Annotated in this window: 57 protein-coding genes (1 of these 57 cut by a window edge); 37 read left to right on the forward strand and 20 right to left on the reverse strand. The window is 66.7% G+C overall.

Going from position 1 to position 55,381, the window contains the following annotated elements:
• The first annotated feature begins 309 nt into the window (after window positions 1-309).
• From AS031_RS16365 to AS031_RS16380, 4 genes are all read left to right on the forward strand, one after another.
• Window positions 310-1,566, forward strand: a complete 1,257-nt coding sequence (locus tag AS031_RS16365) for a galactose oxidase early set domain-containing protein (protein ID WP_158505833.1) — start codon at window positions 310-312, stop codon at window positions 1,564-1,566.
• Window positions 1,567-1,946: 380 nt separating this feature from the next.
• On the forward strand, window positions 1,947-2,270 hold the full coding sequence (locus tag AS031_RS16370; RefSeq protein WP_058269232.1) for a hypothetical protein: 324 nt from the start codon (window positions 1,947-1,949) through the stop codon (window positions 2,268-2,270).
• 73 nt (window positions 2,271-2,343) lie between these two features.
• Window positions 2,344-4,008 carry a glycosyltransferase family 2 protein gene (locus AS031_RS16375; RefSeq protein ID WP_058269233.1) on the forward strand — a complete coding sequence of 555 codons (1,665 nt, stop codon included), beginning with the start codon at window positions 2,344-2,346 and terminating at the stop codon, window positions 4,006-4,008.
• A complete protein-coding gene (locus AS031_RS16380) occupies window positions 4,005-5,546 on the forward strand; it encodes an ArnT family glycosyltransferase (RefSeq protein ID WP_058269234.1) in 1,542 nt (513 codons plus the stop codon). The genes AS031_RS16375 and AS031_RS16380 overlap by 4 nt, the downstream gene beginning before the upstream one ends.
• An 88-nt stretch (window positions 5,547-5,634) precedes the next feature.
• On the opposite strand, the gene AS031_RS16385 is transcribed toward AS031_RS16380, so the two are convergent.
• The 3 genes from AS031_RS16385 to AS031_RS16395 form a co-directional block, all read right to left on the reverse strand.
• Window positions 5,635-6,279, reverse strand: a complete 645-nt coding sequence (locus AS031_RS16385) for a DapH/DapD/GlmU-related protein (protein WP_058269235.1) — start codon at window positions 6,277-6,279, stop codon at window positions 5,635-5,637.
• On the reverse strand, window positions 6,276-7,436 hold the full coding sequence (locus tag AS031_RS16390; RefSeq protein WP_058269236.1) for a DegT/DnrJ/EryC1/StrS family aminotransferase: 1,161 nt from the start codon (window positions 7,434-7,436) through the stop codon (window positions 6,276-6,278). Before AS031_RS16390 ends, AS031_RS16385 begins: the two co-directional genes overlap by 4 nt.
• A gap of 137 nt (window positions 7,437-7,573) precedes the next feature.
• Window positions 7,574-10,255 (reverse strand): helix-turn-helix transcriptional regulator, encoded by a 2,682-nt coding sequence (locus AS031_RS16395; protein WP_058269237.1) that lies wholly within the window; start codon window positions 10,253-10,255, stop codon window positions 7,574-7,576.
• 495 nt (window positions 10,256-10,750) lie between these two features.
• On the opposite strand from AS031_RS16395, the gene AS031_RS16400 reads away from it, so the two are divergent.
• From AS031_RS16400 to rplI, 5 genes are all read left to right on the forward strand, one after another.
• A complete protein-coding gene (locus tag AS031_RS16400) occupies window positions 10,751-12,163 on the forward strand; it encodes an amino acid permease (protein ID WP_058269238.1) in 1,413 nt (470 codons plus the stop codon).
• Between the two features lie 296 nt (window positions 12,164-12,459).
• Entirely contained in the window at window positions 12,460-12,765 is a 306-nt protein-coding gene (gene rpsF, locus AS031_RS16405) for a 30S ribosomal protein S6 (RefSeq protein ID WP_058269239.1), read from the forward strand.
• A gap of 73 nt (window positions 12,766-12,838) precedes the next feature.
• Complete coding sequence (locus AS031_RS16410) at window positions 12,839-13,411, forward strand: single-stranded DNA-binding protein (RefSeq protein WP_058269240.1); 573 nt, start codon at window positions 12,839-12,841, stop codon at window positions 13,409-13,411.
• Between the two features lie 125 nt (window positions 13,412-13,536).
• Complete coding sequence (rpsR, locus tag AS031_RS16415; RefSeq protein ID WP_003800144.1) at window positions 13,537-13,776, forward strand: 30S ribosomal protein S18; 240 nt, start codon at window positions 13,537-13,539, stop codon at window positions 13,774-13,776.
• 17 nt (window positions 13,777-13,793) lie between these two features.
• Entirely contained in the window at window positions 13,794-14,246 is a 453-nt protein-coding gene (gene rplI / locus AS031_RS16420) for a 50S ribosomal protein L9 (protein ID WP_058269241.1), read from the forward strand.
• A gap of 64 nt (window positions 14,247-14,310) precedes the next feature.
• Here rplI and AS031_RS16425 read toward each other — a convergent pair whose 3' ends face one another.
• The gene (locus AS031_RS16425; protein WP_058269242.1) at window positions 14,311-14,733 is read right to left on the reverse strand and encodes a DUF1801 domain-containing protein; all 423 of its coding nucleotides are present in this window, start codon (window positions 14,731-14,733) and stop codon (window positions 14,311-14,313) included.
• A gap of 72 nt (window positions 14,734-14,805) precedes the next feature.
• Between AS031_RS16425 and AS031_RS16430 the strand changes: the two genes are divergently transcribed.
• On the forward strand, window positions 14,806-15,642 hold the full coding sequence (locus tag AS031_RS16430) for a PhzF family phenazine biosynthesis protein (protein WP_176716565.1): 837 nt from the start codon (window positions 14,806-14,808) through the stop codon (window positions 15,640-15,642).
• A 98-nt stretch (window positions 15,643-15,740) separates the two neighbouring features.
• Window positions 15,741-16,367 (forward strand): FMN reductase, encoded by a 627-nt coding sequence (locus AS031_RS16435; protein WP_058269244.1) that lies wholly within the window; start codon window positions 15,741-15,743, stop codon window positions 16,365-16,367.
• Window positions 16,368-16,384: 17 nt separating this feature from the next.
• Here the strand turns inward: AS031_RS16435 and AS031_RS16440 are convergent, their stop codons facing one another.
• Complete coding sequence (locus AS031_RS16440; protein ID WP_058269245.1) at window positions 16,385-16,954, reverse strand: hypothetical protein; 570 nt, start codon at window positions 16,952-16,954, stop codon at window positions 16,385-16,387.
• Window positions 16,955-17,691: 737 nt separating this feature from the next.
• Between AS031_RS16440 and dnaB the strand changes: the two genes are divergently transcribed.
• On the forward strand, window positions 17,692-19,077 hold the full coding sequence (gene dnaB, locus AS031_RS16445; protein WP_058269246.1) for a replicative DNA helicase: 1,386 nt from the start codon (window positions 17,692-17,694) through the stop codon (window positions 19,075-19,077).
• Here the strand turns inward: dnaB and AS031_RS16450 are convergent.
• Together AS031_RS16450 and AS031_RS16455 are read right to left on the reverse strand one after the other, a co-directional pair.
• Window positions 19,074-20,048: an acyl-CoA thioesterase gene (locus AS031_RS16450; protein ID WP_058269382.1), complete on the reverse strand. Its 975-nt coding sequence runs from the start codon at window positions 20,046-20,048 to the stop codon at window positions 19,074-19,076. The genes dnaB and AS031_RS16450 overlap by 4 nt on opposite strands.
• A 157-nt stretch (window positions 20,049-20,205) precedes the next feature.
• Window positions 20,206-20,640: a DoxX family protein gene (locus AS031_RS16455; protein ID WP_058269247.1), complete on the reverse strand. Its 435-nt coding sequence runs from the start codon at window positions 20,638-20,640 to the stop codon at window positions 20,206-20,208.
• Window positions 20,641-20,842: 202 nt separating this feature from the next.
• Between AS031_RS16455 and AS031_RS16460 the strand changes: the two genes are divergently transcribed.
• The 3 genes from AS031_RS16460 to AS031_RS16470 all read left to right on the forward strand — a co-directional run bounded on the left by AS031_RS16460 (window position 20,843) and on the right by AS031_RS16470 (window position 23,270).
• Window positions 20,843-22,195, forward strand: a complete 1,353-nt coding sequence (locus AS031_RS16460) for an MATE family efflux transporter (RefSeq protein ID WP_141688855.1) — start codon at window positions 20,843-20,845, stop codon at window positions 22,193-22,195.
• Window positions 22,196-22,220: 25 nt separating this feature from the next.
• Window positions 22,221-22,811, forward strand: a complete 591-nt coding sequence (locus AS031_RS16465) for a hypothetical protein (RefSeq protein ID WP_058269248.1) — start codon at window positions 22,221-22,223, stop codon at window positions 22,809-22,811.
• 99 nt (window positions 22,812-22,910) lie between these two features.
• A complete protein-coding gene (locus AS031_RS16470; protein WP_058269384.1) occupies window positions 22,911-23,270 on the forward strand; it encodes a hypothetical protein in 360 nt (119 codons plus the stop codon).
• 25 nt (window positions 23,271-23,295) lie between these two features.
• On the opposite strand, the gene AS031_RS16475 is transcribed toward AS031_RS16470, so the two are convergent.
• Window positions 23,296-23,841: a CGNR zinc finger domain-containing protein gene (locus tag AS031_RS16475; protein ID WP_058269249.1), complete on the reverse strand. Its 546-nt coding sequence runs from the start codon at window positions 23,839-23,841 to the stop codon at window positions 23,296-23,298.
• A gap of 71 nt (window positions 23,842-23,912) precedes the next feature.
• On the opposite strand from AS031_RS16475, the gene AS031_RS16480 reads away from it, so the two are divergent.
• Window positions 23,913-24,944: an EamA family transporter gene (locus AS031_RS16480; RefSeq protein WP_058269250.1), complete on the forward strand. Its 1,032-nt coding sequence runs from the start codon at window positions 23,913-23,915 to the stop codon at window positions 24,942-24,944.
• 146 nt (window positions 24,945-25,090) lie between these two features.
• Here AS031_RS16480 and AS031_RS16485 read toward each other — a convergent pair whose 3' ends face one another.
• A complete protein-coding gene (locus tag AS031_RS16485) occupies window positions 25,091-25,354 on the reverse strand; it encodes a WXG100 family type VII secretion target (RefSeq protein ID WP_045731203.1) in 264 nt (87 codons plus the stop codon).
• A gap of 224 nt (window positions 25,355-25,578) precedes the next feature.
• On the opposite strand from AS031_RS16485, the gene AS031_RS16490 reads away from it, so the two are divergent.
• Window positions 25,579-25,851 carry a DUF2277 domain-containing protein gene (locus tag AS031_RS16490; protein WP_058269251.1) on the forward strand — a complete coding sequence of 91 codons (273 nt, stop codon included), beginning with the start codon at window positions 25,579-25,581 and terminating at the stop codon, window positions 25,849-25,851.
• 19 nt (window positions 25,852-25,870) lie between these two features.
• Here AS031_RS16490 and AS031_RS16495 read toward each other — a convergent pair whose 3' ends face one another.
• The 6 genes from AS031_RS16495 to AS031_RS19965 form a co-directional block, all read right to left on the reverse strand.
• Window positions 25,871-28,159, reverse strand: coding sequence for a heavy metal translocating P-type ATPase (locus tag AS031_RS16495; RefSeq protein ID WP_058269252.1), 2,289 nt, complete (start codon window positions 28,157-28,159; stop codon window positions 25,871-25,873).
• Window positions 28,160-28,195: 36 nt separating this feature from the next.
• Window positions 28,196-28,435 (reverse strand): heavy-metal-associated domain-containing protein, encoded by a 240-nt coding sequence (locus tag AS031_RS16500; protein ID WP_058269253.1) that lies wholly within the window; start codon window positions 28,433-28,435, stop codon window positions 28,196-28,198.
• A gap of 65 nt (window positions 28,436-28,500) precedes the next feature.
• Entirely contained in the window at window positions 28,501-28,845 is a 345-nt protein-coding gene (locus AS031_RS16505) for a metal-sensitive transcriptional regulator (RefSeq protein WP_058269385.1), read from the reverse strand.
• Between the two features lie 304 nt (window positions 28,846-29,149).
• Window positions 29,150-29,665: a universal stress protein gene (locus AS031_RS16510; protein ID WP_058269386.1), complete on the reverse strand. Its 516-nt coding sequence runs from the start codon at window positions 29,663-29,665 to the stop codon at window positions 29,150-29,152.
• A gap of 55 nt (window positions 29,666-29,720) precedes the next feature.
• On the reverse strand, window positions 29,721-30,458 hold the full coding sequence (locus AS031_RS16515) for a class F sortase (RefSeq protein ID WP_058269254.1): 738 nt from the start codon (window positions 30,456-30,458) through the stop codon (window positions 29,721-29,723).
• Between the two features lie 103 nt (window positions 30,459-30,561).
• The gene (locus tag AS031_RS19965; RefSeq protein WP_058269255.1) at window positions 30,562-31,572 is read right to left on the reverse strand and encodes a hypothetical protein; all 1,011 of its coding nucleotides are present in this window, start codon (window positions 31,570-31,572) and stop codon (window positions 30,562-30,564) included.
• A 286-nt stretch (window positions 31,573-31,858) separates the two neighbouring features.
• On the opposite strand from AS031_RS19965, the gene AS031_RS16525 reads away from it, so the two are divergent.
• From AS031_RS16525 to AS031_RS16535, 3 genes are all read left to right on the forward strand, one after another.
• Complete coding sequence (locus AS031_RS16525; RefSeq protein ID WP_058269256.1) at window positions 31,859-32,059, forward strand: hypothetical protein; 201 nt, start codon at window positions 31,859-31,861, stop codon at window positions 32,057-32,059.
• An 81-nt stretch (window positions 32,060-32,140) separates the two neighbouring features.
• A complete protein-coding gene (locus AS031_RS16530) occupies window positions 32,141-33,247 on the forward strand; it encodes a WD40/YVTN/BNR-like repeat-containing protein (protein WP_058269257.1) in 1,107 nt (368 codons plus the stop codon).
• Window positions 33,207-33,527 carry a MoaD/ThiS family protein gene (locus AS031_RS16535; RefSeq protein WP_371325994.1) on the forward strand — a complete coding sequence of 107 codons (321 nt, stop codon included), beginning with the start codon at window positions 33,207-33,209 and terminating at the stop codon, window positions 33,525-33,527. Before AS031_RS16530 ends, AS031_RS16535 begins: the two co-directional genes overlap by 41 nt.
• A 91-nt stretch (window positions 33,528-33,618) precedes the next feature.
• Here AS031_RS16535 and AS031_RS16540 read toward each other — a convergent pair whose 3' ends face one another.
• Window positions 33,619-33,855, reverse strand: coding sequence for a hypothetical protein (locus AS031_RS16540; RefSeq protein WP_058269258.1), 237 nt, complete (start codon window positions 33,853-33,855; stop codon window positions 33,619-33,621).
• Window positions 33,856-34,046: 191 nt separating this feature from the next.
• Between AS031_RS16540 and AS031_RS16545 the strand changes: the two genes are divergently transcribed.
• The gene (locus AS031_RS16545) at window positions 34,047-34,454 is read left to right on the forward strand and encodes a hypothetical protein (protein WP_058269259.1); all 408 of its coding nucleotides are present in this window, start codon (window positions 34,047-34,049) and stop codon (window positions 34,452-34,454) included.
• Between the two features lie 19 nt (window positions 34,455-34,473).
• On the opposite strand, the gene AS031_RS16550 is transcribed toward AS031_RS16545, so the two are convergent.
• Genes AS031_RS16550 through AS031_RS16560 form a run of 3 tightly spaced genes read right to left on the reverse strand, consistent with a single transcriptional unit; the run spans window position 34,474 to window position 38,469 of the window.
• A complete protein-coding gene (locus AS031_RS16550) occupies window positions 34,474-35,700 on the reverse strand; it encodes a pyridoxal phosphate-dependent aminotransferase (protein ID WP_058269260.1) in 1,227 nt (408 codons plus the stop codon).
• 37 nt (window positions 35,701-35,737) lie between these two features.
• Window positions 35,738-37,432: an alpha-amylase family protein gene (locus AS031_RS16555; RefSeq protein ID WP_058269261.1), complete on the reverse strand. Its 1,695-nt coding sequence runs from the start codon at window positions 37,430-37,432 to the stop codon at window positions 35,738-35,740.
• The gene (locus AS031_RS16560; RefSeq protein ID WP_058269262.1) at window positions 37,429-38,469 is read right to left on the reverse strand and encodes a TIGR03885 family FMN-dependent LLM class oxidoreductase; all 1,041 of its coding nucleotides are present in this window, start codon (window positions 38,467-38,469) and stop codon (window positions 37,429-37,431) included. The genes AS031_RS16555 and AS031_RS16560 overlap by 4 nt, the downstream gene beginning before the upstream one ends.
• A 142-nt stretch (window positions 38,470-38,611) precedes the next feature.
• Between AS031_RS16560 and AS031_RS16565 the strand changes: the two genes are divergently transcribed.
• Together AS031_RS16565 and AS031_RS16570 are read left to right on the forward strand one after the other, a co-directional pair.
• The gene (locus AS031_RS16565) at window positions 38,612-39,535 is read left to right on the forward strand and encodes an AEC family transporter (protein WP_058269263.1); all 924 of its coding nucleotides are present in this window, start codon (window positions 38,612-38,614) and stop codon (window positions 39,533-39,535) included.
• Window positions 39,536-39,607: 72 nt separating this feature from the next.
• Complete coding sequence (locus tag AS031_RS16570; RefSeq protein WP_058269264.1) at window positions 39,608-40,696, forward strand: ATP-dependent DNA ligase; 1,089 nt, start codon at window positions 39,608-39,610, stop codon at window positions 40,694-40,696.
• A gap of 181 nt (window positions 40,697-40,877) precedes the next feature.
• Here AS031_RS16570 and AS031_RS16575 read toward each other — a convergent pair whose 3' ends face one another.
• A complete protein-coding gene (locus AS031_RS16575; protein ID WP_058269265.1) occupies window positions 40,878-42,197 on the reverse strand; it encodes an MFS transporter in 1,320 nt (439 codons plus the stop codon).
• Window positions 42,198-42,548: 351 nt separating this feature from the next.
• Between AS031_RS16575 and AS031_RS16580 the strand changes: the two genes are divergently transcribed.
• From AS031_RS16580 to AS031_RS16645, 14 genes are all read left to right on the forward strand, one after another.
• The gene (locus tag AS031_RS16580; protein ID WP_058269266.1) at window positions 42,549-43,289 is read left to right on the forward strand and encodes an IclR family transcriptional regulator; all 741 of its coding nucleotides are present in this window, start codon (window positions 42,549-42,551) and stop codon (window positions 43,287-43,289) included.
• Window positions 43,290-43,408: 119 nt separating this feature from the next.
• Complete coding sequence (locus AS031_RS16585; protein WP_058269267.1) at window positions 43,409-44,290, forward strand: shikimate dehydrogenase; 882 nt, start codon at window positions 43,409-43,411, stop codon at window positions 44,288-44,290.
• On the forward strand, window positions 44,290-46,155 hold the full coding sequence (locus tag AS031_RS16590) for a bifunctional sugar phosphate isomerase/epimerase/4-hydroxyphenylpyruvate dioxygenase family protein (protein WP_058269268.1): 1,866 nt from the start codon (window positions 44,290-44,292) through the stop codon (window positions 46,153-46,155). Before AS031_RS16585 ends, AS031_RS16590 begins: the two co-directional genes overlap by 1 nt.
• Before the next feature lie 53 nt (window positions 46,156-46,208).
• Window positions 46,209-47,084 carry a protocatechuate 3,4-dioxygenase subunit beta gene (gene pcaH / locus AS031_RS16595; RefSeq protein WP_058269269.1) on the forward strand — a complete coding sequence of 292 codons (876 nt, stop codon included), beginning with the start codon at window positions 46,209-46,211 and terminating at the stop codon, window positions 47,082-47,084.
• A gap of 4 nt (window positions 47,085-47,088) precedes the next feature.
• On the forward strand, window positions 47,089-47,661 hold the full coding sequence (gene pcaG, locus AS031_RS16600; protein ID WP_058269270.1) for a protocatechuate 3,4-dioxygenase subunit alpha: 573 nt from the start codon (window positions 47,089-47,091) through the stop codon (window positions 47,659-47,661).
• A gap of 14 nt (window positions 47,662-47,675) precedes the next feature.
• A complete protein-coding gene (locus AS031_RS16605) occupies window positions 47,676-49,136 on the forward strand; it encodes a lyase family protein (protein ID WP_058269388.1) in 1,461 nt (486 codons plus the stop codon).
• The gene (locus AS031_RS16610; protein WP_058269271.1) at window positions 49,129-49,947 is read left to right on the forward strand and encodes an alpha/beta fold hydrolase; all 819 of its coding nucleotides are present in this window, start codon (window positions 49,129-49,131) and stop codon (window positions 49,945-49,947) included. Before AS031_RS16605 ends, AS031_RS16610 begins: the two co-directional genes overlap by 8 nt.
• Entirely contained in the window at window positions 49,944-50,384 is a 441-nt protein-coding gene (pcaC, locus tag AS031_RS16615) for a 4-carboxymuconolactone decarboxylase (RefSeq protein ID WP_058269272.1), read from the forward strand. The genes AS031_RS16610 and pcaC overlap by 4 nt, the downstream gene beginning before the upstream one ends.
• Window positions 50,381-51,583, forward strand: coding sequence for a thiolase family protein (locus AS031_RS16620; protein ID WP_058269273.1), 1,203 nt, complete (start codon window positions 50,381-50,383; stop codon window positions 51,581-51,583). Before pcaC ends, AS031_RS16620 begins: the two co-directional genes overlap by 4 nt.
• A gap of 3 nt (window positions 51,584-51,586) precedes the next feature.
• Window positions 51,587-52,282, forward strand: coding sequence for a 3-oxoacid CoA-transferase subunit A (locus AS031_RS16625; protein WP_058269274.1), 696 nt, complete (start codon window positions 51,587-51,589; stop codon window positions 52,280-52,282).
• A gap of 1 nt (window position 52,283) precedes the next feature.
• Window positions 52,284-52,973, forward strand: a complete 690-nt coding sequence (locus AS031_RS16630; protein ID WP_058269275.1) for a 3-oxoacid CoA-transferase subunit B — start codon at window positions 52,284-52,286, stop codon at window positions 52,971-52,973.
• 11 nt (window positions 52,974-52,984) lie between these two features.
• On the forward strand, window positions 52,985-53,794 hold the full coding sequence (locus tag AS031_RS16635) for an IclR family transcriptional regulator domain-containing protein (RefSeq protein WP_058269276.1): 810 nt from the start codon (window positions 52,985-52,987) through the stop codon (window positions 53,792-53,794).
• Window positions 53,795-53,989: 195 nt separating this feature from the next.
• Window positions 53,990-55,159 carry a Re/Si-specific NAD(P)(+) transhydrogenase subunit alpha gene (locus AS031_RS16640; RefSeq protein WP_058269277.1) on the forward strand — a complete coding sequence of 390 codons (1,170 nt, stop codon included), beginning with the start codon at window positions 53,990-53,992 and terminating at the stop codon, window positions 55,157-55,159.
• Window positions 55,159-55,381, forward strand: the 5' portion of a protein-coding gene (locus tag AS031_RS16645; protein WP_058269278.1) for an NAD(P) transhydrogenase subunit alpha part 2. Its footprint extends 98 nt past the window's final position; the window shows 223 of its 321 coding nt (coding positions 1-223); the start codon lies at window positions 55,159-55,161; its stop codon lies beyond the right edge, outside the window. The genes AS031_RS16640 and AS031_RS16645 overlap by 1 nt, the downstream gene beginning before the upstream one ends.

Here is a 55,381-nt window from a genome sequence, read left to right on the forward strand (position 1 = left end):
GTACCGGCGTTACCGGCCGGTACCACGCGGTTATCTTTCGGGATGGCCGCGGTTGGAAACGGCACCATCATGTCAACAGGCTGGACCCTCACAACAGGGACAGGGACTACCACACCCCCACCAACCGCCGACCCCCGGGCAACCACCGGAGAGTGGCAGGTCGCCTCAATAACACTTCCAAACCGGGGCATCCACCAGACCCTGCTCCGGGACGGCCGAATCCTGGTCATTGCAGGCTCCGGCAACGACGAAGGGAACTTCCGCGCCGGGCAGTTCACGTCACACGTGTGGAATCCCACCACAGGCGACATGACACAGATCCCGACACCCGAGGACATGTTCTGCGCCGGGCACGTCACACTCCCTGACGGTCGAATCCTGATCCAAGGGGGAACCAAGGAGTGGTGGACTCCCACCTCCGGCTTCAAGGGACTTCGGTCGTCCTATGTATTCGACCCGGCAACCAACCGCTACACCAAGACCAATGATGCAAACGAAGGCCGTTGGTACCCGACGCTGACAAAGCTCGGAAACGGCAACATCTGGATGGGCGGTGGATTGAGCGACGCCGCAGGTTCACACGGCGCGCACACCACGGAAATGTTCAACTCCGCAACCAGTTCGTGGCTGCCGGCATCCCAGGTTCCCCAAACATGGACCTATTGGGGCGAGTACCCGCATATGTTCCTGATGGGCGACGGACGCCTCTTCTACACCGGGGCGCACACCTTCGGCGACCAGCGCCCCGGCAGCGGCTCATCGGTCTACAACTGGCTCACCGCACAGGTCGCCGACGTGCCGGGCCTGCGGGACAAGGATCTGCGCGACCACGCAGGCTCCGTTCTGCTTCCCCCGGCCCAGAACCAACGCTTCATGATCGCCGGCGGCGGCTACATCGACCGGGGCGCCGCCCCCACCAAATCGGTTGACGTCATCGACATGAACCAGGCCAACCCCTCCTGGCGCCCGGCCCCTGACCTTCCCGGGCCCGGCCGCCAGTACGTCAACCTCACCAACATGTTTGACCGGACTGTCCTCGCCTCCAACGGCGCCACGGGCAACCGTACGGGCAACATCAGCGCAGCATCCATCTTCAACCCGGCCAACGACACGTGGACCACAGTTCCGGCCGATCCGGTGGGGCGGAACTACCACTCCATGAACCTGCTCCTTCCGGACGGCCGGGTCATGATCCTGGGTTCCAACCCCATCGATGGGTCGGTTGAGATGCGGGTTTCCATCTACAACCCCCCGTATCTCTTCCGCGGAACGCGCCCAACCGTCACGTCAAGCCCGGCCACTGCGGCGTACGGGCAGTCGATAACGCTGGAGACGACCGGAAACATCGCCAGCGCTTCGCTGACGAGCCCTATGTCCTCCACGCACCAAATGGATACCAACTCCCGACTGGTCGACCTGCCGATCACCGGCACCGGCGCTACCAGGACCGCAGTCGTTCCCACCAACACGTCTCTCTTGCCGCCAGGCCCGTACATGCTCACGGTCCTGGATGACAAAGGCGCCGTCTCCGTGGCCCGCTGGATAACGATAGGACGCCAAGGATGAAAACTCGCAGGATCATGGCCACCTTGATGGGAACCCTGGCGGTCACGCTGGCAGCCATAGGAGTAGTAGGTTCCAGCGTCGCGGCACCACCGGGTTTTCCGCCTGCCACACAGGCCCAGCATGCGGGGCATGGGGCTGCAAATCCAGGGGCCGGGAAACCTGCGCCCACAGCAACTGCATCACCCGTGACCCGGTCAGAGTCCGCCCTGCCGGAGGCGGTGGCTGTGGAAGCCCGAAGCAACAACGGAAAGCAGCAAAGCCTCGGTGAAGCCCTCAAACAACCACACGGTCAGTCGCAAGCCCAGGCCAATTCCGGCGGGGGCAGTCAGCAGAGTCTTGGCGAAGCCCTGCGGCAACCGCACGGTATCGCCGCAGCAGGAGTGACACCGGAGGGGAAAGGGGTCAACAACGGGTCCACGAAGCAGGCCTCAGGCCTGAAGATGCGCGAATTGGCCCGTGGGGAGCAGGACGCAGGGATCAACGATGCCGCCCGGACCGGCGGCTGCGCACCTGGATATGGCGACGGACGATCCTGCCTTCCCGTCGCACCGCCCAGCGCTGCAGGACATGCCGGCCACGGCGCAAAAGCGGCCTGGACCTGTGAGGAACTGCTGACGCTCTTCCCCCAGGGAATACCCCTTCAGGTCCGGGGCACCGACCCCCTTGGCCTGGACAAGGACGGCAACGGCATCGCCTGCGCCTGAGCACCCAACCACTCCATGCCTGTCGCCAGCAGCGACCAAGCGTGGTGCCAACGCCATTCCCGTCTGGAGAGACATGACATCGCTCGCTATCCGCACAGCCCGGTCCGGCCACACGCTCGTTGCGCCACCCAACGAACAAGAGAAATATGCCTATATCAAGGGATCCCAGCACCGCTGGTTTTTCTGGGCTCATGCTTTGGCGTTCCTGGGCATTGCCATCAGTTTCTATGGTTTCTCGCGCATGGACTACTGGACCTTGATCTTCCTGGTTCCCCTCGCGTTTTACGCAGCGGAGACGCTACTGGGACTGCGCACCTCCACGTACAGGCGCAACGTCACCCTCCCGGACCACCAGTTCACAGTCGAGACGTGGGCGCCGGAAGAGTATCCCTCTGTCGATGTCTTCCTGCCAACGGCGGGTGAACCGCTGGAGATCTTGCGGAACACCTACGGATACATGGCGCGGCTTGAGTATCCGGGAGCATTGACTGTCTACGTCCTGGACGACAACGGCCGCGAGGAAGTCAGGACAGCGGCCACCTCCTTCGGCTTCAAATACATTGCCCGTCCAGGCAGCGAGCTGAAGAAGGCCGGGAATCTGCGCTACGCCTATGACCGCAGCGAAGGGGACATGATTGCAATCTTCGACGCCGACTTCGTGCCCCGATCAGAGTTCCTCCTTGAACTTCTGCCATACATGGAGGACAGCTCAGTAGGGATTGTCCAGAGCCCCCAATTCTTTTCCACCCCTAAGTCAATGCATTGGCTTGAGCGGACTGCAGGCGCAACACAGGAGATCTTCTATCGCCTGATCCAAGTCAGCCGCGACTCGGTCAATGCGGCCATCTGTTGCGGCACGTCCGCCGTATATCGGCGGGCCGCTCTTGAAGAGATTGGCGGCTTTCCACCCATCTCCCATTCCGAAGACGTCTTTACCGGAATCGAAATGGGCAAGGCCGGATACCGGCTCCAGTATGTCCCGGTCAACCTTTCCCAGGGGATGTGCCCCAACACCCTGGACTCATTCATCACCCAGCAGTACCGGTGGTGTGAGGGTTCCATGGAACTGGTCAAAAACGAAGAGTTCCACACCAGCTCGGGACTCAATGTAAAACAGCGGCTGTCCTACTGGTCAGGCTTTTTCTACTACGCCACAACCGCCATGAATGCGTTCTTCGCACCCTTGCCAATCCTCATCATGATTCTTATCTTCCCGCAGTACATGACAGTCATGAATTTTCTCCCGCTGCTGCCGCTTTTGGCGCTGTGGCTGCTGGTCTATCCCCTGCTCCTTACCTCGCGTTGGCGGCTGGACGTACTGCGCGCACAACTCATTTACTCCTTCACCCACGCGGTGGCGATTTTCGATGTATTTTTCGGGAAGACCTCGGAATGGGTTCCGAGCCACGGCGGCACAGAGCCTGCTCCTTTGGCCATCAAGGTCAAGCGGCTGATTGTCGGCTACATCTCGGTCACCTTCGGGGCCGTCCTGGCCGGTCTGGCCTGGCGATTGTCCGGCCCGGACTTCACCCTGTACGACTGGTGGGCGGCCCTGCTCTTCGTAGGAGTCAACGCCTATGTCTCCATTCCGGTACTTCTGTTGGCTTTGGGAGTTGAACTTCCCCGTTTCACAACCCTTCGGGGCAAATTGTTGAGCAAGCCCGGGTCCTTCAACTGGCCGCTGGGTTTTGACAGCCTTCGCAGCCTGCGTGGGTTCAGGAAGGCAGGCCGGGCATGAGCACTTTTGCACCCACCCGCTTCGAGCCGAAAACCCCTGTGTGGGGGCTGGCCATCTCATCGTTCCTGCCTTCAAAGGTTCGGCCCCTCGCGCGCTCCTGGATGCGGCATGTTCCCCTTGGTTTGGTTCTCCTCATCCAGGCACTGGTCAGTCTCCGGTTGACCAACACGGTCCATCGGGACGAAGGTCTCTACATTTGGACCGGCTACCGGATGACTGAAAACTGGATCAACGGCACGCCCCTCTATGACGATCCGGCGCGGTACTTCTCCGGCGCTCCCGCCGTTTATCCGTTCATCGCCTCGCTGCTTGATCGGGTGGGGGGACTGGAAATGGTACGCCTGCTCAGTCTTGCGTTCATGCTCGCAGCAACCGCCTCTCTGTACTACGTGGCCAAGCGGCTCTTCCAGCCGAAGGCTGCGTTCTGGGCAGCCGCTTCCTTCGCCATCGCTGGTCCCACCATGTTCCTGGGGCACTTCGCCACCTTCGACGCCATGGCACTCTCCCTGCTGGCTCTGGCCATGGCAGCCGGCGTCAAAGGCGTGCTGACACGGCAATTCGGGTGGGCTCCTGTGGTGGGTCTGCTGTTGACAGTGGCCGTCGTATCCAAGTACGCGGCACTGATGTTTGTGCCGTTCGTCCTGGCCGTCATTTGGCTGTCATCCCAGGAACGGTGGCGCACTACAAAGTTCGCTGGTGCCGCCGGCCTGCTGGCCGGCCTGATCCTCACCATTCTCGCCTTTACCGTAGGCAGCGCCGCATTGGAAGGATTGGCAGCCACGACTACCGAAAGGAACGTCATCAACGCCGCCACCTGGCAGGATGTAGCCTTCATGACGATGAGGAGCATCTGGCCCTACCTGCTGGTGGTCCCTGCCGCTGCCGGATACATCGCATGGAAGCTGCGCAGGCCGCTGCTCGCTGCGGTCCTCCTGATGGCTATGCTGGCTCCGGCCATTTACCAGGCATACATCGGAGAGAGTGTCTCGCTGGAGAAGCACCTGGGTTTTGGACTGCTCTTCGGTTCCCTAGCTGTCGGCGCTCTGTTGTCCGGGCGCATCCTCCATCCGGCCCGCAGGCTTCTCTCCGTCGGTGTCATCACTGTCCTCGTCATTGCCGGTCTTGCCGAGAGCAATCGACTGTTCAGCAGCTGGTCCAACAGCAAGGAACTATCTGACATCATGGCCTACTCCTGGGAAGCCACACCGTATATGCGGACCCTGGGCGATGTAGGCGAGCCAATGCGGTACCGGTTCATGCATGACACGGAAGTTTGGCAGTTCACCACCACTGACTGGATTTACTACAACGGCCAAAGCGGCATGCCGGCGGCGGAAGCGGGCCTGCGTGACCGTTACTGGCAGTACGTATACCTGTGTGGAGCGACCCAAGCGAGCCGGGACCTCATGCCGAGAATGGAGTCGTTCGGATACAAACTCACGAACACTGTTACTCTGCGCAACCACTACGGCAACGAAACGTACTACATCTGGGAGAACTACGAACCCCAGCGCGGGGCAGCGGCGACCGAGCGATAGCCGGATCAGCAGATTCGACAGACCACCGCACCCCCTGCAGGTCACCAGACCGGCAGGGGGTGCGGCGTTTTTTATGAGGCCCGGCCTTTTATCCGGCGGCCGACGTGCCAATCACGCGGGCTGGAACCCCGGCCCATGTTTCCCCGGCGGGGATGTTGGCAAGGACTGCGGCGCCCATGCCGACCGTTGAGTACCGACCCACTGAAACACCTTCACGGACGCTGCAATTCATCCCCAGCGTTGCACCTCGTTCAATGCTTACTGCGCCGCCCAGCGCAACCCCCGCTTCGAAGGTCGCGTAGTCCGCCACGTCGTCGTCATGCATGAAAGTCACCGACGGCATCGCGACGACGTGGCTTCCCAGGGTGACCGATGCTGTGAGCGTGACGTTTCGGAAGAGTATGCTCCCGGGACCAATCAGGCAGCCTTCGGGGCACTGGACCGTGGCGTCTATCGCCGTGGCATACCGGCTCTCCGGAATACCCATCACCTCCATCCGCTGCACGGTTTGTTCGCGGGATCTCCCGGACTCCTGGCAGACGAGCAGCAAGGCGTGGGAGTAGAGCGGCGCGTCGTCAACGGTGCCCAGGACAGGCGCACCGTCAACGGCGGAGCCTGTCAGGCGCCCATCGTCGTCGAGCACGCCCAGAACGTCGTACTGACCGCTCCCCCTGACCATTGCCAGAACTTCGCGGGCCAGCCCCGTTGCTGCCACTAAAACCAGTTCGCTCATCGGGTGGTCCCTGCGCCGGACGCCTGAATCGTATTAATGACCCGGTTAATGCCAACCCCGTCCAGTTGGTAATGCATGGGCAGGACAAGTGTCCTTGCGCTGAGCAGCTCAGCGTTCTGCAACGCACTGGCACCTGCTTCCCGCCAACGCGAAAGCCGGCGCCCAAGGGTCATTGCAGGGGCGGCCTCTATACCTGCATCGGACAGCCTTTCGAGCAACCCTTCACGGTCCACGCCGAAGCCATCCCCGACCTCCAGCCAGTAGGACTGGAAATTCGCAGTGCCATGCGGAGGGTCGGAAGCCAGCCTCAGCCCTGCCAACCCAGCCAGCCCTGCAGTGTAGGACTTGGCAATGTCACGGCGGCGCTGAACAATTCGTGCGAGCTTCCGAAGCTGGACGTTTCCCAGGGCCGCCTGAAGGTCCGTCATCCGGCAGTTGAGGCCCGTCTCAGTTACATCGCGAGGCGATAGGGGGGATGATTGCCGGGCGCGGGGAAGGTGGCGGACGTGTTCGCGGAGGCTCCGTGCCCGGATCGCCCAGTCCGTCCGGCCAGTCGTGAGCATGCCGCCTTCGCCGGTAGTGAGAGTCCCTCCTGGACCGAACGCCCAGACGGTAATGTCCGCACCGACTCCTACGGGATGACCCTTATATAGGGACCCAACAGCGGATGCGGCATCCTCTATCACCGCAATGGAATGCCGGGCGCAGAATTCCCTGATGGGGTCCAGGTCAACAGGCATGCCGCCCTGGTCGCTGACGATCACGGCTCTGGTGTCCAGAGTCAGTGCTGCACGTATTGTCGCTTCTGTTGCATTCCCGAACCTTGGTTCAACGTCACAAAGCACCGGGAGTGCCCCGACGCCGGCTATGGCGCCAGCTACGGCGGCCACGGCCGGCGAAGGTACAACGACGTGGTCACCGCGGCCAATTCCTGCAACTATCAGTGCCACGTGCATGGCAGCTGTGGAGCTCGAAAAAGCAACCGCGTGCGCGGCTTCCTGCAGTGAGGCGAAATTGATCTCGAACTGCTTAACCTTCGGGCCCTGTGCCACCCATCCTGAAGCGATGACTTCCGCGAGGGCAGCGGCCTCCTCCGCGCCGAGCCAAGGCTGCGAAATACTGATCCGGGCCAGAAGCATTTCCGGACTCATCGGCATCCTGCTTTCCTGGTTTCCCTGCCTCCAACCAAAGCTAGCGCCCGCATCGGTGCAGAACCCCGGGCGGCAGAAGGATATGTTGGTGACGAATCAAACCTCTGCGGAATATGTGGTTACCTGCGCTGAGTAAGACCCGTCTAAACGGCCGGTAACATGTGTGGTTCCCGCCTCGGAGCGTCCTTACGGGATGCCAAGGCCGTTAGCTGAGCCCTTGATTCCACTCCGAGCTTCCGGTAAATAGTCGTCAGCCGGACCTCCACGGTCCGGACCGACACAAAGAGTGCCGCAGCGATTTCCTTGTTCCGCATACCCCTGGCGACCATCTTCGCGAGGGCGCGTTCATGATCGAGCAGGATCATCAGTGCCGGGTTGCCGTCCGCTCTGGGCGTCTCTGCCCGGTCCTCAAGGAGCAAGCTGTCCACGTGCCTGATCCAGGCGTCGGCACCGACTTCGTGAAACATGACTTTCGCTCGATGAAGACCGTCCATGGCCTCTCTGGTTCGGCCCAGGGCCCCGAGACGCTCCGCGTAGCACAGCATGGTCCGGGCGCGTTCAAGAGGCGATTCGTGGCTGCCCCTGCTTTCCATCGCCTGCCTGAACAATTGCAAAGACTGCTCACCCTCAGTCAGCATCGCACGGCTGCGTGCCACGCTCATCTGGACCCAGGGCGATCTCAGCCCAACTGCCCTGCTCTCGAAACGATGAAGGGCCTGAGTCGCTTCACGTATTCGGCCGAGGCGGAACAATACCTCCACAAGATCGGCGTCGATCCGCAACAATGTGGGATTTGCAAACCTGTTGCCGATCTCGGCGGCGCGCGTGAGATGCGCGCACGATTCCGCAAAATTCCCCCGCACCAGAGCGAAATGGCCCTGCCATGCCGCTAACTGGGCGGTAATAGCTGGATTGCTGTCTGCGCCCGAAAAATGCTGGGCGTCCGCAACGTGGCGGGAGGCAGCGGCATCATCACCGAGGGAGAAAGCGCGCCAAATGCGGAAAATGTGCCGCATTCCCCTGTGGTACTTCGATTCTGGTTCAGAGAGTTCGAGCTGGGAGATGGAGTGAGCAGCCTTCCGGACATTTCCAGCGCGAATCTCGTTGTCCACAGCGAGGTATTCCGCGGTTTCTTGCCAAATCGCATTCGAGGAGTCAAGGGAGTTGCGGACTACGCTGAAAGCCTCCCTGGCCAGTTCATGGTGTTCCGAGTACGTCAGGGCCCGCCCTTGAACCACCAGAACAGCCATGCTGAGCGCAGACTTCCCGGCACCATACTGCGCCCTTCCCCGAATGGCATCGATGAGGAGCCGTGCGCGGTCACTCACGGCTGAACTTTCAGTTGTCGCAAATTCACTGAACCCACCGGCTTGATCAAGGAGGCTCAGGGCATCATCCAGTTCCCACCGTTCAGCGAAATAGAGGGCTCCAAATGCCAGCAGCGAAGCAGCGTAGGCGGGATCATGGCTGCCGAGCTCCTTCACCAACCGAAGAACCATGCTCGACCGCACCGTGGCACCCTGTAGAAACTGAATCTCGAAGGCAAGCCCTGTCAGCCGCAGAACCAGCGCCGGACTGTGGGTAATCCGCCGGGCCCAGTCCAAATAGCGCTTGGCATAGATAAATTCGCCCCTGTTAAACAAAAGCTCCGCGATGATAGTTAATCGCGCAGCAGTTTCAGCTTCCCAGGGATTGATTGTCAGTGCTCGCTCAATGAACTCAACGGCGAAGGAAACATCGCCCTTGCGGATCAAGTCCACGGCGGACCTGAGGAGGGCGAAGGGGGTCTGGCGTTCCAAAGTGCTGAAGCTGGTATGCCAGCGCTGCGCGTATTGGTCCGATTCACCCGCGGCATCGCCCAGGGCCTTGTGGTGGGCCGTTCGGACAGCCGGTGGCATCAAAGCGAAAACATAACCGCGCAGAAGCTGGTCCTGGATGCGGACGTACGGGCCGGACTGGCTAACCATGCCGCTGGCCATCAGCTCATCCAGCGCGGACCATGAGCTGCCGAGCACGCCTTGGACCGAAGCGATGTCGCTTCTTGAGGAAAGCGCCAGAAGATCCATGACCTGCCGGGCTCCGTGGGACAGTGCGCCTACTTTCCCGGCGAAATACGATTCAAAGCTCCCCTTGCAGGGAAGCGGAATGGGGAGCGCATATTTTCCCTCCGCCTGGCGCTCAAGCAGGCAAGCATAAAGTTCGACGGCGGCGAGGGGATTCCCGCCTGTAGCGGCGGCGACAGCGTGTACCGCCGTAGCGGCGGTCTGGCGTGCGGGAATGGCCTCCAGCATGCGGATGGTGTCGGTGTAACTGAGAGGCTGAAGAGTTATTGCGGGCAGGCTGTTGAATGGGCTGCCCGCTGCTTCGTCACGAACGCCGGCAATGATCACGAGCTCGGTGCCGGCGAGGCGCCGGGCCAAAAATCCGATGACTGCCTGGCTGCCGGGGTCCAGCTGGTCCGCATCGTCCAGCACAACGATGGTCCTTGAGCAGCAGCGCTGCTGCAGTCCCTCGAGAAGCCTCATAGCCAGCGTGGTGACGTCCATGGGGCGGCCCGAGTCGCGGAGAAGTTCATCCGTCAGCCTGCTGAGCAGAGGATCATCGATTCCGTTGAGAAGCGCGCTAAGGCCGGAAAAGGGCCAGTCGGCCTCCGAGGCGCTGGCCCGAAGGACTACGGTCCTCTCGTCGGAGAGGCGGGGGACTTCGGAAAGCAGCGCTGATTTTCCTGTCCCCCGACTCCCCTTTACCGTCAGGGCGCCTTCCCGCGGAGCCCTTATCACGGCAAGGATCCGTTCCAGCTCATTGGTTCGGCCGACTAAAGACATGGAGCCCCCATCCTCTAAGAATGAGACCGCTTATTTCCTGCACTAATCCACGGCGATGCCCCACAGCGCTTGCTTGACTGTTAGGTCAACTCCTCGGTTCCCAGCCGATGCACCACAATGTAGCCTGCTGTCTTTTGCCGGCACCACAGTATTTTTTGCCGGGAATTTGCGAGTACACCACTTGGACCCGGCATGTATGTGGTCTCCAACACCTGCTGTCACCCACGGCTTTGAACTGAAGGCCCTGAGCCTAGTAAGTTTCCCTCACATTTCAATGTTTCCCTGCATGAACCTTCTGATGCCTGCTAATGTTCACGGCTGGAGAAACCACCGATTTGGGCAGGCTCCGCTTGTGCCGATGCACATGAACCTGTGCGACCCGGCAGGTCTAGGGTGGGAGAAACTTGTGATCCACCGCACTGGAAGGGCCCCGGGCAACCTCCGCCGCCGCCAGTAGCCCCAAATTTACGCAATAACCAGAAGGACGGCGCACGCATGCCCGCTGACCAGCAACTGTCCAAGTCGCTCAAACCACGGCACCTTTCCATGATCGCCATCGCCGGCGTCATCGGCGCGGGACTCTTCGTGGGCTCCGGTGCGGCCATCCAACAGGCCGGCCCCGGCATCCTGCTTGCCTACATGGCAGCGGGCATCGTGGTGATCCTGGTGATGCGCATGCTCGGCGAGATGGCGGCCGCCAATCCCGAGACCGGTTCCTTCTCCACCTATGCGGACAAGGCCCTGGGCCGGTGGGCCGGGTTCAGTATCGGATGGCTCTACGCATGGTTCTGGATCATTGTGCTCGGCATTGAAGCCACAGCCGGTGCCGCCATCATGCACCGCTGGATCCCGGGGATCGACCAGTGGGTCTGGGCCCTGATCCTGATGGTCCTGCTCACGCTGACCAACCTCGGCTCGGTCAAGTCCTACGGCGAGTTCGAATTCTGGTTCGCCTCCATCAAGGTCGCTGCCATTGTCCTGTTCCTGCTCTTCGGCGTCGCCGCCATCCTGGGCCTGGTGCCCGGCGTTCCCGCACCCGGCCTCAGCAACCTGCTGGACAACGGCGGCTTCATGCCCAACGGTCCGGGTGCGGTCCTGGCCGGCATCCTCGTGGTGGTCTTCTCCTTCTTCGGCGCCGAGATTGCCACGATCGCCGCCGGCGAGTCCGAAAACCCCGTGGACGCCGTCAAGAAAGCCGTGAAGTCGACGGTGTGGCGCATCCTGGTCTTCTACATCGGCTCGATCGCCATCGTGGTCACCCTGCTGCCCTGGAACGACGCCAGCGTAGCCAAGAGCCCCTACGTGGCCGTCATCGAACTGTTCGGCATCCCCGGCGCCGGAACCATTATGGACATCGTGGTGCTCACCTCGGTCCTGTCCTGCCTGAACTCCGGCCTCTACACGGCCAGCCGGATGCTCTTCTCGCTGTCCCAGCGGGGTGACGCGCCGCGCTCCTGGACCAGGATCTCCCGCCGGGGCGTTCCCGCCGCCGCGGTCCTGGCTTCCACCGTGGTGGGATTCATCACCGTGGGCCTGAACTACATCGCGCCGGACACCGTCTTCCTGTTCCTGGTCAACACGTCCGGTGCCATTGCCCTGTTCGTCTGGCTGGTGATCGCGGCCTCGCAGCTGATCCTCCGCAAGCGCATGGGTGACGCGGGCAAGGAACTGACCCTCAAGATGTGGTTCTTCCCGTACCTGACCTGGCTCGCGATTGCCAGCATCGCCGCCCTGCTGGTGGGCATGGTCATCGTGGAGTCCACCCGGGAATCGATGCTCCTCTCCGCAGCCCTCGCCGCCGTCGTCGTTGCTGTGGGCGTGTGGCGTTACCGCAAGGGCGGCCCCGCCAAGACGGAGCCCGCAGCCGGCAGCCGCGACCTTCCCGCGAAAACCGGACCGGCGTCGTAAGCCGCACCCCACGTCCGGCCCGCCGGATTCAGTACACTCCCGCCGCCTGCCCGGAGCCCCATGGCTCCGGGCGGGCGGTTTTCCACATACGGCTGCGGATTCCCGCGGGACTGCCGCCCTCCCGCTAGGCTCAAGGCAGGAGCGAATCGCCTTATCCGCCCCAAATGCACTAAGATAGTGAAGTCTGTGCTGCGCCCGGCCTCCCAACCGGCCGACGTGCACCGCGCAACATCGCAAATGAACCTCCTGTTACGGAAATGCCGTAACCGCTTAGCCCAAAGGAGGTGGGTTCACATATGCGTCCTTACGAATTGATGGTAATCATCGACCCCGAGGTCGAAGAGCGTACCGTTGAGCCGTCGCTTCAGAAGTTCCTGAACGTCATCACCAACGATGGTGGAACCATCGAAAAGGTTGACATCTGGGGCCGTCGCCGTCTGGCTTACGACATCAAGAAGAAGTCCGAAGGTATCTACGCCGTGGTGAACTTCACTGCCACGCCGGCTACCGCCAAGGAACTTGACCGCCAGCTGTCTCTTAACGAGACCATCATGCGCACCAAGATCACCCGCCCCGAAGAGCAGAAGGTTGTTGCTGAGTAATTCAGCACCGATTTTCATTCTTTACCCCGCAGGAAACGCACTCTTCATCCAGGATCGAACAAGGAGGCAGTAGATGGCAGGCGAGACCACCATTACGGTCATCGGTAATCTCACCAATGACCCGGAACTGAGGTTCACACCGTCAGGTTCGGCAGTCGCGAACTTCACCATTGCTTCCACCCCCCGTACCTTTGACCGCCAGTCCAACGAGTGGAAGGACGGGGAGACCCTGTTCCTCCGCGCCGCCGTCTGGCGTGAAGCTGCCGAGAACGTGGCCGAGTCCCTCACCAAGGGCATGCGCGTCATCGTCACCGGCCGCCTGAAGAGCCGTTCCTACGAAACCAAAGAAGGCGAAAAGCGCACCGTCATCGAGCTTGAGGTCGACGAAATCGGCCCCAGCCTGCGCTACGCCAACGCCAAGGTCAACCGCACCCAGCGCTCCGGCGGCGGGCAGGGTGGCTTCGGCGGCGGCAACAGCGGCGGCGGCTTCGGAGGAGGCAACTCTGGTGGAAACCAGGGCGGCAACTCCGGCGGAGGCTGGGGCGGCGGCAACCAGCAGGCTGCACAGGACGACCCCTGGGCAACGCCCGGTGTCTCCAACGCAGGCGGCTGGGGCAATGGCCCAGATTCCGAACCTCCCTTCTAAACACCCATTAAAGGCCCGACGCCGGAACCGCCCAGGTGCCGCAAGGCACCAAAGCCACTGCCGCCGTCGGACCACCACCATCCCGTGGATCCACTCCACGGGCTCCCTAGAATAGGAGCTCCACGATGGCTAAGGCTGAACTCCGTAAGCCCAAACCAAAGTCCAACCCCTTGAAGGCCGCTGACATCACCGTCATCGACTACAAGGACGTAGCACTGCTGCGCAAGTTCATCTCCGACCGCGGCAAGATCCGCGCCCGTCGCGTCACCGGCGTTACGGTCCAGGAACAGCGCAAGATCGCTCAGGCAATCAAGAACGCCCGCGAAGTTGCACTGCTGCCCTACTCCGGCGCCGGCCGCGGCTAAGGAAGGGATTAACTAACATGGCAAAGCTCATTCTGACCCACGAAGTCACCGGTCTCGGTGCTGCTGGCGACGTTGTCGAGGTCAAGGACGGTTACGCCCGTAACTTCCTGCTGCCCCGCAACTTCGCCCTGACCTGGACGAAGGGTGGCGAGAAGCAGGTTGAGTCCATCAAGGCTGCCCGCGCCGCCCGCGAGCACGCTTCCCTGGAAGATGCTCAGAAGCAGGCTGCTGCACTGCAGTCCAAGCCGGTCCAGCTGGTCGTCAAGGCCGGCGAGTCCGGCCGCCTGTTCGGCACGGTCAAGCAGGCCGACGTCGCCAACGCTGTTGAGGCCGCAGGCCTGGGCAGCATCGACAAGCGCAAGGTTGAACTGCCCGTCCACATCAAGTCGGTCGGTTCCTACCAGGCCAACGTCCGCCTGCACGAGGACGTCGCCGCTGTGATCGAACTCGACGTGGTGGCCGGAAAGTAATTTCCGACTGCACCGAAGACCCCCGTTGCCGGATAACGGCCGCGGGGGTCTTTTGCATCTGCGATCAGGGCCGGTGGAGTTCGGCCATGACGTGCTGGTAGCCGCTCCTGATCATGGCCTCCAGCACCGTGCGGTCAATATCAGCCAGCCTGTTGATGTAGAGGCAGGCGGCCCCGGTCCGGTGCTTGCCGAGCGCTTCAAGGTGCATGCCGGCGTCGGGCCCGTACGTCAGCCCGTACAGTGCAAGGTTGGCCTTGCGGGGGGAGAATCCGACGGCGGCCGCCTCACCTTCCCGGCCGGTGGCATAGCGGTAGTGGTAACTGCCGAATCCCACAATGCTTGGCCCCCACATGACAGCCTCCTGGCCGGTGGCGCCGTGCATCAGGTCCAGCAGCTCAAAGCCGTCCGCCCTGCGGCCCGGGTGCTCCACAGCTGCCAGAAACTCGTCCACGGAAGCGGCTGTGGGGACGGTCTTGTTCTCTGCCATGGACGTAGTCTTGCAGACGCTGCCGCACCCGGCCAGCGCCTTTGATAGCCTGCACCGGTGACCAGCCACAGCATGCGCCTCCGCCCCTTCCACCAGGCCGACGTCTTCTCCGGCGAACCCCACCGCGGCAACCCGCTGGCTGTTGTGCTGGACGCCAGGGGCCTGACCGCGGACCGCATGCAGCGGTTTGCCAACTGGACCAACCTTTCCGAAACGACGTTCCTGCTCCCGCCAACGGACCCGCGGGCCGACTACCGGGTGCGCATCTTCACCGGGTCCGAGGAGTTTCCCTTCGCCGGCCACCCCACCCTGGGCTCGGCGCACACCTGGCTCGAGGCCGGCGGAGTGCCCCGGTCCGAGGACTGGGTGGTCCAGGAATGCGGCGCCGGACTGGTGAGGGTCAAGCGCGACGGCGGCAGGCTGGCGTTCGCCGCGCCGCAACTGACCCGCTTCGAAGCCGTGGACAAGCACCTCCGCGTGCAACTGGCCGCCGCCCTGCGCGTGCCTGCCGGGGACATCCTGGACGCGTCCTGGCTGGTCAACGGGCCGGAATGGATTGGCGTGCTGCTGGGCTCCGCCGGGCAGGTCCTTGGGCTGGAACCGGACCTGGCCGCCATGGGAAACCTCAAAGTGGGAGTGATTGGGCCGCACGCTCCGGGCGGCGACGCCGATTTCGAGGTCCGGACCTTCATCCCCGGCGATGCCATGGTGGAGGATCCCGTGACCGGGAGCTTCAACGCAGGAGCCGCGCAATGGCTCATTGGAAGCGGGAGGGCCCCGGACAGCTACGTGGCCGCCCAGGGCACCGTCCTGGGCCGTGCCGGCCGCGTCCACGTCGATGCCGTCGACGGCGATATCTGGGTGGGCGGCCACTCCACCACCTGCATCAGCGGAACCGTCCTGCTCTGACGACGAACGGTTGCGGGCGCCCGGGAATACTTCAAGCACCGCCGCAGTTCAACAGGTAGATGCAAATGCATGCAGGTCAGTTGAATGAGGAGAACGCCATGGAAACCCGCCGCCTTACCGTCCTGTCCGCCGGACTCGGTGTCCCGTCGTCGAGCCGCCTCCTGGCCGACCAGCTGGCAGCCTCGGCGAAGCGGCAGCTCGAAGCAGCGGGCTACACCGTGCAGGTGGACACCGTGGAACTGCGTGACCTGGCAGTGGATATCGCCAACAACTTCGTGACCGGTTATGCGGCCCCGCGCCTCGCCGAGGTCATTGCCGGTGTCGAGGCCTCCGACGGCATCATCGCCGTGTCTCCGGTCTTCAGCGCTTCCTACAGCGGCCTGTTCAAGTCATTCTTCGATGTGCTGGACCCCAAGGCGTTGGACGGCAAGGCGGTACTGCTCGGGGCCACGGGCGGATCGGACCGGCACCAGATGGTCCTGGACTACGCCATGCGTCCCCTGTTCAGCTACCTCCGGACCCGGGTGGCGGCCACGGCCGTCTTCGCAGGTCCCCAGGACTGGGGGGCCGCTGACGGCGCCGGCACCCCGCTTGCCGGCAGGGTGGACCGGGCGGCGGCGGAGTTGGCGCAGCTCCTCCAGGGGACGCAGCCGGGACGCCGGCCTGCCCCAATGGAATCGCTGCCCTTCGAACAGCTCCTGGCCGGCATCTCGGGAGCCCGCTGACCCCGGGCGGTGTCGGGTCAGTCGTCCAGGAGCTCGATGAACTCGCGCGCCTGCTTCATGGAGATGTCCGAATGGCGCGTCAGCGCGGCAGCCGCGGCCTCCGTGTCGCCGTTGCGGGCCAGGGTGCGGATCCTGCCGTAGATCTCGTCATTGAGCATGTTGCTGCTGACCTCGCGGGTCACGTCACCCTTGCTGGCGATGGCGCGGTAACGGTACGGAAAGCGCTGCGGTTCGTCGTCGTCATCCTCCGGCTGTTCTGCCGCCTCCTCCGGACCGCGGTACGGCTGCGGGTGGGCGGCCAGGGCGCCTACGGCGTCGCGGGAGGCCCGGAGTCCGTCGCCGGTGACCTCGTAGTAGAGCTTGATGGCGGCCATCGCCTGCCCCTGCGCAATCAGCGCATAAATGCGCCGGTGTTCCTCTTCCGACAGCTTGGCGGAAGCCGTGCGCGCGAGTTCGGCCGCGCCGGGGGAAGGCTGCTGCGGAGCGTCTCCGCGCCCTCCCTTCCGACGTCCCAGCGCCCGCGCGGCCAGGCCTACCGCCAGTACCACGACGACGAGGATGAGGGCAGGGATCACAAGCGATTCCATGGTTCTACAGCCGTTCTCTATCTACATCTGGTTGCAGTCGCTGATCCTGCGGTGCTGCCGGGCCCAGGGCGCAGGCCCCTATCTAGAGCTTAAGCCAGAAGCAGGTTATCCACAGCAATATTCACTTCCACGCATGCTCGCTGCGGCGTCTGCGGCCGACGGCGCGGACGGGAATATAAGGCCGCCGGCCCAGGTGGCATGAGGTGCATCACCGCCCCTGCCAACACGCCCGGAAACGGCCACTCGCGACACGCCGCTGTGGATGAGATTCCACAGGGGAAATATTTACTCCACAAGCCTTCCCGGATGTTTCCGCAGGTCAAGCGGTGGTGGGGTGCAAAACTTTTTTCTTATCCACACCTTTCCACACAGACTGTGCACAAGCTATGCCATGTAGTGCACAGGTTATCCACAGGGTGTGGGGAGGGTGGACTTTGCGGCTGGACTGCAGGCGGCTAGCGTGGCGGAGTACCTGTTTCGGGGGCCGGTTTGCGGGCCGCGGATCTGCCTTTCGCCAAGGCCGGACAGCGCTGGGAACCCCAAGGGAGGGGTCTCTGTGGAAAACCTGTGGATTGTGGGGATAACTCCCGCGCGCGCGTCCGGTTGAGGCCTTGCCGGCGCATTGTCGGACCCTGCCGGTAGACCTGGACGGGTGGCGGAACCGGGCCTTTCCGGCGAAGCCCTGGCAGGACGGGAACTAACCGGGCACGCCCCGGCACACATGGAGGACAGCAACTTTGTCAATCGCGCATCTGGACCAGGTCGAATCCACCAGGGGATCGGACGCGAGCCGGAAACCGCCGCAGGACATCGCAGCAGAGCAGTCCGTCCTGGGCGGCATGATGCTCTCCAAGGATGCCATCGCGGACGTCGTCGAGATTCTCCGCGGCAACGACTTCTACCGGCCGGCGCATGAAACCATCTACGAAGCGATCATTGACCTCTATGGCCGCGGTGAGCCCGCTGACGCCGTCACCGTCTCCGACGAACTGACCAAGCGGGCCGAGATCAACAGGATCGGCGGCCCGGCCTACCTCCACGAACTGATCCAGACGGTGCCCACCGCAGCCAACGCAGGCTACTACGCGGAGATCGTGGCCGAGCGGGCCGTGCTCCGGCGCCTCGTCAATGCGGGCACCAAGATCGTCCAGATGGGCTACGGCTCGGACGGTGAGGTGGAGGACCTTGTCAACCAGGCGCAGGCCGAGGTCTACGCCGTCGCCGAGCGCCGCACGGCTGAGGACTACGTGGTCCTCAAGGACGTCATGGAGTCCACCGTTGACGAGATCGAGGCATCCGGCCACCGCGGTGAGGGCATGGTGGGTGTCCCCACCGGCTTCTACGAGCTCGATGAGCTCACTCATGGCCTGCACCCCGGCCAGATGATCGTCATCGCTGCCCGCCCCGCAGTGGGCAAATCCACGTTCGCCCTGGACTTCGCACGCTCGGCAGCCATCAAGAACAACCTGGCCACCGTCATGTTCTCGCTCGAAATGGGCCGGAACGAGATCGCCATGCGCCTCCTCTCCGCAGAGGCCACCATCAGCCTGCAGGACCTCCGCAAGGGAACCATCAAGGACGAGCAGTGGTCCAAGATCGCCACCACCATGGGCCGCATGAATGAGGCGCCGCTGTTCATCGATGACAGCCCCAACATGTCCCTGATGGAGATCAGGGCCAAGTGCCGCCGCCTCAAGCAGCAGCATGACCTCAAGCTGGTGGTCCTTGACTACCTCCAGCTGATGAGTTCGGGCAAGAAGGTGGAATCGCGCCAGCAGGAAGTCTCCGAGTTCTCCCGTGCCCTCAAGCTCCTGGCCAAGGAACTGCAGGTGCCGGTGATCGCCCTGTCCCAGCTGAACCGTGGCTCGGAGCAGCGCCAGGACAAGCGGCCCATGGTCTCCGACCTCCGTGAATCCGGCTCCATCGAGCAGGACGCGGACATGGTGATCCTGCTCCACCGCGAAGATGTCTATGACAAGGAATCCCCGCGCGCCGGCGAGGCCGACATCCTGGTGGCGAAGCACCGTAACGGTCCCACCAAGGACATTGTGGTGGCCTTCCAGGGCCACTACTCCCGCTTCGCCAACATGGCCGGCGACGCCGGCGGCGGTGGCGGCTTCTAAGGGTTCTGCGCCAGCAGGTGGTTGGGCAGCCGGTTGCCGGGCGCCGTTCCCCGGATTTCCAGGAGTTCGCGGGCGTGGGCGTGCAGCCTCTTGTCCTCGTCGCTGACCGGCACCCAGGCCGGAACCGGCACCGAGGTGCCTTCGTCGTCGCGCGCCACCATGACGGTGAGGCAATAGGTGGTGAGGTTCAGTTCCCTGCCCTTAGGATCGCCGGACCGGACGTGCACGGCGATGTGCATCCCTTTCGTGCCGGTGTAGACCAGCCGCGCCTCCACCTCCACCACGTGCCCGATCAGCAGCGGCCGGTAGAAACGGACGCCGCCGGAGAACACGGCGACGGTGTCCCTGCCGCAGTAGCGGGACGCGCAGACGTAGGCCGCCTCGTCGATCCACTTCATGACGATGCCGCCGTGGACCTTGCCGCCCCAGTTGACGTCAGTGGGGGCCGCCATGAAGCGGAGCGTGACCCGTTCGGCCGTGCCCGCGTCGGTATATTCCTGCCGGTTCATGGCTTCCACGATCCGTTCGCGGACCTTGATCCGGGCCAGGGCGTGGTCGCGCTGTTCGATCTCCTCCGGCGTGCTCGGTTCAAACTGCTTGACCGGGATGGGTTTCCCATCCTCGCCCACCGCCACGAAGATCACCATGCACTGGCTCCGCATGGTGGCGGGTCCTCCCTTGGGGTCGCTGGAGGAGACAACCGTGCGGATGTGCATGGAGGACCGGCCGGTGTACACGATGGTGGCTTCAACCTCCACCATGTCCCCGCTGTTCACGGGGTCCGCGAAGTGGATGTTGCCCACGTAGGCGGTGACGCAGTAGGACTTCGCCCAGCCCACTGCCGCGGCGTAGGCGGCCTTGTCCACCCATTCAAGGACGGTTCCGGCGTCCACCGACCCGCTGTGGCCAACGTCCGTGGGGGCGGCCAGGAAGCGGAGGGTAACGGAGTTGGGGGCACCGGTCTCAGTCATGGTGCCGATCATACTGAGGCAGCGAGCTACCGGCGGGTCCGGACGCAACAGAGCGGACCTGCCGCGCAACAGAGGGCGGTGCGGCTGCCCGCAACGCACGACGGCGGCTGCGCACCCGGGTGCGCAGCCGCCGTCGTCCGTGAGGGCGTGGCTGTGGTCAGGCCAGGACTGCCAGCTTGGAGTTGGCGCGGCCAAAGAGGGCACGGTCGACGGAGACTCGGCCCGCGCCCGTCAGCGCCAGCGTGAATGCGGCCGCGGCCAGCAGCAGCACCAGTTCGTAGCCGCCGTTGGCGGCAAAGACGCCGGCGGAGGCATGGACCAGGAACAGGGCACCGAGCATGTCCAGGACCAGCAGTGCTGCCACGACGCGGGTCAGGATGCCGAGGATCAGCGCGATGCCGCCCGCAAGTTCCAGGACGGCGACGGCCGGGGCTACGACGTCGGCGGCAGGCACGCCCATCTTGGCGAAGGAGGCCTGTGTGCCGGCGATGGTCCATTCGTTGAACTTCTGCCAGCCGTGGGCGGCAAACAGGAAGCCCAGGACGATGCGCAGGGCTGTGATGGCTGTGGTGGTCAGGCGGGACTGGTTCATGGGGTTTCACCGTTTCGGATATCGGTCGGAGCTGGACACATGCAAGCAGGGGCCGGATCGCAGCGTTGAACCATTCAAGTGTTCCGCAGCTTTAGTTGAAGAGTCAACCAATTGTTGCCGAGTGTGGGATTTGTCATGCCCCTGCCGTCATATTTGCAAGCCGCCGCCGGACGCCTCCGCGCGCGGCGGTTAAGCTGGCACGATGCCCCCATCTTCACTGCCTGAGGCCGCCATCACGCGCCGCGGGAATGCCCGCGAGATCCTCCGCCTCGCCGTGCCGGCATTCGGCGCCCTCGTGGCGGAGCCGCTGTTCCTGCTGGCCGACTCGGCAATCGTCGGGCACCTGGGCGTTGCGCAGCTGGCCGGCGTGGGGCTGGCCATGGCCGTGCTGCACACGGTGGTGGGCCTGATGGTCTTCCTGGCTTACTCCACCACTCCCGCGGTGGCGAGGGCCATTGGTGAGGGCCGCCTCGGCAAGGCCCTGGCCGCGGGACGCGACGGCGTCTGGCTGGCAGCACTGCTCGGCGTGGTCCTGGCAACAGCCGGCTTCTTCGCGGCGGAACCACTGATCGCGCTGATGGGCGCCGAGGGCGAAGTGCGTGGCTATGCCGTCGACTACCTTCGCTGGTCCATGCCGGGGCTGGTGGCCATGCTGCTGATCTTCGCCGGCACCGGCGTGCTCCGCGGACTCCAGGACACCCGCACCCCGCTGCTGGTGGCCACCGCCGGCTTCGGCCTGAACATCGTCCTGAACTTCTGGCTGGTCTACGGCCTGGGCTGGTCGGTGACCGGTTCAGCCGTGGGCACCAGTGTGGCGCAGTGGTGCATGGCCGCCGTCTACCTGGTGATGGTGCGGCGGAACGCGGTCAGGCACGGGGTCCCGCTGCTGCCCAGCTGGCGCGGGATCCGGAGCATGACCCGCGTGGGATCGTGGCTGATGCTGCGCACGCTGAGCCTGCGGGCCGCCATCCTGGTGACCGTGGTGGTGGTGACCGGGCAGGGTGCCGTCAACCTGGCCGCCCACCAACTGGCCATGACCATCTTCTCCTTCCTGGCCTTCGCCCTGGACGCGCTGGCCATCGCAGCCCAGGCGCTGATCGGCAAGGAACTCGGTGCCGGAAACGCGGGAAAGGCCCGGGAGCTGACCACCACCATGATCCGCTGGGGCGCAGGCTTTGGCGTGGTTACAGGACTGCTGCTTGCCGCCGTGGCACCGTGGGCGGGAGCCCTCTTCACTCCTGACCCGCAGGTACAGTCGGCGCTGGCCGTTGCCTTGTGGGTCCTTGCCGCCGGGCAGCCCATCGCCGGGTACGTCTTCGTCCTGGACGGCGTGCTGATCGGGGCCGGCGACGCGAGGTACCTCGCCCTGGCCGGGCTGGTCAACCTTGCCGTGTACGCACCGCTCCTGGCCGCTGTTGCCTTCTCGGGTGCTGCCGGCGCTGCGGGACTTGGCTGGCTCTGGGCCGCCTTCGCCGTCGGGTACATGGCGGCGCGCGCCGTCACGCTCGGGCTCCGTGCCCGCGGCGACCGGTGGATGGTGCTGGGTTCGGCCTAGGGCTGCGGCGCACTAAACTGGACCGGTGACGCAACCCCTGATGCCTGCCGGTGCTGCCTCCGGAACCGCCCCCCGAGCCGACCTCTGGAAGCCGGTCCTGCTGCGCTCCGCTGCCGCCCTGGTTTTCGGCGCCATCACCATCTTCTGGGCCGCTCCCTCCGTTGAGGCCATGGGGTGGACCGGCGGCCTCTATCTGCTGGCCACCGGCGCGGTGACCCTCTGGGGGATCCCGGCCACCGGCTTTGCCCGCGACTCGGGTACGGGCAAGCTGCTCTCCGCCGCCGGGTCCGTGCTCTCCGGGGCAGGGTTCGCCGTACTGCTGCTCCACAGTGACCTCCTGTTCGCCACCATCGCGGCGCTGGGGCTGGGGGTGTCCGGAGCGCTGGAGCTTGCCTGCGGCGTCCGAAACCGCGGCCGCCACGCGCTGGCCAGGGACTGGATCACCTCGGGCATCATCAGCCTCGGCACCGCTGCTGCCCTTCCGTTCTTCATCGGACTGGGTGCCCACGCGCTGCTGGGCGTGGCCGGCGGCGGTGCCATCATTTCCGGCGTGCTGTGGGTGCTGTCCGGACTCACGCTCCGGCACGATTCCCGCAGTGCCGCTGCGAAGCCGTAAACTAGGAGGATCCTGGTTCTACTTGTTGTAGAAAATTTGGCCGGGACCCACCACAACAGACACCGGGACGGCCGCGCCGCCCGGCAGGGAGGACTCACCGTGGCAGACCAGCATCAGGGAAAACCGCGCAAGCTGCGGACCTCGGTGAAGGGCCCGCTGATGTTCTCCGCGTTCTGGGCCGTTGTGGCCTTCTTCGCCGTGGTGATCTTCGCGTCCGGCGGCAGCGCCCGCGCCCCCCGGTTCGACCTCGCCTTCACGGCCGCCGGCATCGCCTTCATTGTCACCCTGGTGATCGCGGCGATGTTGTCCATGAGCTACAAGGAAAACGCTGAACACCTGGGCAAGGGGTCCGGCGTCAACCTCAGTTCGGCAAAGAACCCTTCGCACGGTTTCGGCGGCACGGGCACCAAGGACGTCCCGGAATCCGACGGCGGCCCGGACGGCCCCGTGGACCGCTGACGCCGTGCCTCCGGGCCAGGTTCAGCTACCCCGCTGCCGCCTGGCGCGCCCGATAGGCAGCGACGTGTGCCCGGTTGGCGCAGTTTCCGGTATCGCAATACCGCTTTGACCGGTTGCGGCTAAGGTCAAGGACCGCCGCGTCGCAGTCCTCCGCCTCGCAGACCCGCAGCCGGTCCATCTCCTTGCTGCGCACCACGTCCGCCAGTGCCATGGCCGCCTCCGTGCTGATCCTGTCCGCCAGGGGCGCTTCCGGCGCTGTGGCGTGAAGGTGCCAGTCCCAGCCGTCGTGGCGGACCAACTGGGGAAGCGCATTGGCGTCACGCAGCAGGCGGTTGATGATCTGCACCGCAGCGTCCTCGCCGGCCACCCAGGCGCCCGCAAGTTCGCCGCGCAGCCGCCGGACACTGGACAGTTCCGCCTCATCCCTGGCCCTGGAACCCGAGAACTGCTCTGCCGCCAGGAACTCGTCCAGGTCCTTTTGCGAGCCCAGGTCCTCGCGGCCGTTCGCGGCGGAGTTGATCAGGTTGACCACGCTGCGCAGCGCAACTTCAGTGTCAGGGGCAAAAACCATCTTGACTCCTTACAGGGCCGGGGCGTACTGTCATGATCAATACCCCACTTTACTCCTGACAGGAGGCGACGGTGCCTGCCGCCAAGAACCACCCAGCCACGCCCACGGCAGCGGCCCCCCGCCGCGGATTCCTCGCCTCCGGCCTGGGGATCGCCCTGTTCTCCTCAGCCGTCTTCGGCACATCGGGCTCCTTTGCCAAGGCCCTCCTCGAAACGGGATGGTCCCCGGGAGCCGCCGTGACGGCGCGGCTGACCGGCGCCGCGCTCATCCTGGCCATCCCGGCTGCCCTGGCCCTGAGGGGACGCTGGCACCAGCTGCGGGACAACTGGCTCACCATCGTGCTCTTCGGCCTCATCGGCGTTGCCGCCTGCCAGCTGTTTTACTTCAACGCCGTGGAACGGTTGTCGGTGGGGGTCGCACTGCTGCTCGAATACCTGGCACCGGTGATCATTGTCCTGTGGCTCTGGGCCGCCAGCCGCAGGAGGCCCCGCGCGCTCACCTTCGGCGGAACCCTGCTGTCCCTGGCCGGCCTGGTCCTGGTCCTGGACCTCACCGGCGCCGTCAAGGTTGACCCGGTGGGTGTCCTGTGGGGCATCGCTGCCGCCGTCTGCCTGGCCATCTACTTCTTCATCACGGCCAAGGAAAACGACACCCTGCCGCCCATGGTGCTGGCATCCGGCGGCCTGCTGGTGGGCGCAGCTGTCATGTGGCTGGCCGGTGCCATCGGACTGCTGCCCATGGCCTTCAGTACGGCGGACACCGCACTCGGTCCGTGGGTGACCCCGTGGTGGGTTTCGCTGGCCGGCCTGGTCATCCTGGCAACTGTGCTCGCCTACGTCTCCGGCATCATGGCCGCGCGTGCCCTCGGCTCGAAAGTGGCATCCTTCGTGTCGCTGACCGAGGTGCTTTTCGCCGTCATCTGGGCCTGGCTGCTGCTCGGAGAGCTCCCCGGCACCATCCAGCTCCTGGGCGGTGTCCTCATCGTCGGCGGCGTTGTCCTGGTCCGGCTGGATGAACTGCGCCGGCCGGCCGCCGGCGCAGAACCCGCGGAGAAGGCGACGTCGCCCCTGGAGCACGCGAACGACGTCGAGCCCGTACCTTAGCTGCCCGCGGTGCGGAGCCGCCGGGCCCTTGCCGCCGCCGGACGGACCGGCCGCGGCGGTCGGCCTTAAACGGAGGAGGGCCCGGACACCCCATGGTGTCCGGGCCCTCCCGGCAAGACCTGCTGAAGGTCCTGCGCAGCCAGTGCTTAGCGGGAAGCCTGGTCCTGCTCTTCAGCGTTGCGCTTGGCCTTGTCGCCGGCTTCCTTCAGGGCTTCGGCAACCTTGGTCAGCATGGTGGTGTGCTGGCCCGACCATTCGTTGCGGAACTTGTCAGCGTCGGGGCCTTCCCAGTTGGTGCTGCTCAGAACCTTGGTGAGAGTGGACTTCTGCGTCTCGATTTCGGACGCACCTGCCTGAAGCTTGCTGCCCAGCTGACGAAGCTGCTGAACGTCTGCACCCCAAATAGCCATCAGTATCTCCTTGTTGGTAAGTGGATCCGAACCAGATCGGCATCCCCAGCGGCCCCCCGGCTCATCCGGAAGATCCATTGCCTAAAACCTATCCCGGCCCCGGAAGGAGTGTCGATGGGCACCCCTGCCCATGCTGTCCTCCCCATGGTGGCCGGCCACCCCAGGCCGCCCGCAGGCAGGCCATGGGGGTCGATCCCAGGCGATCCAGAGCCTAGCATGGCACTATGTGCCGGAACATCCGAACCCTTCACAACTTCGAGCCGCACGCCACTTCCGAGGAAGTGCATGCCGCGGCGTTGCAGTATGTGCGCAAGATCAGCGGCAGCACCAAGCCGTCCAAGGCCAACCAGGAGGCTTTCGATAAGGCGGTCCACGAGATCGCCCACATCACCCAGCACCTGCTGGAGTCGCTGGTGACGCAGGCCCCGCCAAAGGACCGCGAGGCGGAGGCCGCCAAGGCCAAGGCGCGGGCGGCGGTCCGCTACGGCGCCGCTTGAACGGCGTCCCGGCGGCACTCTACTTCCCGAAGCTCCGCAGCCGCAGCGAATTGGCCACCACCAGCACTGAACTGGCGGCCATCGCTGCCCCTGCGATCATCGGGTTGAGCAGCCCCAGGGCGGCCACCGGGATTCCCACGGCGTTGTAGAAGAACGCCCAGAACAGGTTGGTCCTGATGGTGGCCAAGGTCCGCCGGGACAGTTCGATCGCCTGCGCCACCTGCGCAAGGTCGTTGCCCATCATCGTCAGGTCCGCCGCTTCGATGGCCACATCCGTCCCGGACCCCATGGCGATGCCCAAGTCCGCCTGGGCCAGTGCCGCGGCGTCGTTGACGCCGTCGCCGGCCATGGCCACGGTGGCCCCTCCCGCCTGCAGCTTCCGGACGGCCTCCACTTTGCCCTCGGGGAGGACCCCGGCGTACACGTCCGCGGGGGCAATTCCGACGGCGTCAGCCACGTGGGCGGCAACCGCGGCATTGTCGCCGGTCAGCAGGATGGGGCGCAGGCCCAGGTCCTTCAGGCGTGCGACGGCGGCCGCCGAGCCCTCCTTGACAGTGTCGCGCAGGCTGATGATCCCCGCGGGAACGCCGTCCACGGCCACCCACACGGCGGTGGAGCCTGACGCCTCGGCCGTGGCCAGCGCCTGCTGTTGCTGCGGAGAGGGGATGACGTCGTTGTGCGCCAGCCATCCGGACCGGCCAACCAGGACCGTTTGTCCGTCCACGGTGCCGGAGACTCCGCCGCCCGGCGCGGAGTGGAAGCCTTCGACGCCCGGCAACCGGCCGGCGTCGGGCGTGTGAAGCCCTTCGTGGGCGGCCGCCGCCGCGACCGCCCGCGCCACTGGGTGTTCGGAGGCAGCCTCGACGGCTCCGGCCAGGCGGAGGACCTGCGTGCCGCTGAACCCGGCGAAGGCCTCCGTGGCATCGACTGCCAGGACCCCTGTGGTCACCGTGCCCGTCTTGTCCAGCAGGATGGTGTCCACCGTGCGGGTATCCTCCAGGACCTGGGGGCCCTTGATGAGGATGCCCAACTGGGCGCCGCGTCCCGTGCCGGTCAGCAGGCCCACCGGGGTGGCCAGGCCGAGGGCGCACGGGCAGGCGATGACCAGGACCGCCACGGCGGCGGTGAAGGCGGAGCGCAGTCCGTCCGTGCCCGCACCCGGACCGGCGAAGAGGAGCCACAGCAGGAACGTTGCGGCGGCAATGGCCAGCACCACGGGAACGAAGACGGCACTGATCCGGTCCGCCAGCCGCGCGATGGGTGCCTTTCCGGTCTGTGCCTGCGAAACCAGGCGGGCCATCTGCGCCAGCGTGGTTTCGGATCCCACACGGGTGGCCCGTACCAGCAGCCGCCCGGAGGTGTTGATGGTGGCGCCGGTGACCTTGCTGTCCGGACCCACTTCCACGGGGACCGACTCCCCGGTGACCAGCGAAGCATCCACGGCAGACGTCCCGTCAACCACCACACCGTCGGTGGCAATCTTCTCTCCGGGCCGGACCACCAGGACGTCCCCCACGCGGAGCCGGTCCGCCGGAACCCGGCGTTCAACGCCCGATTCGAGGACGATGGCATCCTTGGCGCCGAGGTTGAGGAGGGCCTGCAGCGCGTCGCCGGCCTTCTGCTTGGCGTTGGCTTCCAGGAAGCGGCCCAGCAGCAGGAAGGTGGTGACCACGGCTGCCACCTCGAAGTACAGGCCGCCGGGCCCCATGCCCTCCATGCCCGGGTGTGCGGTCATCAATGGATCGGCGGCCAACTGCCAGGCCGAGAACAGGTAGGCGGCCGTCACTCCGATGGACACGAGCGTGTCCATGGTTGACGCCAGGTGCCTCGCGTTGACGGCCGCGGCCCGGTGGAAGGGCCATGCCGCCCAGGTGACCACCGGCAGTGCAAGCACCGCTGCGGCCCATCCCCAGTGAGGGAACTGGAACGCCGGCACCATGGAGATGAGGAACACCGGAAGGGTGAGCGCAGCGGCGAGAAGCAGGCGCGGCCGGAGCTGCGCGGCAGTGCCCCCGTGGGTAAGGTGGTCCGCTCCGGCCGCGGCTTCATCAGCCGCAGGCGCCGGCGGCGTCCGGACTGTTGCCTTGTACCCGGCCGCGTTAACCGTGGTGACCAGTTGGTCGTCGGTGATGCCCTCCGGAACCGTGACGTACGCGGATTCCAGCGGCAGGTTAACCGTTGCCGCCACACCCTCAAGCTTCCCGAGCTTCTTTTCCACCCGGTTGACGCAGGACGCGCACGTCATGCCTTCGATGTCCAGCTCCACCACCCGGGTTCCGGGTTGGTGCAGCAGTTCCTGGTGGCTCATTCCGTCCTCTCGGATAGTGCGGGGCTGCGCCTGGTCCTAGGCTTCGTTGGCCACGACGAGGTAGCCGGCTTCAGCCACGGCTTCGCCGATCTCCGCCGGGGACAGCTGCCCCGTGGACGTGATGGTCACGGTGGAAATGCCGCCCGCATTGAGGTCGACGTCCACGGCTTCCACCCCGGCAAGGGCTTCGAGTTCCTCGCTGACGGCGGAGACACAGTGCCCGCAGGTCATCCCGGAGACGCTCACGGTGGTGGTGGTAGGGGAAGTGGTGCTCATCGCTGCTCCTTCGTAGCTTCCGGCGGTGGCCGGATGTTGTTTCAGTTGAAATCCAGGGGCTTGTGTCAGCGCAGGAGGCGGCCGATGGCCTCGGCGGCTTCCTTCACTTTGGCGTCGATGGCTTCTGCCCGTGCTGCGGGATCCGGCTCGGACGCGGCGCCGACGACGCAGTGGCCGATGTGTTCCTCCACCAGGCCCAGGCTCACGGCGTGCAGCGCCTTGGTGACTGCTGACACCTGGGTCAGGATGTCGATGCAGTACTTGTCCTCATCCACCATGCGGGCGATGCCCCGCACCTGGCCTTCGATGCGTTTGAGCCGGCGCAGGTAGGCATCCTTGTTGGCGGTGTACCCGTGTTCCGCTGCGTGCCCAGCATCAGGCGCCGCCACGGCTTCTTCGGTTGCGTCCATGCCCACAACATATACCCCATTGGGGTATACCGCAAGTACCCCCAGGGGGTATGCCTTCGGCCGGCGAAGGCTCCTGTTTCCGGACACAAAAAAGCTCCGGAGTGCGTTATTGGGGGATACGCACTCCGGAGCAGCTCTTGGGGCTAAGGCCAGCATCCACTATCCGTGGAACCGGTCCGCCTGATTCAGCTTACTGCCTGGTAGCCGGGTCCGCCAGCACCCGGAATAACTACTTTCGCTTTATTATCAAGCCCCTGCCCCGGACCGTGCCCGGTCCCGCGGCACAAGGGGTTACAGCAGTAGATCAGCGGTCCTCATGGGCGGCCATCCGGTAGGGGACCACCAGCACCGGCCGGCTCTGGTGATGGCTCAGCCACGCGCCCACCGAACCGTTGAGTGCCTCCGACAACCGGTGGGAAAAGCCCCGTTCGGAGGTGCCCACCACGATCATGGGCGCATTTGTTTCCGCCGCGAGGCGGGCCAGCGCCCGGGCGGGGTCGCCGGCCAGCATGCGCAGGGTCCATTCCACTGCGCCGGTGCCGGCCGGCACTGAGCCAACGGCAGCCGTGATGTCTTCCTGCAGTCCGGCGGTCAGGGTGCGGATGTCTTCATCGTCCGCATCAGGATGCAGTGAGAGCCGATGGGCGGATCGTGCAGGGTCCCATTCCACCAGGTAGCTGGCCTCGTCGACGTAGGCGCAGACCAGTGGCTGGCCCAACCGGGCAGCCAGGGTGGCCGCCGTGAGGAGGACTTCCGGATGCTGCCTGGGCATGACGCCCACCAGCAGCGGGGCGGTGCCGCTGAACCGATCCGATGTCATAGCCCATTGTCCGCCCGCGACGGGGCGGGTGAACAGGCCCATCCGTGTGCCAGGGTCATGGACCTGCCGGTGAGGCGGTAACTACGACGTTCTTGCCCCATGGGTCCTGCGTGAAGCAGCTGATCAGGACCAGCCTGTTGGGCACCATGTCCCAGACCGGGCTGTCCTTGAGGTTCGACTTCACGTAGGTGTCCACGCTGTCCACCCGGTATGTGATGGATCCTGTACCGGTTTCCACGGTGAACCGGTCGCCTGCCCGGGCCGCCGAGCTCAGATGGTTGAAGGGGGCGTCCGCGCCATCCCAGCTGTGCCCGACGACGTAGGTGGTGTTCGTTGAGGTGCGGCCTGGCGTTCCGAAGGGGGTAAGCCAGTAGCCGTCCTTGGTCTCGGGCGGAATGATCGTCCTGCTCTCCTGCGCGGCGGTATCCGGTTCGAGGGGATGGACGGGCACATCGAAGTCCGCTCCGGGGTAGGTGATACGGACCGGTGCGGACGTCTCCGGGAGGGCAGGCCCCGCGGCCGCCGGGCTCGCGGTTCCCGGCACTGGTGCCGTGGCAGGCTGGGCGGATGCCGCCGTCGGGTTTTCCGGCGCCGGTGCGCTGACCGCTGCGGGTGCCTGAGTGCGGTCCGGCGAGGCTGCCGCGTTGGCATGGACGACGGCGGGTGACGGGGTTTGCTGAAGCAGTGGCGTGCCGAAGGTGATCCCGAGGGCCGCCAGGGCGCCGCAGAGCAGAATAGCCAGGTCGGTTCGGTTCAGGGATCGCCGCAGCGGGCGGCGGTGCTGGGTGGGCATGCCTCTCCTGCCTCAAGTGTCGGTGAAAGGAAGGAAGGCGTCCCGCCGGGCACTGGCGGAACGCCTTCCTTGTCTGGGCCGCCGGCTCCCGGCGGCAGGTGGCTCAGCCCGCCTGCTGCGCTTCGGACCGGCGGCGGACCGCGACGGCGGCTCCCGCTGCCACGAGTGCGCCCACGCCGCCCAGCCAGGCCGGTGATGTCGGGTCGGCGCCCACGGCCGTCTGGGCGTTGTAGCCCACGTTGGTTCCGGTGCTGACCGGCGCGGCAGCAACTGCCCCGCCTGCCGGCTGCACCGGGGCAGGCACCTGCTGCACCGGAGTCACCGGAGTCACCGGAGTCACCGGGGTTACCACGGTGGGCGTCGTGGGCGGAGGAGTCTGCGTTCCCCCGGTGCCGCCGCCACCGGTGTCGCCGCCGCCGTGATCGCCACCGCCGCCGTGACCGCCACCGCCTCCGGTATCTCCGCCGCCGGTGTCGCCGCCTCCGCCGGTGTCGCCGCCGCCGGTATCTCCACCTCCGGTGTCGCCGCCTCCGCCGTGGTCGCCGCCGCCGTGGTTGCCGCCGTTCCCACCACCGTTGCCGTTCCCGCCGCCGTTGTTGCCCCCGCCGTGGCCGTTGCCGTTGCCGTTTCCGTGGTCACCGCCGTTGCCACCGCCGTTGCCGTTCCCGCCGGCGTTGTTCCCGCCGGCGTTGTTGCCTCCGCCGTTGCCGTTCCCGCCGGCGTTGTTGCCTCCGCCGTTGCCGTTCCCGCCGGCGTTGTTGCCCCCGCCAGCGTTGCCGTTCCCGCCGGCGTTGTTGCCTCCGCCGTTGCCGCCGGCGTTTCCGTGGTCACCGCCGCTGCCGTTGCCACCGCCGTTGCCGCCGGCGCTTCCGTGGTCACCGCCGTTGCCGTTCCCACCGGCGTTGTTGCCTCCGCCGTTGCCGCCTGCGTTGTTGCCCCCGCCGTTCCCGCCGGCGTTGTTGGCGCCGTTCCCGGTAGCCCCGGTCGAAGCGGCCGTGCACGTACTGTCCCCACCGTCGCAAGGGTTGTTCTTCGTGGCATCTGCGCCGGCCGGAGCTGCGACGACAAGTGCTGCCAGGCCCACGGCGCCCAGCGTTCCTATGGTGCGTTTCATTGGTTTCTCCCCAGGTAATCGCGTGAAACGGACCATGGCTGGGGACACCAGCGGTGACGCCGTATGCCCCAGCAGCACGGTCAGCTTGCTTGAGGTTTCAGGCTAGGGGCGGCCCCGGGGGCAGGTCCTCAGTAGGGGGTACTCGTCTTTGCCCGGCCAAGGGACAGTAAGGTTACTTGCCGGTACCCGAATCTGGCCCGCAAGTACCTGCGGGGGAGGGCAGAGCCTTGTCCCGGAAATCGCCCGCGCCTAACGTTGAATCAGACGAAAGGCCGGTGATCGGGTCATGGAAATCTTCATGTGGTGGCTGGACCTGGACCTGGACAGCAAGGAATGGCTCCGCGAAAACCTTCGTGCCGCCGAGCTGCCCCTGCCCGTCCTCCAGGGAATCGCCGAAGCGGGCGGACCCCACCCGGGCAACCCGGCCGCTGTGCTGACCCCCGCCGACTGGGACTTCATCGAAACCCAGTCCGAATTCGTGGACTAGGCACTTCCCGCACTGCCGGGCCAACGTCCCGCGGGCTCCGTTGCCCAAAAACCGTTGCGGCCCGTCCCGGGCGATGGTTGCATGGTGGGCATGGCAACCGCAGAGAGTTTTGTCTTAGCGATCGGGACCAAGAAAGGCCTGTGGCTGGCCACCAGCCGGGACAGGCGTGAATGGTCCTTCACCGGCCCCCACTTCCTGATGTCGGAGATTCCCAGCGTCGGGATCGACACCCGTGGCGGCCACACCCGCATCATGGTGGGCGTCCGCAGCGAACACTGGGGACCCACCGTGGCGCACTCGGATGATTTTGGTGCCACGTGGGCCGAGCCCGAGCACGGCGCCATCACTTTTCCAGCGGACACAGGGGCCGCCGTCGAGCGTGTCTGGCAGATCTACCCGGACGCCGAATCCCGGCCGGGCGTGGTGTGGGCGGGCGCGGAGCCCATCTCCGTCTGGAAATCGACCGATGGCGGCGAACACTTCGAACTGAACCGCGGCCTCTGGGACCACCCGCACCGCAGCGACTGGGGCGCCGGCTACGGCGGCGCGGCGGCGCACTCGATCGTGGTGGACCCCGCCGGGGACACCGTCCACATCGCAATGAGCACCGGCGGCGTCTACCGCTCGCTCGACGGCGGAAGCTCCTGGGAGCCCCGCAACAAGGGGATCTCGGCCTACTTCATGCCCGACCCCAACCCCGAGTTCGGCCAATGCGTGCACAAGATCGCCGCCGACGCCGCCGTGGGCGGCCGGCTCTACGCCCAGAACCACCACGGCGTGTACCGCACGGACGACAACGCGGACAACTGGACGTCCATCGCGGACGGTTTGCCCGCGGATTTCGGCTTCGTCATGCTCACGCACCCCCGCCGGGAAGGAACAGCCTGGGTGGTGCCGCTGAAGGCAGACGGCGAACGCATCCCGCCGGACGGCGAACTGGCCGTGCACCGGACCGACGACGCCGGAAGCACCTGGAAGCGGCTCAGCACCGGGCTGCCCGGACACGAATACAACAGCGTGCTGCGTGACGCCGCGTCCGTGGACACGGCAGAACCCGCCGGCGTGTACTTCGGCACCCGCGGCGGGACGGTCTACGCCAGCGCCGACGAGGGGGAGACCTTCACGGAAGTCATCGGGCACCTGCCCGATGTGCTCTGCGTCCGCGCGGCAGTGGTGGCCGGTGCCTGACATTGCGGTGGTGCTGCCCAGCGTCCTGCAGCCCCTGGCCGGCGGGCAGTCCGTACTGACTGCGCCCGCCGACGGGCCGGTGACCGTTGGGCAGCTCCTCGACTCGGTCACCGCCGGTTTCGCCGTGCTGGGCCGGCGGCTCCGGGATGAAACGGGGGCCCTGCGCCGTTTCGTGAACATCTATGTGGACGGTGATGAAGTGCGTCGCCTGCAAGGGCTGGACACCCCGGTATCCCCCGGCCAGGAGGTAGTGGTGATCCAGTCGGTGGCAGGCGGCTGACGCCGGCTCCCGGCCGTGGCTTCGGGCAGTCCTTACTGACTGCGCCCGTCGCCGCGCCACTGGTGTGCCGCCGTCGTGCGTGAAAACGAAGTCAGGCGACGCGCCACACCGTGCATTCGTCCGTGTTGACCGCCTTGCGCAGGCCGGTGATCCGGTCCAGGATCCACACGACGCCGATGCCGGGTGCGGTCTCCTGGACGCTGCCGCGGCGGATGACCACGTCATCGTAGGAGGGGCCCACGGAAAGCCGGGCTTCGATTTCGTCGCCGCGGTGGAGCTGGTCCAGGGCGCGGACTCTGGTTACATGCGGGGTCGCTTTCTTCAACATCGGGGCCTCCTGGCTGGAGCTGGTGCCGGCTCTTGCCTGCACTGTCCAGTGTGGTCCGCGAATGTTGCGTGCCCGTTTCCCTGTGGTTAGCTGCCGGTTAGTTCTACGCGCCCGTCCTATAAAGGAGTGTCGGCGCAAAGCCCGACGGCGGCCTCCCGGGCCCGGGTGCCCGGCCCGCCTATGGGGGTGGCATGGAGATTCTGCAGGGAATCTGGGCGGCCATGCTGGCAGCCGCGTCGCTGGCGCCCCTGGCGACCTTCGGCGTCGTCCTGGTCGCCTACCTGACGTACCGGCAGCGCGACCGGGCGGACCGGCGCGACCAGTGGTGGAAGCGGGCGCAGTGGGCCATTGACGCAGCTTTGGACGGGAGCGACCCGCAGCGCCGGCTTGCCGGCCTGAAGGTGCTGGTCCAGCTCATCGGCAGCGACCTGGCCACGGCGGAGGACGCGGATTTGATGAGCGCACTGGCCGTGGAGATCCGCGGGCAGGAGGGCAGCGGGCGGCACGGTGCGGCAGCGCCGTCGCCGCTGCAGGACCGGATCGTGGCCGCAGCGGAAGGGCTGATCAGGGCTGCGGCAGAAAAAGCGCCGCAGCCCTAGCGGCAACCGGCCGCGGAGGCTACGCTGCCTCGCGGCTCCGGTATGTGGCCAGGAACGTGGCGATCCGGCGGACCGCTTCCTCGATGTCCAGCACGGACGGCAGGATCACGAACCTGAAGTGGTCAGGCGTGGGCCAGTTGAAGGCCGTGCCGTGCGAAACCAGGATTTTCTGGTCCCTGAGCAGGTCGATGACGAACTGCTCGTCGCTGGCAATCGGGTACAGGTCCGGATCCAGCCGCGGGAACAGGTACATGGCACCCGCTGCCGGGACACACGTGATGCCCGGGATGGCGGTCAGCAGCTTGTGGGCGAGGTCCCGCTGTTCACGCAGGCGTCCGCCCGGCGCCACCAGCGCCTCGATGCTCTGGTAGCCGCCCAGGCACGTCTGGATGGCGTGCTGCGCCGGGACGTTGGGGCACAGCCGCAGGGACGCGAGCAGTTCCAGCCCCTCCCGGTAGGCGGCGGTTGCCGCCAGTGGGCCGGTGACGGCCACCCAGCCCGCGCGGTAGCCCGGCATCCGGTACGCCTTGGACAGGCCGCTGAAGGTCAGGCAGCAGATGTCCTCGGCCACCGCAGCGGTGTGGATGTGGACGGCGTCCCCGTAGAGGACCTTTTCGTAGATTTCGTCGGAGAACAGGACCAGGTTGTGCTTCCGGGCCAGGTCGGCGAACTGCTCCAGGATGTGCCGGGGGTAGACGGCGCCGGTGGGGTTGTTCGGGTTGATGATCACAATGCCCTTGGTGCGGCCGGTGATCTTCGCTTCGACGTCGGCCATGTTGGGCCACCAGTTCTCCTCCTCGTCGCAGGCGTAGTGGACCGGAGTCCCGCCGGTGAGGGTGACGGCCGCCGTCCACAGCGGGTAGTCGGGTGCGGGGACCAGGATCTCGTCGCCGTTCTCCATGAAGGCTTGCAGGCACATGGAGATCAGCTCGCTGACCCCATTGCCCACGAAGATGTCCTCCACGCCGATGTTCATCAGCCCGCGGGTCTGGTAGTACTGCGAGATGGCGGTCCGGGCGGAGAAGATGCCCTTCGAATCGCTGTAGCCCTGGGCGCCGCGCAGGTGGTGGATCATGTCCACCACCACGGACTCGGGGGTTTCCAGCCCGAACGGGGCGGTGTCGCCCAGGTTCATCTTCAGGATCCGGTGCCCCTCCGCCTCCATGTTCTTGGCCGCCTGGAGGATGGGGCCGCGGAGTTCGTACCGGACGTTCTGCAGTTTGCTGGAGTGTTGCATGGCGCGCATGGTTGATTTTTTCACAAAGCACGACGGCGGCGCCCCGTCAGGGTGCCGGCCGGTCGCCCTTGCGGTGCACACGGAACCACCGGTAGCCGTACCGCCCCAGCTCAAGCGAGAAGCCGCCGTCGGAATCCAGGGCGACGTTGCCGCCGTCGAACAGGTCCAGCAGCACGGCGCCCCGGAACGCGTGAGCCGGGCCGTCGTCCGGTACTGCCTTTCCGCTGACCTTCACCGTGCCCTCGCCGAAGTTGTGCAGCAGCACCAGCGTCCCGCCGTCGGCACTGCACGTGTGCGCGAACACGGCAGGTTCCGGCTGGTCGATGACCGCAAACGATCCCCAGCCCAGCTCGGGCGCCTCCCGGTAGCGGGCAATCAGGGTGGCCATGAAGGTGAACAGCGACTCCGGGTCGCGCTTTCCCGCGGCCGCGTTGACGCGGTCCGGGCCGTATTCGCCGCGCACCAACGGCGCCACCAGGTCCGATGCCTTGGCGCTGGAGAAGCCGCCGTTCTTTTCGCTGTTCCACTGCATCGGGGTGCGGACGGCGGCTCGGCCCTTTTGCCGCAGGTCCTCGCCCATGCCGATCTCCTCGCCGTAGAAGAGCACCGGGGTGCCGGGCAGGGAGAAAATCAGCGAATACACCATCCGCAGCCGCTCCATGTCCCCGCCGAGCATCGGCGGCAGCCGGCGGCGCAGGCCCCGGCCGTAGATCTGCATGTTCTTCTCCGGCCCGAACGCGGCGAACACCTCCTGCCGCTCGCCGTCGCTGAGCTTGTCCAGTGTCAGCTCGTCATGGTTCCGCACGAACATGGCCCACTGGTTGTCCGGGTGGATCGCGGGCCGGCTCTTGAGCGTCTCGGCCAGCGCCCGCGCGTCCTGCCGGGCCAGCGACAAATAAATATGCTGCATCGACATGAAGTCGAACTGCATGTTCAGCTCGTTGCCGTCCGGCCCGCCGAAGTACTCCAGCTGCTCCTTGTACGGCAGGTTCACCTCGCCGAGCAGCACTGCGCTCCCGTTGCGCCTGCTCACGAAGCTCCGCAGCGCCGCGAGGTAGGCGTGCGGGTCGATGTTCGCCGCCTCGTCCTTCGGCTGCCCCCGCGTCTCGAGGAAGAACGGCACCGCATCAAGCCGGAACCCGTCCAGCCCCAGCTCCAGCCAGAGCCCCATCGCCTTCGCGATCTGGTCCCGGACCTTCGGATTGGTCACGTTCAGGTCCGGCTGGTGCTTGGCGAACATATGCAGGTACCACTCACCCGTTGCCTCGTCCTGGGTCCACAGCGAGTTCTCCTCCCCGGGGAACACCACCTCCGAGGACGTATCCGGCGGCGTGTCCTGCCGCCACACGTAGAAGTCACGGAACGGGTTGTCGGTGGACTTCCGTGCCTCCACGAACCACGGGTGCTGGTCAGAGGTGTGGTTCACCACGAAGTCCGCGATGACCCGCATGCCCCGGTCCTTCGCGGCGCGGATGAACTCCACCAGGTCCCCAAGGGTTCCCAGCCGTGAATCGACCCCGAAAAAATCCGTGACGTCGTAGCCATCGTCCCGGTCCGGGGTCGGGTAGAAGGGCATCAGCCAGATGCATGTCACACCCAGCGCTGCGAGGTAGTCCACGCGCTGGGTAAGGCCGGCGAAGTCGCCGGTGCCGTCGCCGTCGTCGTCAAAGAATGTCTCCACGTCCAGGCAGTAGATGACGGCGTTCTTCCACCACAGGTCGGACGTCTCGGCGATCCTCATGCTGGAGCGTCCGACGCCGGATTTGCGGCAGCGCGGACCAGCTGCGGTTCCGCGGGGGTTCCGGCAGCGGCGGTGCCGCGGGTGCGCAGCTGCGGCAGGACGTCCGCGGCGAACGCGTCGATGAAGGGCGCCTGCTCCTGTGCGACGAAGTGCAGGTACAGCTCGTCGAAGCCCAGCTCTGCGTATCCGCCGAGCCAGTCCACGTGCTGGCCAAGGCTGGCCGAGATATTCACCGACCTACGGACCTGCTCCTCGCGCACATGCTCGCCCACGCCGTCGAAATGCCCCGCTGTGGGCAGGTCCCAGGGGATGGGCGGCGCGAACGTATTGGTCCGCCACTGGTCCAGGGCAATGGCTGCGGCCTCTTCCTCGCTCCCGGCCCAGGACAGGTGCACCTGCAGGACGGCTTTGCCCTTGCCGCCGTTGTCCCGGTACGCGGCCAGCATCTCGCGGAGCTTCGGCGCCGGCTGGTTCACGGTGACCAGGCCGTCAGCCCAGGCGGCGGCGCGGCGGGCGGTGTCCACGCTGATGGCCGGCGCGATCAAGGGTGGCGGCGATTCCGGGACATCCCAGATCCGGGCCTGCTCCACGGTCACCAGGCCCCGGTGGGTGACCTCCTCGCCGCGGTGCAGGCGCCGGATGACGTCCACGCACTCCTCCAGCCGGCGCTGCCGGATGTCCTTCGGCGGCCAGGCGTCGCCGGTGACGTGCTCGTTCATGTTTTCCCCGCTGCCGGGCGCGAACCAGAACCTGCCGGGGAACATCGAGGCCAGCGTCGCGGACGCGTGCGCGATGATGGCGGGGTGGTACCGCTGGCCGGGTGCGGTCACCACCCCGAACCGCAGGCCGGTGGTGGCCAGCGCCGCGCCCAGCCAGGACCAGGCGAAACCGGAGTGGCCCTGCCGCGCGGACCAGGGTTCGATGTGGTCCGAGCACATCGCCGCGTCGAACCCGGCGCGCTCGGCGTGCTGGACATCCTGCAGCAGCCGGCCGGGACTGATCTGTTCATGCGAGGCGTGGAATCCTACGGTGACCATTGTTAATCCTTACCGTCCGCCTCCGGCCGTGTCGATAGCTGACCGCGGCATGCGGAGGAGCTACTTGACCTATAAGTTTGGTACTTGTAATACCGCACACGCTGCAGGGCGCAGCAGTGCGGGATGGAAAGGAAGTACCCCCATGGGCGGCGTGCTGGTCGGACTGGCGGTGATCGGCGTCGTGATTGCCGTGGGCTACGTGGCCGCGCGGTGCGGACTGGGCGATGAACACACGGTCTCCGCACTGACCAAAATTGCCTTCTTCATCACCAACCCGGTGCTTCTCTTTACCGTGGTGCTGAAATCCGACATCACGGTGGTGTTTTCCGCGTATGTGCCGCTGGCACTGCTGACCGCCTTGATAACCGCCCTGCTCTACGTCGGCGCCAGCCGGATCTGGTTCCGGCGGCCCCTTGCCGACACCGCCGTGGGTGCCATGGCCAGTTCCTACGTCAACGCCAACAACATCGGCATCCCCATCACCCTTTACGCGCTGGGCGATGCCACCCCCGTGGCCCCGGTGCTCCTGGTCCAACTGCTCCTGCTGGCACCGCTGGTCCTGACCGTCCTGGACCTGTCCGCCGCCGGCCGGTTCTCACCGCGGCTCCTGCTCACGCAGCCGTTCCGCAACCCGATGATCATCGCCACCCTCCTGGGTGCGGTCCTGGCGGCCTTCCACGTCAAACTCCCCGAGCCAGTCCTGGCTCCCCTGACGCTCCTGGGCGGGGCGGCCGTGCCGGTGGTGCTCCTGGCATTCGGAATGTCCCTTCGCGGCACCCGGATGCTCCGCAGCGGCGGGCACACCGCGGAGATCCTCACCGCCACCGCGCTGAAGTCCGCCGTCATGCCCGCTGTGGCCTTCGTCGTCGGCCGTTTCCTCTTCCACCTGGAGCCGCACATGCTCCTCGGCGTGGTGCTCATGGCCGCGCTCCCACCCGCGCAGAACGTCTTCCTCTTCGCCAGCAAATACGGGCGTGGCATGGCCGTGGCGCGGGAGACCATCCTGATTTCGACGGCCGCGGCCGCGCCGGTCCTGGTCCTGATCGTCTGGCTGCTGGCGGGGTAGGCCGGGCGGGGAGCGGCGCGCCGCGCACGGGAGGGGTACCGCGGGGACTGCCGGCCGGGCAAGAATGGGCACATGGACCTTCCAGTGATGCCGCCCGTCCCGCCCATGCTCGCCAAGGCCGTCAGCGGCATCGACGGCATCCCTCAAGGAAGCGACCTCAGCTACGAACCGAAATGGGACGGCTTCCGGTCCATCATTTTCCGCGACGGCGATGACCTGGAGATCGGCAGCCGCAACGAGAAGCTGATGACCCGCTACTTCCCCGAACTGGTGGCCGCGCTGAAGGAAAACCTTCCGGAGCGCTGCGTGGTGGACGGCGAGATCATCCTGATCGGTGCCTCCGGCGACCGTCTCGATTTCGACACCCTGCAGCAGCGCATCCATCCCGCCGCCAGCCGGGTGAAGCTCCTGTCCGAGCAGACCCCGGCCTCGTTCGTGGCCTTTGACCTGCTGGCCCTGGGCGATGACGATTACACCGGCAGGCCTTTCGCCGAACGCCGGGCGGCCCTGGAAAAGGCGCTCGCCGCCAGCAAGGCACCGGTCCACCTCACCGCCGCCACCACGGACAAGGACACGGCAGGCCAGTGGTTCGAGCAGTTTGAAGGTGCAGGGCTGGACGGCCTGGTGGCCAAGCGCCTGGACGGGACCTACGAGCCGGACAAGCGGACCATGTTCAAGATCAAGCACGAGCGCACCGCGGACTGCGTGGTGGCCGGCTACCGCCTGCATAAGAGCGGCCCGGACGTCATCGGGTCGCTGCTCCTGGGCCTTTACAAGGACGACGGCGGCCTGGCCAGCGTGGGCGTCATCGGCGCCTTCCCCATGAAGCGCCGGCAGGAACTGTTCCAGCAGCTGCAGCCGCTGGTGACCGATTTCGACAACCATCCCTGGGCCTGGGCCAAGCAGGAGGAAGGTGAACGGACGCCGCGCAACGCCGAGGGCAGCAGGTGGAGCGCCGGCAAGGACCTGTCCTTCGTGCCGCTCCGGCCCGAGCTGGTGGTGGAGGTCCGCTACGACCACATGGAGGGAGAGCGGTTCCGGCACACCGCCCAGTTCAACCGGTGGCGGCCGGACCGCGATCCGGAATCGTGCACCTATGCCCAGCTGGAGGAACCGGTGAACTTCGACCTCGCCTCGGTGCTGGAGACCGGCAAACCGTAACCCCGCAGAACCCGGGCCGGCAGCCAGGCACCCGGTTCCGGGCCGCCGTCGTGCGTTCCTGCCCGCTTACCCGCGCCCCCGCGCCCCCGGCGGCAGCAAAAAGCCCGCCACCTCCGGGCTTTGCAGGAGGTGGCGGGCTTTGTTCAATCGGTAACCGGGAGGGAGCGTACGCGCCGGGCGCCTACTTCAGGCCGAGCTGCTTGGTGGGAATCCTGTAGGACTCCTTCGCCGTCAGTGCCGAGATGGCGGCGATGGCGGCGATCACGGCAGTGAAGATGCTGATCTGGACCCAGCCGCCGGGCTTGATGCCACCCATGGCCGCCACGATGGCGGGGGCGAAGCCTGCCATCAGGAAGCCCAGCTGGGTGCCGATCGCCAGGCCGGAGAAGCGGACCTTGGTGCTGAACATTTCGGCGTAGAAGGACGGCCAGACGGCGTTGGCCGCGGCGTAGCCAAAGGAGAACATGCCGATCGCGGCCAGGAACATCAGGGGCACGCTGCCGGATTCCAGGCTCAGGAGGAACAGCGGCGTGAGCACCGCGCTGGCCACGGCGCCGTAGACGTACACGGGCTTGCGGCCAATCCGGTCCGCCAGCATGCCGAACAGCGGCTGCGTGCCCAGGGCCACCAGGTTGGCTCCCACCACGAGCCAGAGGGTGGTGGTCCCGTCAACACCGGCAACGGTCTTGGCGTAGCTGATGGCCAGCGTTCCGAACACGGTGGACACTGCGGCGATGAACGCGCAGCAGATGACGCGGAGGACGTCGCGCCAGTGGCCCTTGAGCAGGTCCGCGACGGGAAGCTTGGAGATCTGGGCGGACTTCTGGGCCTCTTCGAAGGCGGGCGGCTCGTGCAGGGTGCGGCGGATGAAGAACGCGACAACCACCACCACGGCGCTCAGCCAGAACGGAATGCGCCAGCCGATGCCGAACTTGATCTCATCCGGGAGGGCAAGGACGGGGATGAAGACCAGGGCCGCGAGGATCTGGCCGCCCTGGGTCCCGGTGAGGGTCCAGGAGGTGAAGAAGGAGCGGCGGTTGTCCGGGGCGTGCTCCAGGGTCATCGAGGAGGCACCGGCCTGTTCGCCGGCGGCCGAGAGGCCCTGGCAGAGCCGGGCCAGCACCAGCAGTGCCGGTGCCCACCAGCCCACGGTGTTGAAGTCCGGGAGGCAGCCGATGAGGAAGGTGGAGGCGCCCATCAGGACCAGGGTGAACATGAGCACCTTCCGGCGGCCCACCCGGTCGCCGAAGTGGCCCAGGATGATGGCGCCCACGGGCCGCGCCACGTAGGCGAAGCCGAAGGTGGCAAAGGACATGATGGCCGCGTTGGCGTCGGCGTTGGGGAAGAAGACCGTGGGGAAGATCAGGGCAGCCGCGGAACCGAAGATGAAGAAGTCGTAATACTCGACGGCGCTGCCCAGGAAGCTGGCGAGTGCCGCCTTCTTGGGTGTTCCGGCGTGCGTGGCAGTCCCCGCTCCGGCGGAAGGAAGTGTCTGGCTCATGGAGTTCCTTTGTGTGACGACATTGTCGCGATGGTTCAGGAGTCGCAGCCGCCGCGGCCTGGGTGCGGGCGGGGCGCGATGCGGCTGGAGTCCGTTGAAGACCCGAGCGAGTAGCCACATGGTGAGAGCTACTTGTGCGATACAGCAATGATGTCTGTGAGAGGCGTCACCTGTCAAGAAAATAATCATCATCTAGAAATAGCTCTCACATTGTGGCAATATCGAGGCATGAGTGTGAATCAAGCCACAATGACCGACGGTGTTCAGGATGGCCCGGCGGACTCAGGGGGCGCGCCCCCTTCCGGTCCGGGGGGCGCGGCGCCCTCGAAGAAAGGCGCAGAACGCACCGACATGGTGGGCAAGGCGCTGGGCCTGCTGGTGCTGCTGGGGGAGGAGCCCCGCGGTGCCAGCGCCGCTGAGATTTCCCGCAGGGCAGATCTTCCCTTCAGCACCACCTACCGGCTCCTCGGCTCCCTGGCCCGCGACGGCTTCGTTGACTACGAGCCGGACGGGCGGCGCTACCACCTGGGCCTGCGCATCTTCCAGCTGGGCCAGCGCGTCTCCAACCATCACGGTTTCGCCGGCGCGGCCATGCCCGTCCTGCGCCGCGTCACGGAGCAGACCGGCGAGGCCACCATCCTCAGCGTCCGGGACGGCCACCACCACCTGACGGTGAACAAGGTGGATGGCCCGCAGATGTTCCGGGTGACCAGCGACCCCGGCCACCTGGGCTCCCTGTCCGCCACCGCCGTCGGCAAGGCGCTGGTTGCCTTTGCCGAGGATGCCGAACGGGAAAAGCTCCTGGCGGAACTGCCGCTGGAGGGGCTCACCGAAAAATCCATCACCGACCGGGATGCGTTCCGCGCTGAGATCGAGCAGGTCCGCCGCCAGGGTTTTGCCGTGATGGATGAAGAGAACGAGATCGGCATGCGGGCCGTGGCCGTCCCGCTGCTCAACAGCCAGGGGCATGCGTTCGCGTCCCTGGCCACCGCCGTCCCGGTGTTCCGCATGGACCTGGAGGCGCTGAAGGCCCACGTGCCGCTGCTCCAGGACGCCGCGGCCGAGCTTGCTGCCCGCCTTCCGCAACGGTAGCCACTTCTCAGTGTTCGCTAGTCGAACAGTAGTGCGCAGAATGAACAATTGCTGTACTGTAATCCCTGTCACCGGACTGCCGCAGGCGGCACGGTGCCGTTACCAAAGGAGCTGCACGGATGAGCCAACGAACTGAGTCCTACCTGGTGGGACTGGTCGGAGATGGCGTGACGCCATCGCTCACCCCGCCCATGCACGAACGGGAGGGGGACGTGCAGGGGCTGCGCTACCTCTACCGCCCCATCGACCTCCTCGAACTGGGCCTGGCAGGGGACTCCGTGGGTGAAATCCTCCGCAGCGCCCGCGCTCTGGGCTTCAACGGCCTGAACATCACCCATCCCTGCAAGCAGCTGGTCCTGCAGCACCTGGATGAGGTCACCCCGGATGCGCGCCGCCTCGGCGCCGTCAACACGGTGGTCATCCGGGACGGCCGCTTCATCGGCCACAACACCGATTTCTCCGGCTTCGCCGCTGCCCTGGCCTCCGGCCTTCCCGGCGCGCGGCTGGACCGGGTGGTGCAGCTCGGTGCCGGGGGTGCCGGATCCGCCGTCGCCTACGCCCTGCTCAGCGCCGGTGTGAAGGAACTGGACCTGGTGGACATGGACCCCGAACGCGCTGCCGCGCGCGCCTCGGAGCTGGCCGGCTTCTTCCCGGACAGCATTGTCACGGCACGGACGACGGCGGAACTGCCGCAGCTCATGCGGCTGGCCGACGGCCTGGTGCACTGCACCCCCGTGGGCATGGCCGCCCATCCCGGCGTGCCCCTGGACCTGGACCTGTTGGAGTCCCGGCACTGGGTGGCGGACATCGTGTACCGGCCCATCGACACGGAGCTGGTCCGCGGCGCCCGCGCCAAGGGCTGCGACGTCCTGGACGGCGGCCGGATGGCGGTGGGCCAGGCCGCCGACGCGTTCCGGATCTTCACCGGCCTCGACGCCGACCCGGACCGGATGCGCTCGCACTTCCTGGAGCTCGTGGCCGCCGAGGGGGTGGCCGCCTGATGCGCACCGGAATCGCCACCGTCTGCCTCTCCGGCACATTAAAGGAAAAGATGCAGGCCTGCGCCATCGCGGGATTCGACGGCATCGAGATCTTCGAGCAGGACCTTGTCACCTCGCCGCTCAGCCCGGAGCAGGTGCGCGGCATGGCGGCAGACCTGGGCCTGGACCTGGACCTTTACCAGCCGTTCCGCGACTTCGACGGCGTCACCCCGGACCTGCTCAAGGCCAACCTCCGCCGGGCCGAGGCGAAGTTCGCGCTCATGTCCCGCCTGGGCATGGATACCATCCTGGTCTGCTCCAACGTCGCCACCGCCACCATCGACGACGACGGCCTCCGCGCCGAACAGCTGGCCCAGCTCGCAGGACTGGCCGGGGACCACGGCATCAACGTGGCGTACGAGGCACTGGCCTGGGGCAAGTACGTCAACGACTACGAGCACGCCTACCGCCTGGTGGAGATGGTGGACCACCCCAACCTGGGCACCTGCCTGGACTCCTTCCACATCCTGTCCCGCGACTGGGAAACATCCCACATCGAGGCGTTCAACCCGGAAAAGATCTTCTTCGTCCAGGTGGCCGACGCCCCCAAACTCAGCATGGACGTGCTGTCCTGGAGCCGCCACTACCGGGTCTTCCCCGGCGAGGGGCAGTTCGACCTCGCCAAATTCATGGGCCACGTGGTCCGCGCCGGCTACACCGGGCCCGTGTCGCTGGAGGTCTTCAACGACGTCTTCCGGCAGTCCGACGTGGAGCGCACCGCCGTCGACGCCATGCGCTCGCTGATCTGGCTGGAGGAGCAGAGCGCCCAGTGGCTGGCCGGGAACGCTCCGGAAGGCACCCCGGCCGCAGGCGGCGCACACCGCCGTCGTTATCCCATGGAGCTGGCCACGCTGCCCAAGGTGAACGAGCCCGCCGGGTTCAACTTCGCCGAGGTCAAGGCGGACGACACCGCTCAGCTGGAGAAGCTCCTCGGCCAGCTCGGCTTCGAATTCGAAGGCCGCCACCGCACAAAGGACGTCCAGCTGTGGACCATGGGCCAGGCCCGGGTGATCATCAACGAGCAGGCGGCCTCGCACACCGAACCGTCCATCGCCGCCCTGGGGTTCGACGTCGATTCCCCCGTGATTGCCTCCGCCCGGGCCCAGCAGCTCAAGGCCCCCGTGGTGGCCCGCAAAGTCCAGGCCGACGAGGAGGTCTTCCAGGGCATCTCCGCGCCGGACTCCACCGAGATCTTCCTCTGCCAGGGCAGCCCGGACGGAACCGCCGCGTGGACACACGAATTCGGGGAAGGCCTGGAGCATCACGGCGCCGGAACCAGCGCCGTGATCGACCACGTGAACCTGGCCCAGCCGTGGCAGCACTTCGACGAAGCGGTCCTCTTCTACACCAGTGCCCTGGCACTGGAACCGCAGCCCTTCGCCGAGGTCCCCAGCCCCAGCGGCCTGGTGCGCTCGCAGGTCATGGAAACCACCGACGGCGCCGTGCGGCTGGTGCTCAACCTCGCGCCCGTGCAGCAAGCCTCCGGGCACAAGACCTACCAGGAACACATCGCCTTCGCCGTGGATGACCTGGTGGCCACCGCCCGCGCCGCCCGGGACCGCGGCCTGGACTTCCTGCAGATTCCGGCCAACTACTACGAGGACCTGGACGCCCGGTTCGACCTCGAGCCCGGCTTCCTGGCCACGCTCAAGGAGCTGAACCTGCTCTATGACCGGGATGCCGACGGCGAATTCCTGCACTTCTACACGGCCACCGTGGGCAGCGTGTTCTTCGAAATGGTGGAACGCCGCGGCGGCTACAACGGCTACGGCGCACCCAACGCCCCGGTCCGCCACGCCGTCCAGTACGACTCACTGCACCCCTGACACAACCCACGCACCAGCCACCACCAGGCAAAACCACCAGAAAGGAGCCGGACGTGCCGGAAGAGACCAACGCCCAGCTTGAATCGGACGAGCTTGTCCCGCCCGCCGAGCCGAAGGCGGCCCACCTGCCGCTGGACAAGGCCATCGAAACGCAGGCCGATCTCAGCGCGGAGATCAATGCCATCGGCGACGCCTACCAGCGCGCGCTCAAGGACGGCGCGCAGCCGGAAATCCAGCCCCGCCTGGACTACCCGCCGTACCGCAGCAGCATCCTGCGCCACCCCACCAAGAGCCTGCACCACACGGACCCGGAAACCATCGAACTGTACTCCCCGGCGTTCGGGCACCAGGACGTGCACGCGCTGGAATCCGACCTGACCATCCAGCACAATGGTGAACCCCAGGGCGAGCGGATCATCGTCGCCGGCCGCGTCCTGGACGGCGACGGCCGCCCGGTGGCCGGTCAGCTCGTGGAAATCTGGCAGGCGAATGCTTCCGGCCGCTACATCCACAAGCGGGACCAGCACCCGGCGCCCATCGATCCCAACTTCACGGGCATCGGCCGCTGCATCACCGGCCCCGACGGGTCCTACCGGTTCACCACCATCAAGCCCGGAGCCTACCCCTGGAAGAACCACCTGAATGCCTGGCGTCCCGCGCACATCCACTTCTCCCTCTTCGGCTCCGAGTTCACCCAGCGCATCATCACCCAGATGTACTTCCCCGGCGACCGGCTCTTCCCGCTCGACCCGATTTACCAGACCATCGTGGACCAGGACGCCCGCGACCGGCTGGTGGCCAGCTATGACCACAGCCTCACCGAGCCCGAATGGGCCCTGGGCTACAACTGGGACATCGTCCTGACAGGGCCCAAGCGGACCTGGACCGAAAACGAGGCATACGGCGACGCCGGGGATGACGAGGAGTAGGAAAATGAGCACCCAACTGGTACCCACCCCCGCCCAGACGGTCGGCCCGTTCTACGGCTACGCCCTGCCGTTCGAGAAAGACAACGAGCTCCTCGCTCCCGGTTCACCGGGATCCATCCGCCTGCAGGGCACCGTTTACGACGGCGCCGGCCAGGCCATCCCGGACGCGATCCTGGAAATCTGGCAGCCCGACGCCGAGGGCAACATCGTCCAGCGCACCGGTTCCCTGGTCCGCGACGGCTACACCTTCACCGGCTGGGGCCGCGGCGCCGTGGGCAACTCCGGCGTCTACACCTTCACCACCGTCAACCCGGGGCCCACCAAGCCCGTTCCCGGAAAAGCAGCGGCCGCACCCTTCATTTCGGTGGCCATTTTCGCCCGCGGCCTGACCAACCGGCTGTTCACCCGCATCTACCTGCCGGAGGACACCGAAGCCCTGGCCAACGACCCCCTGCTCAGCTCGCTGGATCCTGAGCGCCGCAGCACCCTCATTGCCCGGCGCGACGCCGACGGAGGCCTGACCTTCGACATCCGCCTCCAGGGTGAGGGTGAGACCGTGTTCCTGGACTTCCAGTGACGCACGCCGCCGCCATGGGAGACCTGCGCGCCTTCGCGGAAGAAGCCGACGCCGGCCTGCTCAGTCCCGTCTCGGCGTCGCCCCTGGTGGCGGCGCTGACGGGGGACCGGGCAGTGCTGGCGGCGATCCTCGCCGTGGAAGCGGGCTGGGCTGCCGTGCTGGAGCACGCAGGCCTGGCACCCGCCGGGTCCGCCGCCGTCGTCGCCTCCGCAGCTGACGCGGGCCGCTACGACGTTGCGGACATCGCCCGGCGCTCCCAAGGCGGCGGCAACCCCGTCATCCCCCTGCTGGGCGACCTGCGCAGGAACGTCGCCGCCCTGGACACCGCCGGTGTGGGGGCAGGGAAGGCGGTGCACGCCTCCCTCACCAGCCAGGACGTCCTGGATACCGCCCTGATGCTGGTGGCCCGCAACACGGTCAGCGCGGTGCTGGCGGACCTGAAGGCCATCACGGCGGCGCTGGCCGCCCTGGCGGAGCAGCACGCGGACACGCTGTGCGTGGGCAGGAGCCTGACGCAGCATTCGCTGCCCTTCACCTTTGGGCTGCGGTCGGCGCAGTGGTTCCACGGGGCTGCCGCCGCCGGAAGGCAACTCGAGGCCCTGGCGCTGCCGGTCCAGTTCGGCGGTGCCGCCGGGACCCTGGCCGCCGGAAGCGTGCTGACCAGCGGTTCGGCCGCTACGCCGTTCACCCTTGCCGACGCCCTGGCGAAACAGCTGGGGCTGGCCCCGGCACCCGCGCCGTGGCACACCAACCGGATCGCCGTCACGTCACTCGGCAACGCCCTGGCAGCCGTGCTGGACGCCTTCGGCAAGATCGCCGCGGACGTGCTGTTCCTCAGCCGCCCCGAGGTGGCCGAGCTCGCCGAACCCCGGGCCGCGGGCAGGGGAGTGTCTTCCGCGATGCCGCAGAAGCAGAACCCGGTGCTGTCCGTGCTGGTCCGCAGCGCCGCGCTGCAGGCCCCGGGCCTCGCCGCGCAGCTTCACCTCGCAGCCGCCACCTTCAACGACGAGCGGCCGGACGGTGCCTGGCACGCCGAATGGCCGGCCCTCCGGCAGCTGCTGGCGCTCGCCCTCGGCGCCGCCGGGCACGTCAGGGAGCTGGCCTGCGGGTTGCGGGTCTTCCCGGACGCCATGCGCCGCAACCTGGACCTTGCCGGGCCGCTGCTGCTGGCCGAAGGCGTCAACGCCGCGGTGGCGCCTCTGCTGGGGGAGAAAGACGGCCGCACGGGCAAGGAGCAGCTGCAGGACGTGGTGGACCGGACGCTCCAGGTTCCTCCTCCGGAGCAGCCCAGCACCTACCGCAGGCTCCTCCGCGAGGCCGTTCCCGCCGCCGTCGCCACCGATGAGCGGCTGAACGGGCTCCTGGACCCGGCCAACTACCTTGGCCAGGCTGGCGAGATCTCCCGCCGGATCCTCGCGGCCTACCCCGACTTTAATTCCCCGACCCCCGACCCGAAGGGAGCCTCCCGTGGCTAAACCGGCACTCAAAGCAGCACTGCTGTCCCCGCAGCGTCCCCTCGGCGGGCACCCCCTCCTGGTGGTGGGACCGTCCCTGGGCACCTCATCGATCCTGTGGAACCGGGCAGCGTCGGTGCTGGGCGCTGACTACGACGTCGTGGCCTGGGACCTCCCCGGCCACGGTGTTTCGCCTGCCGCCACCGAAGGCTTCGACGTGGCAGACCTCGCCGACGCCGTGGTGGACCTGATCGACTCCATCGCCCCGGGCAGCACTTTCCACTACGCCGGCGTGTCGCTGGGCGGCGCCGTGGGCCTGCAGCTGGGCATCAAGCACGGAGAACGGCTCAAAAGCCTCTCCGTGCAGAACAGCGGCGCCAGGATCGGCACCCCGGAGGCCTGGCTGGAGCGTGCGGAGACCGTCCGCACCCAGGGCACACCGGTGATGATCCAGGGCTCGGCCGAACGCTGGTTCGCCCCCGGGTTCATGGACAGCCAGCCCGAACTGAGCAGCCGCCTGCTGCACGCCCTGCGGGACGCCGACCGCTTCAGCTACGCCTTCTGCTGCGAGGCCCTGGCGGCCTTCGACGTCCGTGCCCAGCTGGGCAGCATCAGTGTTCCCACGCAGGTGGTCGCCGGGGCGCTCGACGGTGTGGCCACGCCCGCCATGGCGGAGGAAGTGGCCGCCGGGATCCGGGACGGCGGAGGCACCGCCACCGCCGTCACCATCGAGGGCATCGCCCACCTGGCACCCGCCGAGGCGCCCGGCCACGTGGCGGACCTGATGCGCAGCCTGGTCGGCTGGGCGGAGTCGCGGGAGGCGGCCCAGTGAGCGGCGCTGGACAGGACGGGGCGCAGCGCCACGGCGTGGTCCAGCCCGGCGCCACCAGCAGGGACATTTACGACGGCGGCATGGCCGTCCGGCGCGAAGTCCTCGGCGACACCCATGTGGACCGGGCGAACGCCAGCAAGGACGACTTCACCGACGATTTCCAGGACATGATCACCCGCATCGCCTGGGGCGGCATCTGGACCCGGCCGGGCCTGTCCCGCCAGATGCGCTCCGCGGTGACCATCACCGCCATGGTGGCGCACGGGCACTGGGAGGAGCTGGCCATGCACATCCGCGCCGCCCTCCGGAACGGCCTCAGCCGGGACGAGATCAAGGAAATCCTGCTGCAGACCGCCATCTACTGTGGCGTCCCGTCCGCCAACACCGCGTTCAAGACCGCCCAGCAAGTGTTTCGAGAAATGGACACCACCCCATGAACCAGGCTTTTGTGTACGACGCCGTGCGCACACCGTTCGGCAAGTTCGGCTCCGGCCTCGCCGCCGTCCGCCCGGATGACCTTGCCGCGCACGTGATCAGGGAGTCCGTGCGGCGCGCCCCCTCGCTTGATCCGGAGCGGATTGACGAGGTGGTGTTCGGCAACGCCAACGGCGCCGGCGAGGAAAACCGCAACGTCGCCCGGATGGGAACGCTGCTGGCCGGGCTGCCGGTCTCGATCCCCGGCACCACGGTGAACCGGCTCTGTGGCTCGTCCCTGGACGCCGCCATCATCGCGTCCCGGCAGGTCAACGCCGGCGACGCCGACCTGGTCCTGGTGGGCGGAGCCGAGTCGATGTCCCGGGCGCCGTGGGTGCTCCCCAAGACGGAGAAGCCCTACCCCGCAGGCGACCTGAACCTGGCCTCCACCACCCTGGGCTGGCGCCTGGTGAACAAGGCGATGCCGAAGGACTGGACCATTTCCCTGGGCGAGGCCACCGAGCGGCTCCGGGAGAAGTACGGCGTCACGCGGGAGGCGCAGGACGAGTTCGCAGCCGCCTCGCACAACCTGTCCGCCGCCGCGTGGGACGAGGGCTTCTACGACACCCTTGTCACCCCTGTCCCGGGCACCGACCTGGTCCGCGACGAAGGCATCCGTCCCGGCTCGTCGGCGGAGAAGCTCGCCGGACTGAAGACCGTGTTCCGGACCGGGGACGGCACCGTCACGGCGGGCAACGCGTCTCCATTGTCCGACGGCGCCTCCGCGGCCTGGGTGGGCAGTGAGGCTGCCGCCGGGCTGCTCGGGCTGGACCCGCTGGCCCGCATCGCCGGGCGCGGCGCCCACGCCAACGATCCGCAGTACTTCGGCTACGCCCCCGTCGAGGCCGCCAACAAGGCCCTCGCGAAGGCGGGCATCGGCTGGGACCAGGTGGGCGCCGTCGAACTTAACGAAGCGTTCGCCGCGCAGTCCCTGGCCTGCGTCAACGCCTGGGGCATCGACCCCTCGATCGTGAACCGGCACGGCGGAGCGATCGCCATGGGGCACCCGCTCGGCGCCTCCGGCACCCGAATCCTGGGGACCCTGGCCCGGTCCCTGCAGGCCTCCGGCGAACGCTGGGGCGTCGCAGCGATCTGCATCGGCGTCGGCCAGGGCCTGGCAGTGGTGCTGGAAAACGTGACTGCTTCAAACGGAAAGGCATAAGCCATGCTGAACTTTGTTGATTCGGTCCAGGAGGCCGTGGCCGGGATCAAGGACGGCTCCACCGTGATGATCGGCGGGTTCGGCAACGCCGGCCAGCCGTTCGAACTCATCGACGCGCTGCTCGAATGCGGTGCCACGGACCTGACGGTGGTGAACAACAACGCCGGCCAGGGCGACCAGGGCCTGGCCCTGCTGATCAAGGAAGGCCGGGTGAAGAAGATGATCTGCTCCTTCCCGCGGCAGTCCGATTCCTGGCACTTCGACGCCAAGTACAAGGCCGGCGAGATCGAACTCGAGCTGGTTCCGCAGGGCAACCTGGCAGAGCGGATCCGTGCCGCCGGGGCCGGGATCGGCGGGTTCTTCACCCCCACCGGCTACGGCACCACACTCGCCGAAGGCAAGGAAACCAGGTTCCTGAACGGCAAGTGGCAGGTCTTCGAAACCCCCATCCACGCCGACGTCGCCCTGATCAAGGCGCTCAAGGCCGACGGAAAGGGCAACCTGGTGTACCGCAAGACGGCCCGGAACTTCGGCCCCATCATGGCCGCCGCCGCGAAGCACACCATCGTCCAGGTATCCGGGATCGTCCCCACCGGCGGGCTCGACCCGGAAAACATCGTCACCCCGGGGATCTACGTCAACAGCATCGTCCAGGTTGCCGGCAGCGGTGCCGGTGCCACGAACGGAAAGGCGGCCTGAGATGAGCCTCACCGAAACCAGCATCAAGACATCAGAGACGCCGCTGGGCCGGGACGACCTCGCCCGGCTCGTGGCCAAGGACATCGCCCCCGGTTCCTTCGTGAACCTGGGCATCGGCCAGCCCACCCTGGTGTCCAACTACCTCACCGACGAACAAAACATCACCCTCCACACCGAGAACGGCATGCTGGGCATGGGCCCCGCCGCGGAGGGCGACGAGATCGACGGCGACCTCATCAACGCCGGCAAGATCCCCGTCACCGAGCTGCCCGGCGCCTCGTACTTCCACCACGCCGACTCGTTCGCGATCATGCGCGGCGGGCACCTGGACATCTGCGTCCTGGGGGCCTTCCAGGTCTCCGCCACCGGGGACCTGGCGAACTGGCACACCGGGGCACCCGGGGCGATTCCCGCCGTCGGCGGTGCCATGGACCTGGCCACCGGCGCCAAGGACGTGTTCGTGATGATGACCCTCCTGACCCGCGAGGGTGCGTCCAAGATCGTGGAATCCTGCACCTACCCGCTCACGGGCGTCGGCTGCGTCACCCGCGTCTACACCGACAAGGCCGTGTTCCTCACCGGTCCCGACGGCGTCACCGTCCGTGAAACCTTCGGCTGCACCCTTGAAGAACTCCAGGAACTGGTGCCCGTCCCGCTGAAGGCCGCGTCCGGCGTCGGAAGCGCCGCCTAGGATTGGTAACCATGACCGACGCCGTCCGCACGGACACCCAGCCCCCGCAGGCCAGCGACCAGTATGTCCAGTCGCTGGCACGCGGCCTGGCAGTGATCCGCGCCTTTGACGCGGACCGCCCGGTCATGACGCTCACCGAGGTTGCCGGGCAAACCGGGCTGACCCGGGCCACCGCACGCCGGTTCCTGCACACCCTGGTGGAGCTGGGCTACGTCCGCACCGACGGCAAGACGTTCGCCCTGACGGCGCAGGTGCTGCAGCTCGGCTACGCCTACCTTTCCGGGCTCTCCCTGCCGCAACTGGCCCAGCCGCACCTGGAGGAGCTGTCCCTCAAACTGGGCGAATCCACCTCCGCGGCCGTGCTGGACGGAACAGATATCGCCTACATCGCCAGGGTGACCACACGCCGGATCATGACCATCGGCATCACCGTGGGCACCCGTTTCCCGGCCTACGCCACCTCCATGGGCCGGGTCCTGCTGGCCCACCTCCCGGCACCCGCCCTGGAGGAGTACCTGGCCGCCGCCGACATTCGGCCCCTCACGCCGCGCGCCCTGGGAACGGTCCCGCAGCTGCTGGCCGAGCTGGAGGCTGTCCGCGCCCAGGGCTGGTGCCTGCTGGACCAGGAGCTGGAACTGGGCCTGATGTCCGTGGCCGCCCCGGTCTTCGACGGTCCCAAAGCCGTGGCGGCTGTCAACGTGTCCCTGCAGGCCCAGTCCGTGGCGGCGCAGCCGGATCCGAAGGCCTACCTGGCGTCAGTGGCGGAGGAAATCACCGCCACCGCCAAACTCATTTCAGCGGACCTGACCGCCCGCGGCTAGCCCAACCCAGCGCAGCACCGCACGGCACCGCACGCCGTTGCTGTGCTGGCGCGTCACGGCAAAGGTAACTGTTTGCCATCCAACCCCGCCGCGGCACTCCCGCCGCAGCAGCACGGGCCCTAGACTCAAGCCAACTGTGCGCAGCAGAGCGGCTGCCGCAAGGCTGCCGGTCGCGGCGGGAAGGGGAATCGGCGGATGAAAGTGGGTATTCCGCGGGAACGCCGGGACGGTGAACGGCGCGTTGCAGCCACCCCGGACACCGTGAAGCAGCTTACCGGGATGGGGTTGGAGGTCCTGGTGGAGGCGGCAGCGGGCGAACGTTCGGGGCACCCGGACCGCGACTACATGCAGGCGGGCGCCGCCGTCGTCCCCGCACTGGATGCTTCCGCCCTGGACGTCCTGCTGCACGTCCGGCCCCTCGACCCGCACGCCGCCGCCGCCCTGAGACGGGGGACCCTCACCGTGGGCCTGGCCTCGCCGTCGTCCGAACTGCCTGCCGTGGAGGCGCTCGCCGGCGCAGGCGTCACGTCCTTCGCCCTGGAACTGGTTCCCCGGATTTCCCGTGCCCAGTCCATGGACGCGCTCAGCTCCCAGGCCCTGGTGGCCGGCTACCGCTGCGTCCTGGAGGCTGCCATCCGGCTGCCCCGGTTCTTCCCGCTTTACATGACGGCGGCGGGCACCGTCCCGCCCGCCAGGGTCCTGGTCCTGGGCGCCGGCGTGGCGGGGCTGCAGGCCATCGGAACCGCCAAGCGGCTGGGCGCCCGGGTCTTCGCCAATGACATCCGTCCCGCCTCCGCGGACGAGGTCGCCTCGATGGGCGGCACGTTCATCCGCCTGGACCTTGAAACCGCGGAAGCGGCAGGCGGCTACGCCCGCCAGCTCAGTTCCGACGCCGGCACCCGGCAACGGCAGCTCCTGGCTCCGCATGTTGCGGAGTCGGATGTGCTGATCACGACGGCGGCTGTTCCCGGGCGCCCCGCACCCCTTTTGGTGACCCGCGGGATGGTGCAGGGCATGCGGGCCGGATCGGTCGTCGTCGACCTTGCCGCGGAGTCCGGCGGCAACGTCGAAGGCGTGGTCCCCGGCGAGGACACCGACGTCCCCACCGCCGACGGCACCGGCTACGTCACCCTGGTGGGCCTGAAGGACCCGGCATCCGCCATGGCCTTTGACGCCTCCCGCCTCTACGCCAAGAACGTGGCCAACCTCCTGGCGCTGATGGTCAAGGACGGCGCCCTGGACCTGGACTTCGGCGACGAGGTGGTGGCCGGCGCGTGCCTCACCCACGACGGTGAGGTGCGGCACCGCCCCACCGCGGAGCTGCTGGGGGCGCGGAGCACGGCACCGCAGGAAGGAACGCTCTGATGGACGGAATGAGCCTGCTGACCATCACGGTCCTGGCCGTCTTTGTGGGCTTCGAGGTGGTGTCCAAGGTCTCCAGCACGCTCCACACGCCGTTGATGTCCGGAGCCAACGCCATCCACGGCATCATCCTGGTGGGCGCCATCATCGTGGCCGGCCAGGCAACCGACCCCTGGGTCCTCACAGTGGCGCTCCTCGCCGTCGTCCTGGCCACCGCCAACTTGG

The organism is Pseudarthrobacter enclensis (assembly GCF_001457025.1).
In the GTDB taxonomy this organism is placed as follows: domain Bacteria; phylum Actinomycetota; class Actinomycetes; order Actinomycetales; family Micrococcaceae; genus Arthrobacter; species Arthrobacter enclensis.

Bases quoted from the DNA above. Each gene is read 5' to 3' on its own strand.
- AS031_RS16400 (WP_058269238.1), top strand. From the start codon at position 10,751: ATGCCCGCTGACCAGCAACTGTCCAAGTCGCTCAAACCACGGCACCTT.
- AS031_RS16490 (WP_058269251.1), top strand. From the start codon at position 25,579: ATGTGCCGGAACATCCGAACCCTTCACAACTTCGAGCCGCACGCCACT.
- pcaG (WP_058269270.1), top strand. From the start codon at position 47,089: ATGAGCACCCAACTGGTACCCACCCCCGCCCAGACGGTCGGCCCGTTC.
- AS031_RS16425 (WP_058269242.1), bottom strand. From the start codon at position 14,733: ATGGCAGAGAACAAGACCGTCCCCACAGCCGCTTCCGTGGACGAGTTT.
- AS031_RS16395 (WP_058269237.1), bottom strand. From the start codon at position 10,255: ATGTCTTTAGTCGGCCGAACCAATGAGCTGGAACGGATCCTTGCCGTG.
- AS031_RS16605 (WP_058269388.1), top strand. From the start codon at position 47,676: ATGGGAGACCTGCGCGCCTTCGCGGAAGAAGCCGACGCCGGCCTGCTC.
- AS031_RS16525 (WP_058269256.1), top strand. From the start codon at position 31,859: ATGGAAATCTTCATGTGGTGGCTGGACCTGGACCTGGACAGCAAGGAA.
- AS031_RS16385 (WP_058269235.1), bottom strand. From the start codon at position 6,279: ATGAGCGAACTGGTTTTAGTGGCAGCAACGGGGCTGGCCCGCGAAGTT.
- AS031_RS16390 (WP_058269236.1), bottom strand. From the start codon at position 7,436: ATGCCGATGAGTCCGGAAATGCTTCTGGCCCGGATCAGTATTTCGCAG.
- AS031_RS16460 (WP_141688855.1), top strand. From the start codon at position 20,843: ATGCCCCCATCTTCACTGCCTGAGGCCGCCATCACGCGCCGCGGGAAT.
- AS031_RS16375 (WP_058269233.1), top strand. From the start codon at position 2,344: ATGACATCGCTCGCTATCCGCACAGCCCGGTCCGGCCACACGCTCGTT.
- AS031_RS16590 (WP_058269268.1), top strand. From the start codon at position 44,290: ATGCGCACCGGAATCGCCACCGTCTGCCTCTCCGGCACATTAAAGGAA.
- AS031_RS16630 (WP_058269275.1), top strand. From the start codon at position 52,284: ATGAGCCTCACCGAAACCAGCATCAAGACATCAGAGACGCCGCTGGGC.
- AS031_RS16635 (WP_058269276.1), top strand. From the start codon at position 52,985: ATGACCGACGCCGTCCGCACGGACACCCAGCCCCCGCAGGCCAGCGAC.
- rplI (WP_058269241.1), top strand. From the start codon at position 13,794: ATGGCAAAGCTCATTCTGACCCACGAAGTCACCGGTCTCGGTGCTGCT.
- AS031_RS16475 (WP_058269249.1), bottom strand. From the start codon at position 23,841: ATGGTTTTTGCCCCTGACACTGAAGTTGCGCTGCGCAGCGTGGTCAAC.
- AS031_RS16535 (WP_371325994.1), top strand. From the start codon at position 33,207: ATGTGCTCTGCGTCCGCGCGGCAGTGGTGGCCGGTGCCTGACATTGCG.
- AS031_RS16545 (WP_058269259.1), top strand. From the start codon at position 34,047: ATGGAGATTCTGCAGGGAATCTGGGCGGCCATGCTGGCAGCCGCGTCG.
- AS031_RS16440 (WP_058269245.1), bottom strand. From the start codon at position 16,954: ATGGAATCGCTTGTGATCCCTGCCCTCATCCTCGTCGTCGTGGTACTG.
- AS031_RS16565 (WP_058269263.1), top strand. From the start codon at position 38,612: ATGGGCGGCGTGCTGGTCGGACTGGCGGTGATCGGCGTCGTGATTGCC.
- AS031_RS16380 (WP_058269234.1), top strand. From the start codon at position 4,005: ATGAGCACTTTTGCACCCACCCGCTTCGAGCCGAAAACCCCTGTGTGG.
- AS031_RS16500 (WP_058269253.1), bottom strand. From the start codon at position 28,435: ATGAGCACCACTTCCCCTACCACCACCACCGTGAGCGTCTCCGGGATG.
- AS031_RS16455 (WP_058269247.1), bottom strand. From the start codon at position 20,640: ATGAACCAGTCCCGCCTGACCACCACAGCCATCACAGCCCTGCGCATC.
- AS031_RS16515 (WP_058269254.1), bottom strand. From the start codon at position 30,458: ATGCCCACCCAGCACCGCCGCCCGCTGCGGCGATCCCTGAACCGAACC.
- AS031_RS16575 (WP_058269265.1), bottom strand. From the start codon at position 42,197: ATGAGCCAGACACTTCCTTCCGCCGGAGCGGGGACTGCCACGCACGCC.
- AS031_RS16435 (WP_058269244.1), top strand. From the start codon at position 15,741: ATGGAAACCCGCCGCCTTACCGTCCTGTCCGCCGGACTCGGTGTCCCG.
- AS031_RS16505 (WP_058269385.1), bottom strand. From the start codon at position 28,845: ATGGACGCAACCGAAGAAGCCGTGGCGGCGCCTGATGCTGGGCACGCA.
- AS031_RS16560 (WP_058269262.1), bottom strand. From the start codon at position 38,469: ATGGTCACCGTAGGATTCCACGCCTCGCATGAACAGATCAGTCCCGGC.
- AS031_RS16570 (WP_058269264.1), top strand. From the start codon at position 39,608: ATGGACCTTCCAGTGATGCCGCCCGTCCCGCCCATGCTCGCCAAGGCC.
- AS031_RS16540 (WP_058269258.1), bottom strand. From the start codon at position 33,855: ATGTTGAAGAAAGCGACCCCGCATGTAACCAGAGTCCGCGCCCTGGAC.
- AS031_RS16625 (WP_058269274.1), top strand. From the start codon at position 51,587: ATGCTGAACTTTGTTGATTCGGTCCAGGAGGCCGTGGCCGGGATCAAG.
- AS031_RS16555 (WP_058269261.1), bottom strand. From the start codon at position 37,432: ATGAGGATCGCCGAGACGTCCGACCTGTGGTGGAAGAACGCCGTCATC.
- AS031_RS16365 (WP_158505833.1), top strand. From the start codon at position 310: ATGACACAGATCCCGACACCCGAGGACATGTTCTGCGCCGGGCACGTC.
- AS031_RS16585 (WP_058269267.1), top strand. From the start codon at position 43,409: ATGAGCCAACGAACTGAGTCCTACCTGGTGGGACTGGTCGGAGATGGC.
- AS031_RS16450 (WP_058269382.1), bottom strand. From the start codon at position 20,048: ATGACTGAGACCGGTGCCCCCAACTCCGTTACCCTCCGCTTCCTGGCC.
- AS031_RS16430 (WP_176716565.1), top strand. From the start codon at position 14,806: ATGCGCCTCCGCCCCTTCCACCAGGCCGACGTCTTCTCCGGCGAACCC.
- AS031_RS16530 (WP_058269257.1), top strand. From the start codon at position 32,141: ATGGTGGGCATGGCAACCGCAGAGAGTTTTGTCTTAGCGATCGGGACC.
- AS031_RS19965 (WP_058269255.1), bottom strand. From the start codon at position 31,572: ATGAAACGCACCATAGGAACGCTGGGCGCCGTGGGCCTGGCAGCACTT.
- AS031_RS16495 (WP_058269252.1), bottom strand. From the start codon at position 28,159: ATGAGCCACCAGGAACTGCTGCACCAACCCGGAACCCGGGTGGTGGAG.
- rpsF (WP_058269239.1), top strand. From the start codon at position 12,460: ATGCGTCCTTACGAATTGATGGTAATCATCGACCCCGAGGTCGAAGAG.
- AS031_RS16410 (WP_058269240.1), top strand. From the start codon at position 12,839: ATGGCAGGCGAGACCACCATTACGGTCATCGGTAATCTCACCAATGAC.
- AS031_RS16550 (WP_058269260.1), bottom strand. From the start codon at position 35,700: ATGCGCGCCATGCAACACTCCAGCAAACTGCAGAACGTCCGGTACGAA.
- AS031_RS16485 (WP_045731203.1), bottom strand. From the start codon at position 25,354: ATGGCTATTTGGGGTGCAGACGTTCAGCAGCTTCGTCAGCTGGGCAGC.
- AS031_RS16640 (WP_058269277.1), top strand. From the start codon at position 53,990: ATGAAAGTGGGTATTCCGCGGGAACGCCGGGACGGTGAACGGCGCGTT.
- AS031_RS16510 (WP_058269386.1), bottom strand. From the start codon at position 29,665: ATGACATCGGATCGGTTCAGCGGCACCGCCCCGCTGCTGGTGGGCGTC.
- AS031_RS16580 (WP_058269266.1), top strand. From the start codon at position 42,549: ATGGTGGGCAAGGCGCTGGGCCTGCTGGTGCTGCTGGGGGAGGAGCCC.
- AS031_RS16620 (WP_058269273.1), top strand. From the start codon at position 50,381: ATGAACCAGGCTTTTGTGTACGACGCCGTGCGCACACCGTTCGGCAAG.
- rpsR (WP_003800144.1), top strand. From the start codon at position 13,537: ATGGCTAAGGCTGAACTCCGTAAGCCCAAACCAAAGTCCAACCCCTTG.